This is a genomic window from Candidatus Zixiibacteriota bacterium (assembly GCA_035574315.1).
Taxonomy (GTDB): Bacteria; Desulfobacterota; Binatia; order UBA9968; family UBA9968; genus DATLYW01.
On the sequence record DATLYW010000053.1, the window covers coordinates 1 to 55,046 of the forward strand.

Here is a 55,046-nt window from a genome sequence, read left to right on the forward strand (position 1 = left end):
AGATCGGTCTCGGCTGGACGGTGGACCTGAAAAAGGGCTGGTTCGTCGGGCGCGACGCCCTGCGGGCGGAAAACGAGCGCGGTCCGTGGCGGCAAATCGTCGGACTGGAAATCGACTGGCATCATTACGAGCACCTTTACCGCCAGGCCGGGTTGCCTCCGCACACACCGTCAGCGGCGTGGCGCGGCAGCGTTCCCGTTTATTCCGAAGGAATTCAGGTGGGATACGCCACGACCGGCGCGTGGTCGCCGGCGCTCAAGAAATACATCGCGCTGGCAACGGTAAAGCGTGAATACGCCGGGCCGGGCACACCGCTGGAGATCGAGACCACGGTCGACCACAGCCCCAAGCGGGCCCGGGCCCTCGTCGTGAAAACCCCGTTTTTCGACCCTCCCCGAAAGCGTGCCTCGTTCGGCTGAAGCCTCCGCCAGGGGTCGCCCGCCCGTCCGGATCGCATCGTCAGCTCGGCGGCCGCACGGGAACACCCCTGGCCTGCAGGTAGCGCTTGCACTCGCGGATCGAATATTCGCGGTAATGAAAGATCGAGGCCGCCAGGGCTGCGCTCGCTTTGCCGTAGGTGAGCCCCTGGTAAATGTGCTCCAGGTTGCCGGCGCCTCCAGACGCGATCACCGGGATGCCGACCCGCTCGGAGACGGCCCTCGTCAGCTCGAGATCATAACCTTCTCTGGTTCCGTCCCGGTCCATGCTCGTCAGCAGGATTTCGCCGGCGCCGCACTCCTCCATGCGCTTTGCCCATTCGCAGGCATCGATTCCCGTGGGTCTGCGCCCGCCGTGCGTGAAAACCTCCCAGTGATCGCCCGCGAGCTTGGCATCGATGGCGACGACGATGCACTGGCTGCCGAATCGCATCGCAGCCTCGCGCACGAACTCCGGGCGAGCCACCGCCGCCGTATTGATCGAGACTTTATCGGCCCCGGCGCGGAGGAGATCGCCGATATCGGCAAGCTGCGTGATGCCCCCGCCTACGGTCAAGGGCATGAAGACCTGCTCTGCGGTCCTTGCGACGACCTCGAGAAGGATCCCACGGTTCTCGTGAGAGGCGGTGATGTCGAGAAAGCAAAGCTCGTCAGCTCCTTCGCGATCATAGAAACGGGCCGCCTCGACCGGGTCCCCGGCGTCCCGCAGACCCACGAACCTCACTCCCTTGACGACCCTCCCGGCCTTGACGTCCAGGCAGGGGATGACCCTCTTCGCCAGCATTTTTATTACGTTACCGAAGGCCGGGAAAGATCTCAACGAGCGCCCCTTTTATTACGCCGGCCTTACTTTAGGCTTGACATGCCGGAACCAATAGGGCTAATAGGAAAGGTCTTCTCTACGACTTTCGATGTAAATGGCTGCGGACCCCTTCCCCACGACCCCAACTGCGTCAACCGGAACCCGGCCGACGTCGATATCGAGGCGTTGCGGGCTCCCCAGATCGGAGTCGCCCGGCGTAAGAGGCTCTGCGGGCAGCTATGCGTCACGCCTCGTACCGCTTCTCGGAAGCACCCTGGCCTTGTTCGCCGGCTGTACGTCTGTGGGGACGGCTCGGCATGAGTTCGTCGGCCGAATCGGCTATTTCGAATACCGCGCGCCGCGCGCCGACCAGCGTGGAATCGTTATCGGTGCGCCGCGCGGGAACGCGGAACCGCATTCCGCTGAATATGCCCGGTGGATCAGCGACCAGACAGGAGCCGGGTTCGTTGTCGCGCACGGGTTTCGTTCCAAGCGGCTCACTGTTTCTCAACCTCTCATCCGTTCCGTGGCGCTTCCTGCAGAAGTCACCGACCCCCTCAAGCGGGGAAGCGTTTACCGGGAGTTCAAGGAGCTACTGCGACGCACCGCCGGGGGGCCGATCCGGTTCTACGTCGGTATCCGGTTCGCTCCGTCGTCGTTCGACACCAATCGCGTCGAAGTCGCAACGGGTGGCCTCGGCTTCGAGGAGATCAGGCTGCTGAAAGCGATGTACGTGGAAATTCGTGACGAGTTTCTGCGGCAGAACGCAGCGCCCAGGATTGAAATGGCCATAGAGCCCCTGGATCAGGTCTCCTGGCAGGTTTCGGGGATCAAGCACCACGGCGTCCTCATGATCGCGGAAAAGGGCGTGAGCCTCCGGCTGCCTTCGCTGCTCTCGGGAGGAGAGATCAAGGCGGTCTACCAAAGCATTCTGGCTTCGTGGACGCAGCAAGCGGTTCGTCTGATTGCGGATGGAGGCGGAGCCATCGATCGGACGGAAGTCCGGCTCGAGAAACTCGGCAGGATCGAAATCACTCGGTCGCTCGAGGAGCAACGCGGGGTGGTCATCGGAGCGCCTCACGGAACCTACGACGAGTTTACCGCGGAAACGGTCAGGCGGATCGGCCACCGGACCGGTCTCGCCACGGTGATTGCCCAGGGGTTTACCCCGACAGAGGCTGGAGGATGGCGAATCAACGTGAATCGACCGACCGAGAAAACTTTCTTCACGAGCGAGTTCGAGCTGCACTCGGAACGCGCTCGGCGGGTCTATGAAGCTTACAAGGCCGCCGTCTTCGAAGCAGCCAGAGGTCCGCTGGCGCTCTACATCGACGTGCACCAGTACGGGCGGGACAAAAAGGTCCAGGTGGCCACTGTGGGGATCAGCAGGGAAGAAGCGCGGTTCGTCAAGCAGGCCTACCGGGCGGTGCGCGACGCCGCTTTGGTCCTCGACCCGGCGGTGGAGAGGATCCCGCTGGTGATTGAGCCGATCGATCCCGTCGAGATCGGGGCCTGGCCGGCGAAAGCCGAGGGCATCCTCGGCCTGGCGGAGAAAAGTCTGCATTTCGAGGTCCCGGGTTACGGCATCCTGTTCGAGCCGAAGTCCAGAGAGCTCTACACCCGGATCTTCAGTGACTTGTTCGCGCTTCTCGCCCGACGGTTTCGAAGCGGAGATGGACCCGGCGGCTGACGGCCGCCGTTCGACCGGGAATTTTCGTATCGCCGAAAGGAGGAACCATGATGAACCCGTGGAGTGCGCTGTTCGTGGCAATGGGACTCCTGACGCCCATGGCTCTCGGCGGTTGCTCGTCGACCACCGCTGCTCGATCCGACACGCAAGCTCCGGCTTCGCGATCCGCTGCGGGCAAGATGCCCGGCGCCAAACCGAGCCAGCAAGCGAGCCGGGCGACCTCCTCGAGCCTGGAGGCTCACCGGGAAGGGAAAACTCCGGCCTCCGGTCCGTTGAAAGAGATTTATTTCGATTTCGACAAGTACGAGCTCCGGGACGACGCGCGCACAACGCTCAAGGCCAACGCCGCCTGGCTGAAGGCCAACCCTTCCGCGCGCGTCGAAATCGAGGGTCATTGCGACGAGCGCGGGACGAGCGAATACAATCTCGCGCTCGGAGCCAAACGCGCCCAGGCCGCCAAGGAGTATCTGCAGTCTCTCGGCATCGAGGCGAAACGTATCTCGACGATCAGCTACGGCGAAGAGCTTCCCGTGTGCAGACAGCAGACCGAGGAGTGTTACCGGCAAAACCGTCGGGACCGTTTCGTCGTGCGCACCGTGCGCCCGGCCTCGTGAGGGCACGGCGAACGCGGCTGACGGCTGCCGCTGAATTCGTCCGCCGCAAGACCGGCGGGTGGGCAAGGGGCGGAGCTTTCGGCCCTTGACAATCTGCTACACCCTAAAGTATACGACTCTAGACCTAGTCAAGGCACCCACAAGGGGAGGATGAGATGAAGAAACTGTTGACCGCGACCGCAATTGTGTATGCGTCGTTTGCCCTGACGTCTTGCAGCGTGCAAGACGATACGGCAAAGGCGCCAGCCGCCCCGGCAGCTCCGGCTCCGGCGGTCAAGGCCGAGGCGAAGCCGCCGGCGAAAGCTAAAGTGGAAAAGGCGAGCGGGGACGTCGGCTTGCTCGATACCGAGAAGAACTACCTCATCCTGGTCACCAAGCAAGGGAAGCTGATCACTTTGGATTTCGATCAGAAGACCAAGGTGACCAAGCTGACTCCGACTCCGGCTAAGATCAGCGACATCGGCCTCGGCTCCGCGGCAACCGTGACTTACACGAAAAACGGGGGCAAGAACATCGCCAGCTCCGTCGAGTACAAGGCCAAGAAGGGCGGGGATTGATCGGGCGGCTTGCCGCGGGATCTTGATTCAGGAAGGAGAGCAACGATGAAAGCACGTTCAATGATCGGCGGGATGGCGATTCTGGCGGCCGTGGCCGTGGCCGCGCCGTTGGCGGCACAGGAAAAAAAGGCCAAGGCCGAGAAGGTCTCCGGGGATATCGGGCTGCTGGACACGGAAAAGAATTACATGATCGTGGTCACCAAGGAAGGAAAGCTCGTCACGATCGACTTCAACCAGAAGACCAAGGTCACGGCTCTCAAGCCGAGCCCGGCGAAGATCAGCGACATCGGCCTCGGCTCCGCCGCCTCCGTGCAGTACACCAAGAAGGGCGACAAGAACTACTTGACCAGTATCGAATACCGCGTCAAGAAAGGCGGGGAATGAGCGAGCTTCTTTGTGCGTCTGGGGACCCGAGATCCCGACACACGGAGAACGTACCGTCCGATTCGCAATCCCTAGGCTGCCTCAACTTTAGCCCTAAGCGGCAGCACAAACGAGATCCTCGTTCCCTTCCCGGGGGAAGACTCGACCAGGAGTTTTCCCCCGTTTTTCTCCATTCTCTCCTTCATCGTAATGAGACCTAGCCCCGGGCCGGCCGGAGGCGTCCCGCCGTTGCTCACAAAGCCCACCCCGTCGTCGCTCAAGCTTCCTTCCAGCGCCTCGCCGCCCTGTTTCAGGATGATCTCCGTCCGGGAAGCCTGGGAGTGGCGAGTGACGTTCATGAGCGCCTCGCGCAGCACGAAGTAGAGGTCCTGCTCGACGGCTTCCGGGACGCTCAGGTTCTCGGGCTCGGTCTCCAGGAGGACGCGCAGGCCGAGCGCGCTGTTCATGAACTTGAGGTCCTCGCGCAATTTTTCCAGCATCATACCGGGAGGAAAAGCCCGGATTTCCTTTCCAGCGAGGAACTCACGGATTTCCTTCATCGCGTTTCTGGTATCGTCCTCGAGAGCGCGAAGCTCCTGGTCCAGCTCCCCGGGGGCGGTCAGATACTGCCGACGGCATCCCTCCAGCCGAAGAATCTGGGTGGCGAGCGTCTGAAGCAGGCCGTCGTGGAGCTCCCGCATGATCCGGCGGCGCTCCTCCAGGGTTGCGACCTCGGCGGCGGTCTTCGAAAGGGCGAGGAGACGCTGGTTTTGTTTGTTCTCGAACTCGCTGATGAATCCGAACATGTAGGCCAGCACTACGAGGTAGGTGGTCCGAACGATGTAGATGTCGACCTCCAGGGGGCTTTCCCAGGCGAACCCGAAGCGCACGTAGCCGTAGAGGATGATGCCGGCGAATGCGGCGCTCAGCCCGCCTTTGATGCCGTAACGCGAGCTCGCCGTGATGACCGGGAACTGATAGTAGACGAAAAACGGCGTGCGCGCGGCGCCCGTCGAGAAAACAATCAGAGAAACCCAGACCAGGTCGAGGCAGGTGGTCACGAACCCGATCTTCCGCGAATCCGGGTTCTCGCGTCGCACCAGATAGAGGATGGCGACGCTGTAGAGGAGAAACCCGCTCAGGGACAGGTAGGAGAGTAACGGAAAGCGCGCGATCCTCAGCGGGTTGATCTGCACGACCGCCATCGCCACGACGGCAAAGGCGACCCTCAACCACGCCAGCCCTTTTTCCTTCTGCAGCAGCCAGTGGTCCTGGGGAGTCATGAGTTCCCTCGCCGAAGCGTTGCGCCGAGACGGCCCTAGCCCCGCGTGCGCCCGATCGCGGGCTCCTGATGCGCTCCGTGTCCCATGATCATGAGAGCGGCCTTGAAGCGGTTGTTGACCTTGAGCTTGTCGAAGATGTTGGTGAGGTGAGTCTTGACCGTTTTTTCGCTGATGAAGATTCTCTTCCCGATTTCCTCGTTCGTCAGCCCTTCGGCGACCAGCTTGAGGATCTCCAGCTCGCGGCGCGTCAGGCTCTGAATGACGGGGCTTTCGCCGGCGGCCTGGACGCTGTGGAGCTGCCCCTGCGCGATCTCCTCGAAGGCGTCCGCCGCGGGCATTTCCTTGTCGACCCAGAGGCCGCCGCCGTGCACGGTTTTGATCGCCTGGAGCAGCGTGGTGAAGTCGATTCCCTTGAGAACGTACCCGCGCGCGCCCCCTTTCGCAGCGTTGAGGATGTTTTCATCCTCCGAAAAAGCTGTCAGGATCAAGACCTTGGTCGCGGGGTGCTTGTCCTTCACCTCCAGCAACGTTTGCACCACGTCGCCCTTGGGCATCTTGAGATCCAGCAGCAAGACGTCCGGCTTGGTGCGTTCCACCACCTTCGCCACCTCGTCTCCCCGCGAAGCTTCCCCGACCACGAGGATATCCTTCTCGAGGGCGAGCAGACGGCGGATTCCTTCCCTGAAGAGCGTGTGGTCGTCGGCGAGTACGACTTTGATCGGTACCATCTTCATCCCCCCTTATGAGCAAGGGCAAAATACCTCAAATCGCCCGCGGATCAAACCGCCGAATTCATACCGCGAATTGCTCTAAGACTCCAGTCCCATGGATCGGGAAGATCGCGCCGATTTCCCGGCTAAAAATACTACGTAAAGCGTATTGAGATGAAGAGGTCGCCGGGATAATTATCACATCTATTTCATAACAGCATTGGCAGGAGGAAAGATGAAGAAGGTGTTGCTCTCGACGGCTCCGATCGCAAGCTGTCTGCTGCTCGCGCTGTCGTCTTGCGCGGTCCAGGACGATACGGCAAAGCCGGCCGCGCCGGCGGCGCCCGCGCCCGCCGCGAAAGCGGAAGCGAAGGCGGAAAAAGCGCCGGCCAAGGCAAAGGTCGAGAAGGCACGCGGTGACGTGGGACTGCTCGACCTGGAAAAAAACTACATGATCCTGGTGACCAAGGAGGGCAAGCTCATCACGTTGGATTTCGATCAGAAGACCAAGGTGACGCGGATCACTCCCACGCCGGCGAAGATCACGGACATCGGGCTCGGCTCCTCGGCGACCGTGATGTATACCAAGGAGAACGACAAGAACGTCGCTACCAGCCTGGAGTACGTGCCGGCGAAAGGCGGGGATTGATCCGCTGGCGCACAATTCGGACTGACCTTAACGACGCATTGACACAAGGAGAGGGATCATGAGACTGCATCGGAAAGGCTTGGGCGCGCTGGCGGTATCGCTGGCCGTTCTGGCGGCGGCGCCGCTCGCGGCGCAGGAGAAAAAGGCGGAAAAGGGCAAGGCGAAGGCCGAAAAGGTCGTCGGGGACATCGGCCTGCTCGATACCGAGAAGAACTACATGATCGTGGTCACCAAGGAGGGCAAGCTGGTGACCATCGACTTCAACCAGAAGACCAAGGTGACCGAGCTCAAGCCGAGCGCGGCGAAAATGTCGGACATCGGGCTCGGGTCCTCGGCGACGGTCCAATACACGAAAAAAGGCGAGAAGAACCTGCTGACGAGCATCGAGTTCATACCGGCCAAAGGCGGCGATTGACCCCCGTCGGCGCACGGAAGAAAAGAAAAAGGGCTTGGAGATTCCAAGCCCTTTTTTCTTTCCGCGACGGCAGAAAGCCTGCTCAGGAACCTTCCTCTTCGAAGTCCGTGATGATCAGCCGGCGGTAGCCCCGCTCGTCTTCGAGCGTCTTCTGCCGCTTGGTCTCCTTTTCGTTCTCCTCCTGACACTTCACGCAGAGGCGGGTGAACGGCAGGACCTTCAGGCGTCCGAGCTGGATCTCGCCCTCGCAGCTCTCGCAGATGCCGTAGGTCTTGTCCTTGATCCGCTCGAGGGCCTCGTCGATGGCACGCAACTTTTCCCGTTCCCGGTCGTTGAGGATAAAGTTGATTTCCCGGTCCCGCTCGTCGCTGGCCAGGTCATAGGTATCACGCCCCTCGTCCTTGACGCCTTCGCTCTCACCCCGGACGCGGCTCTGGATTTCCTTGAGGAGCTGTTTTTTGGTCTCCAGGAGCGTTTCCTCCGCCTCCTTCAGGAAATCCCGGCGCATTTTCTTTTCTTTTTCCGGATCGGTCTTAGGCATGGATTGTTTCACCCATCAAATCGTACTCGGAGGCGCCCGTTATTCTGACGTCCGCGATTTCCCCGGGCCTGGGCGGCTTGCTTGCCTCGAAGGCTCGTAAGAGGACTACGCCGTCCACTTCCGGAGCATGGGCTTGCGTGCGTCCGGTAATCTCGCCGGACTCGGAATCAATGCCGTCAATCATAACCCGCTGGATAGTGCCAATCAAGGCCTCGTTCTTCTTTCTCGAGATGGCGGCTTGAAGCTCCATCACCTCCTGCCAGCGCCGCTCGATTTCCTGCTCATCGATCTTGTCGGGCAGGAGGGCTGCCGCCGTGCCCTCCTCGTCGGAGTACCTGAAGACGCCCAGGCGCTCGAACTCCGTTTCCTCGACGAACGCCAGCAGCTCCTCGAAGTCCTCCTCGGTCTCCCCGGGAAACCCCACGATGACGGAGGTCCGCAGGGTGAGCCCCGGCACGGCGTTTCTCAGCCGGGCCACCGTTTCCCGTACGGCGCTGCCGCTCTTTCCGCGGCGCATCGCCCGGAGAATCCGGGCGCTCGCGTGTTGCAGCGGGATGTCGAGGTACCTGCAGATCTTTTCTTCGCTCCGCATGAGCGCGAGGAGGCGATCGTCGAGGAAATTGGGATAAGCGTAGAGAAGGCGGATCCAGAACTCGCCTGGAATCCTTACGAGCGCCTCCAGGAGGCCGGCAAGGGTCGTTCCGTCCCGGCGGTCCCGCCCGTACGCGGTCAGATCCTGGGCGATCAGGTTGATTTCCCGGACCCCGCCCTCCACCAGCCGGGCCGTCTCCCTCACCACCGAGTCGATGCTCCGGCTGCGATGCGGGCCGCGGAGTTGCGGTATGATGCAAAAAGCGCACTTGTGATCGCATCCCTCGGAGACCTTGACGAAAGCAGTGTGGCTCGGAGAGCTGCGCAGGCGGGGGGTCGCGTCGTCGTAGAGGTAACTGGGGACGCCTATCCACTGGCGGCGGGCGCGGCCCGATTCGTGCGCCCGCAGGATTTCGCCGATGCGCGGAACCTCTCCGGTTCCGATGAAAAGATCGACCTCGGGGAGCTCGCGCGCGAGCTCTTCCGGATAGCGCTGCGAGAGGCACCCCGCGACGATCAGTTTCCGGAGCCTTCCCGTTTTCTTGAGCCGGCCGAGCTCTATGATCGTGTCGATCGATTCGACCTTGGCCTCACCGATGAACCCGCAGGTGTTGACCAGGACGATGTCGGCCTCCGCGGGGTCGTCGACCACGGCGTAGCCGTCCCGCTGGAGCAAACCCGCCATTACCTCGGAATCAACGAGGTTGCGGGCGCAGCCCAGGCTTACGATGTTGATCGATCTCCTACTGGGACCCATGGCCAAGCTCGACGAGGTCGGCGCCGGCCGGGATCTGGAAGCGGAAAAGCGAGTCCTTCACCCCGACCCCCTTTCGTATATCCGAGAACCGGACGGTCGTTAAGTTACCGGCTGCATCACGGATGCTGGCCCAGAGAATCTCGGTTGCGGCGCGGTTGACCCCGAGGAGGATCTCGCTGAATCCCCGAGCTTCCCCCTTGGGTTGCAGACGCAGCACGTGCTGGGACTCTTCGGTTGCCTTGAGCGTTACGGTGAAGTCTCTTTTCAGGTTCCCGATCCCCAGCAGGAAGGAAAGGGGGATGTCGGATCGAAAGGCGCTTTTCAAGGGGGTTTTGATCACCTGGTTCTGCTCAGGCTGATAGAAATAGAGATGGTCCCCGTCGGCGAGGACGAACTGACCCTGCGGCTCCTGGTAGAGCCAGAGCATCTTTCCGGGTCGTTTGAAGGACACCCGCCCTCGGGCCTTGAGGCTGCGGTTGAGCGTCTTGACCTCGGTTTCCTGGAGAAAGCCCGCCACGAAATCGGGGGTCGCTTCATAGCTTTTCTGCAGCGTATCGGCGATCGCTGCCGCCGCCCCCGACTCGGCGCCGCCCGCAAGCGCGGCTCTGGCGACGAGAAGGAGCGCCGCCGGCCAGACCGCAAGACGGCTTCGAGCCTCATCCTTCGATTTTCCTGGCATAGACCTCCCGCGGCTTGGCGCCGTCCGCCGGTCCGACCACGCCGTCCCGCTCCATTTGTTCTATCATGCGGGCCGCTCGGTTGTAACCGACCCTGAGCCGACGCTGCAACATCGAGATGGAGGCCTGCTGCGTCTCCGTGACGATCGCCACAGCCTGGTCGTACATCTCGTCGTACTCGTCCGCACCGGCCGCGACTTCCGCTTCTTTCTTCATCTCGAGCACCTCGGGGCGGTACCGCGGTCGGCCCTGTTCCCGGATGAACTTCATGACCTTGCGCACCTCCTGATCGGAGACAAAGGCTCCATGGACCCGGATCAGCCGTGCGGTTCCCGGCGGCAAGAAGAGCAGGTCCCCGTTCCCCAACAGCTTTTCCGCCCCCATCGAATCCAGAATCGTGCGCGAATCGACCCGGGAAGTCACCTGAAACGAGATGCGAGCGGGGAAATTGGCCTTGATCAGCCCCGTGATCACGTCGACCGAGGGGCGCTGCGTTGCGAGGATGAGATGGATGCCGGCGGCGCGCGCCTTCTGCGCCAGGCGGGTAATGTATTCCTCGATGTCGCGCCCCACGGTCATCATCAGGTCCGCCAGCTCGTCGATGACGATCACGATCCGCGGCAGCCGTTCGTGGACGAGAGGCGCCTCGCCCTCGGGCTTGGCGGCAGCCTCGTTTGAGCCCTCGGCCGCCTGCGCATCGGTCAGCTCGACGACAGGCTTTTTCGCGGCGCCTTCCTTTTCGAGCGTTCTGTTGTAATTGTCGATGTTGCGCGCGCCCTTTTCCCGCATCAGCCGGTAGCGCCGGTCCATCTCGTCCATTGCCCAGAAGAGCGCCGCCGCGGCCTTTTTGGGATCGGTGACGACGGGAACCAGGAGGTGCGGGATTCCCTCGTAGACCGTGAGCTCGAGCATTTTCGGGTCGATCATGATGAACTGGACGTCCTGGGGAGTGCAGCGAAAGAGAATGCTCAGCACCATTGCATTGATGGAAACGGACTTCCCCGTACCCGTGGCACCCGCGACCAGCAGGTGAGGCATCCTGGCGAGGTCGGTCACGAAGGCGGCGCCGCCGATATCCTTGCCGAGGGCGAGGGTGAGCCCGGAGTCGGCCGTCCGGTAGGCGGCGCTTTCGATGATTTCCCGCAGGAACACCGTCTCGCGCCTCGGATTCGGGATCTCGATGCCAACCACGGATTCTCCCGGGATCGGAGCAAGAATGCGTACGCTCACCGCCCGGAGCGCCATCGCCAGGTCATCCGCGAGCGTCACGATGCGCCTGACCTTGACGCCCGGCGCGGGCTTGAATTCGTACATCGTGATCACCGGGCCAGGCCGCACCGCGACGACTTCGCCGTCGACGCCGAAATCGGCGAGCTTCCTCTGCAGGATAATGGAGTTGGCCTGCAGCGTCTCGGTGTCGATCTTGAGCTGCTCTCCTCCGGGAGGATCGAGAAGGTCCGGCGGGGGGAGCTTGTAGCCTTCACCGACCGCGGGGAGCTGGAACTGCTCCGGGGGGGGCGCCGGCTTTTTGCCCGGTTTCTTGGCCGGCTCCTCTTCGACCTCCTGCCTGAGAAGAATCGGAGGAGGCGTATAGTCGCGCCTTTGGCGGCGCGCGTTCCCGCCCCGGCGGCTTTCCCGCCGCTCGCGAAGTTCACGGATCCGCCGGCCGACGACGGAAACCACCGCCTTGCGGAGGATGACCGCTCTTTTGGCCGTGCTCGAAGCGATCTCCAGGATGGAGCTTTGCGTGAAAAGCATCAGCGAGAGCACCAGGGCGGTGAGACTGATCAGGGTCGCGCTCGTCCGGCCGAAGAGGGGCACAAGGACGCTCTGGTCGAGAAATCCGCCGACGATTCCGCCGGCCTCGCGGGCGATTTCGGATTCGCGGAAGATATCGAGCAGGACCGCGACGCTCAGCAGAAACATGCCGAGCCCCGCCGCTTTGACCGGGGGAATTCCCCGGACTCCGGAGCGAAAGACCTCGACGGCGAGAACGCACAGGAAGACGGGCAGAAGATAGGAGGCGAAACCGAAGCCCTGCAGCAGCAGGTCGGCCAGGTAAGCGCCGATAAAGCCGACACGGTTGCGCGTTTCGAAGGCGCTCGCCGAGGTATTGAGGGACGGATCCCCGGGATGGTAGGTGACCAGGCTGATCGTGATCAGGAGCGCGCCCGCGCCGATCATGACCGCCCAGATCTCGCGATTGAGCCGATCTTTCCCCATGGACGCTACCGCGGGCTACATTTCCAGAATGTAGGGCAGAACAACCGGCCGGCGCTCCAGCTTTTTTCGGAAATAACGGCGCAGCGTCTTTCGAACCTCCTCCTGGAGCTCGGAGGGATCCTGCCGCGTCTCGCGATTCATCTCGTTGATCGCTTCCAGGACCGCTTTTCTCGCCTGGTCAAGGATTTCGGCGCTCTCTTCCTCGCGGACGAAGCCGCGCGAGATCAGGTCGGGTCCGGCGACGATCTCGCCGGACTGCTGGTGGACGGCCATGATCGCGATCACGACCCCGTCCTCGGAGAGGTGGCGCCGGTCGCGAATGACCACGTCACCGACGTCGCCCACGCCTCGGCCGTCGACGAAAACCCGGCCGACGGGGACGGGCTCGACTCTGCGCGCCTCCTCGGGCGTAATTTCCAGCACGTCGCCGTTTTCGAGAATGAAGCAGTTCTGCTCGGGCACGCCCGCTTCCTGTGCCAGACGACGGTGGCGCACCAGATGGCGGTACTCTCCGTGAACCGGCACGAAGTAGCGCGGCCGGGTGAGCTGGAGCATCGTTTTCAGCTCCTCCTGGCTCGCGTGGCCCGAGACGTGGACCGCGGAGACCTTCTCGTAGTAGACCTCGGCCCCGCGCCGGTAAAGATGGTTGATGACGTTTGCGATCGTCTTCTCGTTTCCGGGGATGAATTTCGAGGACAGGATGACCGTGTCCCCGCGCTCGATCTTGATCGATTTGTGGTCGTCCAGGGCGATGCGATGGAGCGCGGAAAGCGGCTCACCCTGGCTGCCGGTGGTGAGCAGCGTAACCCGATCGGCCGGCAGGTCCTGCCAGCGCTCGTGTTCCACGAGAAATTCGCGGGGCGGGCGCAGATAGCCCAGATCACAGGCGATCTGGCTGTTGCGGATCATGCTCCGGCCGCTGACGACCACGCGCCGGCCGTAGCGCTCGGAGAGGTCGGCGACCTGCTGGATTCGCGGAATGCTCGAGGCGAAAGTCGACACGAGAATCTTGCCGCGGCTCTGGGCAAAGATCGTCTCCAGCGTTCCGCCGACTTCTCGCTCCGACGGGGTATGGCCCGGACGCTCGACGTTGGTGGAGTCCGAAAGGAGCAGGAGCACCCCCTGTTGGCCCCGGGCGGCCAGGCTTTGAAAGTCGAAGGCCTCCCCCTCCATCGGCGTGTTGTCGATCTTGAAGTCGCCCGTGTGGATGACCGTTCCGACCGGGGTTTCGACGGCGAGCGCCAGGCAGTCCATCAGGCTGTGGGTGACGCGAATCCCCTCGATCCGAAACGGCCCCACCTCCCAGGGCTCGCCGGCGCGGATCTCCCTGAGGTCGGCGTCCTCGAGGTCGTGTTCTTTGAGCCTGTTGCCGAGCAGGCCCAGGGTGAGCCGGGTGGCGAAAACCGGCACGGAAAGCTGGCGCAGGACATAGGGCACGGCGCCGATGTGATCTTCGTGGCCGTGGGTCAGCACCATGGCTTTGAGGGCGCCTTTTCTCTCGAGGAGGTACGAGAGATCCGGAATCACCAGATCGATGCCGAGATGATCCGCGCCCGGGAACATGACGCCGCAGTCGATCGCGATGGCTGCGCCGCCGTACTCGAGCACCATCATGTTGAGGCCGAACTCGCCGAGGCCGCCGATGGGGACGATGCGCAGGGGGTCTTTCATCGAGCTTTTCGAACGCTGCTTCCCGCCAGCGGCTCCATCGGGTGGCGCCGCGGCACCGCCGACACCTCCTTGTCGGGAGGCGGGCGGAGGTTTTTTTCGATTTCGGCCCGGACTTCGGCCATCAGGCTCCGGATGGCTCCGACGCGCCGCTTCGCCGACACCGGCTCGCCGATCACCACCTCCACCGGGCCCGGCCGCACGCGCCACGCGCCTGCGGGCAGAAGGGCGCCGGTGCCGTTGATCGTCACGGGCACGATCGGGGTGCCGGTCTGAACCGCGAGCACGAATCCTCCGCGCTTGAACGGCAGCAACGCTCCGGTGCGGCTACGGGTTCCCTCGGGAAAAACCACGATCGAAATGCCGGCACGCAATTTCTCTTCGGCTTCAGCCAGGCTTCTCGCGGCCTCGGTCCGGTTCGCGCGATCGATCGTGATGTGTTTCGACGCCCGCAGGGCCCAGCCGAAGAACGGCACCCGGAGCAACTCTTTTTTGGCGATCCAGCGAAGCTGGAACCCCGGCAGGCTCTGGACCAGCACCGGAATGTCGATATTGCTCTGGTGGTTGGCGATGAAGATGTAGCCTCGCGCCGGATCAATACGGTCCAGGCCGCGCACCTGAACCGAGACTCCTGTAACCTTGAGGATGAACCACGTCCAGAACCGTCCGATGCGGTACGCTCGCTTTCCGTGAGGATCCAGCATGCCGATGGCCATCGTCAGCAGCGCGGCCAGAACGGTCACGGCCGCGATCAGGGCGAGCTTGAGGACGTAAATCATCAAGTAGCGTTAAGATTGCCGACGAAAAGCCGCCGAGAACAGGCGAGCTGATTCTAATTCACGGACGGTGAAAAAGCAACGAAAGGACCCGGGCCGGGCGAAAACGGCCGCGCAAGGAAGCGGCCCTTCCAGGCGAGGATTTCGGTTGACTAACGGGTGAGGGGGCGGTAATTTGACTTCACCTTCCTGCGCCCGATTCGGTCGCCACTCGGAGGTCCAGATGTCGGTGAACAAGGTCATTCTGATCGGCAACCTCGGCAAGGATCCGGAGGTGCGTTTTACCAACAACGGCCGGGCGGTGGCGCGATTTCCAATCGCCACCTCCGAAGTATGGATGGATGCCGACGGGACCCGGCAGGAACGGACCGAGTGGCACAACATCGTCGTATGGGGAAAACAGGGCGAGACCTGTGGCCAGTACCTCGCCAAGGGGCGGCAGGTGTTCGTCGAAGGCAGCATTCGGACGCGGAGCTACGACGACAAGAACGGCAACAAACGATACATCACGGAAATCGTCGCGCAGCGCATCCGCTTCCTCGGAGGCGGCGGCGGGACGCGCGTCGCGCCGGAAGCGGAGTCTGCAGGCGACGACATGGCCGGAGCCGCGCAGCCGCCCATCGACGACGACATTCCTTTCTGAGGCAGGTTCTTTTTCCCGGCAGGTTTTTTGGGTGCCCGCGCTCTGAAGGCCGGCTTTCGTCGGTCGCTTCGCCGGTGGCGCGAGGCGGTCGCTCAGACGAGATTTCTCGGCCGTCCGGCAAGGAAAGCCTCGATATTTTCCCGAACCTCGTCCAGCAATCTCTGCCGCGCCTCGCGCGCGCTCCAGGCCGTATGCGGGGTGACGATCAGGTTCGGCAGCTCCTTCGCCGCTTCGGTCATCGGATGTCCGGGCGGCGGGGGCTCGACGGAAATGACGTCGACCGCAGCGCCGGCCAGGCGTCCGTTGCGGAGCGCCTCGATCAGCGCCGGCTCGTCGATCAGCCCGCCGCGCGCGGTGTTGATCAGGAAGGCGGTCGGCTTCATGAGGTCGAGGGTCGCGCGGTTGATCAGATGTCGCGTTTGCGGGGTGAGCGGACAATGCAGGCTCACGAAGTCGGATTCCTGGAGCAGACGGGCGAGGGGGAGGCGGTCGCTTGCGACCGGCGAATCGGGACGGCCGGCGACGACCACGCGCAGGCCCAGCGCCCGGGCGATCCCGGCGACCTCTTTGCCGATGTTTCCGTAGCCGACGATCCCGAGGGTCCTTCCGTGAAGCTCGCTCGACGGATAGTCGAGCAGCGTGAAGACGGGGCTTCGCTGCCAGCTGCCAGCGCGAACCGCGGCGGCGTAGCGGCTGACCGAGGTCGCCAACTCGAGCAAGAGGGCGATCGTGAACTGAGCGACCGAACGGGTCGCGTAGCCAGGGACGTTGCAGACGCCGATTCCCCTGGCGCGAGCCGCATCGCGGTCGATGATGTCCGTTCCGGTGGCAGCCACCGCAATCAGCCGGAGATCCAGGGCTTCGGGAGCCTGGAGAATCTGGCGGTCGAGCGGCACCTTGTTCGTTACGGCGACCGATCGTCCCGAGAGCCGGCTCGGGAGCTCCGCCGGAGACGTGGTCATGTAAACCGCGCAGTCCCATCGCCGGAACGGCTCCAGGGAAATGTCGCCGTAGGTCGCGGCGTCGAGAAAAACCAGGCGCGGCACGAGAGCCGTCATGCGGAGTTTTTCGCGGACCGTTCCGAGCTTTTCGCCTCTTCCCAGAGACGATCCAGCTCTTCCGGCGAAGCGCAGGCCGGTGAGCTTCCGGCTTCGCGCAGCCTGGCTTCGATGTAACGGAACCGGCGGATGAAACGCTCGGTGGCGTCGGTAAGGACGTCCTCGGCCTGCAGGCCGAGGAAGCGCGAAAGATTGACGAGCGCGAAGAAGAGATCGCCCAGCTCCTCGGCGATGCGCGTCTTGTCTCCCGACGCCCGGGCGTCGCGCAGCTCCCGGAACTCTTCTTCGAGCTTGTCCCAGACCGGATCGATGGCCGGCCAGTCGAAGCCGACACGCGACGCCCGTTCGGTCACCGCCTGGGCGCGCGCGAGCGCCGGAAGCGACCGCGGCAGGTTTCCCAGGATCGAGGCGGAAGCCGTCTCCTTTTCATCGGCTTTGAGGTCTGCCCAGCGTTTGATGACCTCCGCCGAGTCCCGAAGCGGCTCTCCGCTGAAAACGTGGGGATGGCGGCGAACCATTTTCTCCCGGAGCTGGCGGATGACGTCCGCGGCGGTGAATTCGCCCTTCTCCGCCGCGAGCTGGCAGTGAAAGACGATCTGGTGTAGGACATCGCCCAGCTCCTCGCGGATACGGGCCGGATCGCCGTCGCGCAAGGCCTCCAGGGCTTCGTGGGTTTCCTCGAGGAGGAAAGGTCGCAGCGTCTCGTGCGTTTGCTCCTTGTCCCAGGGGCAGCCCTGTTCGCCGCGCAGCCGGGCCATCGCCGCAAGCAGCTCGACGAACTCCTCTGCCGCTTCCCTGTGATTCACCGGACCCTCCCGCCGGGTCAAGAAACTTTTTTCTGCCGCCGGCGCGTGGTAGATCTTACGTGCCCGATGCGACGATGTCCAGCCGAAACCACGTGCGAAAGGAGCAAAGGAGGTTATGCCGAAGGCGACGTTGGACGGACTCGAGGTTTATTACGAGATCTACGGCTCCGGGCCGCCGCTCTTGATGCTCGCTCCGGGTGGCTTCGACGCGACCATAGAGAAGTGGCGCACGGCGAGCGCCTGGACGGGCCTCGACGCGCTGCAAACGCTATCGGCCGGGCACCGGCTCATCGTGTACGATCGGCGCGAGTCGGGGAGATCCGGGGGGCGGGTGGAAAGGATCGGCTGGTCGAGTTACAGCCGGCAGGCGAAGGCTCTGCTCGACCACCTGGGGATCGACGCCGCCCACGTCATGGGGGGATGCATGGGCTGTTCGGTCGCGCTGTCGTTCGCGGTCGACTATCCGTCGGCGACGCGATCGCTGGTGCTCCACTGGCCGGTCGGCGGATACCGCTGGAAGGCGGCCGGGCTGGAACGTTTCGCCCGACACTATCGGTTCACCGCGGAGCGCGGGCTTGCCGCCGTAGTCGAGCGGGCGCGCACCGGAAAGAGTTTCTGGGCCGATCCAGAGGCCGGACCGTGGGCGTCGGTGATCGATCAGGATGAGGAATTCGCCCGCGGCTTCTCCGCGCTCGACCCGGAACGCTATCTGGGGATCGTCACGACCAGCGGCCGGGCCCTTTTCGACCGGGACACGGCGACCGGCGCCGAGCCCGAGCAGCTCCTCGGGGTCAAGGCACCGGCCCTGATCGTGCCTGGCGATGACGCGTCGCACGCCACTTCGGCCGCCCATTACCTGCGAGAATGTCTGCCGAACGCGACCTTCTGGAACATCGCCCTGCAGGAGCAGACGACGCGCAAGATCTGCGATCGGGTGCTCGAGTTCTGCCGCACGCACTAGCCCCGCGCCGTGTCGTCTTGAGCTCCCGGCGTTCGCCGGGGTGGACCCTCTGGAGGAAATCTGGTAGACAGAGGCGGATTTTTCCGAACCATCTCATCAGGAGGCTGTTTTTATGGACGTGACGACCCGCACGATCCAGCTCGACACTACGGACGGAAAGATGGACCTGTTCGAGGCGCGTCCGAAAGACGGTGGATCCTATCCCGGAGTGGTGGTGTTGATGGAAGCTTTCGGGCTGAACGACCACATCAGGAACGTCACCGAGCGGATCGCGCGCGAAGGCTATCTCGCCGTCGCTCCGGATCTTTACCACCGCGAAGTCGAGCGAGTGGTGCCGTACAGCGAGCTGCAGAAGGCGATCGCCATGATGAACCGGCTGCAGGACCCGAAAGTGATGGACGACGTCGGAGCGGCCATTCGCCACCTCAAGTCGCAGAGCGATCTCAAAGGGGGTGCGGTGGGCGTCGTCGGGTTCTGCATGGGCGGGCGCTTCACCTACCTCGCGGCCGCGCACCACTCCAGAGACGTCAAAGCTGCGGTCTGCTTCTACGGCGGGGGCATCCCGATGGGCAATCCGAGCCCCCTGTCGCGGACCGGCGAGATCGCCTGTCCGATCTGTCTGTTCTTCGGCGAAAAGGATCCGCTCATCCCGAAGGAGCACGTGGACCGGATCAAGGCCGAGCTGATGGCGAAGGGCAGGAACTTCGAGATGGTCGTCTATCCCGACGCCACCCACGGCTTCTTCTGCGACGAGCGGCCGAGCTATCACGAGGCTTCAGCCCGCGACGCCTGGGAGAAAACCAAGGCCTTTTTCGCTCGGCACTTGAGATAGTCCGCCACCGCGCTCCGCGGGGCGAGATCCCCGCGAGGACTCCCCGGCGGCGCCCGAGGGCTCGAAGGTGAAGGCGGGCAAGCATCGCGACGAGGTTACGGTCGGGCTGATTCAAATGGCCTGCGGGCGCGATCCTGCGGCCAATTTCGCGAAGGCGCTGCAGCGAATATCGACGGCGGCCGGACGCGGCGCGCAGATCGTCTGCCTTCAGGAGCTGTTTCGTTCGCGGTACTTCTGCCAGAGCGAGGATATCCGCAACTTCAAGCTCGCTGAGCCCGTTCCCGGCCCGAGCACCGAGGCGCTCGGCCGGCTGGCGCGTCAGCTGAGCGTGGTGATCATCGCCTCGCTCTTCGAGAAGAGGTCGGCCGGTGTCTATCACAACACCGCGGTCGTGATCGATGCGGACGGCTCGCTGGTCGGGAAGTACCGCAAGATGCACATCCCCGACGATCCGTTGTATTACGAAAAATTCTACTTCACGCCAGGAGATCTCGGCTTTCCGGCATTCGAGACCCGTTACGCGAAGGTGGGAGTGCTCGTCTGCTGGGACCAGTGGTTTCCGGAAGGCGCCCGGCTCGCCTCGCTGGCGGGGGCGCAAATTCTCTTCTACCCGACCGCGATCGGCTGGTTGCCCGGCGAGCGGCGCGAAACCGCCCGCGACCAGCGGGCGGCCTGGGAGCTGATCCAACGCTCTCACGCGATCGCCAACGGCGTTTACGTCGCGTCGGCCAACCGGGTCGGCCCGGAGGGGAAGCTGAGATTCTGGGGCAACTCCTTCGTCGCCGGCCCGTTCGGGGAATTGCTGGGCCGGGCCGGCACCGTGCGGGAGGAGATCCTGATCGCGCGGTGCGACCTGCGCCGGATCGACATCACGCGGCAAAGCTGGCCGTTTCTCCGGGACCGTCGCGTCGACGCTTACGGCCCGCTGCAGTCGCGAGTCATCGAGGAATCGAGTCGCCACTGACGGCGAGGCAATGGCGGGAGCGTCCCTGAAATCCGATACCCCGCGGTCCCTGGGCTACGCGATGCCGGCCGAGTGGGCTCCGCACGAGGCCACCTGGCTTTCCTGGCCGCACAACTCCCAGACCTGGCCGACCCAGATCGAGCGCGTGCGGGCGGCGTGGGCAACGATGGCCGCCGCGCTCACCCCGCACGAGCGGGTCTGTCTTCTGGTCAACGACGCCGCGGAGGAGGCGGATGCGGCCGCGCGTCTGAGGGCGGCGGGAGCCGACGGGCGCAACCTTCGCTTCTTCAGGATCCCGACGGTGGACGTCTGGATTCGCGATTACGGGCCGACCTTCGTCCTGGGCTCCGGCGCTGCCCCGCTCGCCTGCAACGACTGGATCTTCAACGGATGGGGAGGGAAGTATCCTGGATACGAGAGGGATGACTCGGTGGCGGAAGCGATCGCTTCCGCTCTCGGGGTGCCGGTGTTCAGGCATCCGGTCGTGCTCGAGGGCGGATCGTTCGACGTCAACGGAGCCGGGAGCTGCCTTACGACCGAACAGTGCCTTCTGCACCCCAACCGCAATCCCTCCATGGACCGGCGCGAGATCGAGGAATTCCTCAGGGCCGCGCTCGGCTTGAGCCACGTCATCTGGCTCGGCGAGGGCGTCTGCGGCGACGACACCGACGGCCACGTCGACGACATCGCGCGGTTCGTGAACGAGCGGACTGTGGTCTGCGCCCTCGAGGAAAATCCGCGCGATGAGAACTACCGTGCGCTCATGGACAACTACGAACGGCTCAAGGCGGCTGCGGATCAAGACGGCCACAGGCTGGAAGTGATTCCGCTGCCGTGTCCCCGGCCGATTTTTTTCGAAGACGCGCGGCTGCCCGCGAGCTACGCGAACTTCTACATCGCCAACGGGGTCGTCCTCGTTCCGACGTTCGACGATCCGGCGGACGCTCGGGCGCTCGGCGTCCTGCGGGAGCTTTTTCCCGACCGCGACGTCGTTGCCGTTCCATGCACGGACGTGGTGGCCGGCCTCGGCGCGGTTCATTGCGTAACCCAGCAGCAGCCCCGGGTTTTTCGCCGCGGCCCTTGACATCGCGGCGGCATCGTTCCTATTCTACGCGTTGTATGGGCCAGCTGATCCAGCTCGAGGCGCTGCACCAGGCGCGCCGACGCCGTTCGGAAAAAATCAGCATGGAGCAATGCGTGCAGCTGCTCGAGTGGAACTTGAAGAAGAGCCTCGACGACTATTTTTCTTCGCCGCGCGAGGAGCGATCCATACGCGCCACACAGATCCGCAAGCTCAGCGAAATCCTGGAATACGCGCTGAGACTGCTCTAGTCCTGCCACGATCCGACGTGGAGCCTTTCGGTTCATTTATGGTCCCCGGTTTGTCCCGCCTTGGAAAACGCCTCTCCCGCGCTCATGCGAGCTTTGGGGCCGTGGAACGGCGGCTCGGGCAGCGCGGCGGGAGGCCGCTCCCCACGGCCGGACCGGATCCGAAGGTTTCCGCACCGAACCCGCCGGACGGCGGTGCCGGATAGCGAGGACGGCTGAGGGGGCGGCGAAATGCGCTTGAGCCTGTTCACTCGGCTGTTCATCGGGTACGTCGCGGTTTTCGCTCTGGCGGGCGCCGTCGGTCTTTACGCGATCGAAGAGCTCCGGGGACTCGACCGCATCACCCGCTCCATCCTCGAGAAGGACAACCGCATCGTCGAATTCGAGAAGCGACTCGCAGACAGCCACCTCTCGATGGTGCGCTACGAGCGCAAGTTCGTGATCACCAGGGATCCCGTTCTGTTTCGGGAGTTCGAGCGCTTTCGTGGAGACTTCGAGCGCGCCCTCGACCAGGCGTCGGCGGTGGCCGAGACGACGGTAAGGCCATTGCTCGACGCGGTGCGGGCCGTGCATCAACGGTATCTGGAGGTCCTCGGCGAGGAGCTGGAAAGCGTCAGGGCGGACCGGCCGTATCCCGCCGCCCGGATCAAGAGCGAGAAGGACAGGCTCTCCGATCAGATCCTCGCCGGGCTGGAGAAACTGAAATCCGAGCGCCACCGCGAGATGCTGGAAAAGGTCGGAGAGCTGGCGGAAGCCGGGGCGCGGGCGCGGCGGGTCGCCGGCGGCGTCACGATCGCCGGGCTCTTTTTCATTCTCCTCGTCTCGCTCGCCATCACGCGCAGCGTGACGCGGCCGGTTTCGCTCCTCAAGAACAAGACCGGCGAGATCGCCAAGGGACGATTCGACGGAGATTTGCGCATCGTTTCTCCGCCGGAGATCTCCGAACTCGCCGCGTCATTCAACCTGATGTGCCGGAAGCTCAACGAGATCGACAGGATGAAGGCGGATTTCTACGCGTCGATGTCGCACGAGCTGCGCACGCCGCTTACTTCGATCAAAGAGGGAACGGGGCTTCTCCTGGATGGAATCGGGGGGGAGACGACGGAGCGCCAGAAAAAACTCCTGAGGATTATCGCGGAGGAAAGCAACCGGCTGATCGGCCTGGTGAACTCGCTCCTGGACCTTTCCAAGATGGAAGCGGGGATGATGAGCTACAGTTTCCGCAGAAGCAGCCTGGCCCCGCTCATCCATCAGGCCGTCGGCGAGATCGTACCGTTGGTGGAAGCGAAGCAGATCAAGCTCGAAACGGAGATTGCCGGAACGCTTCCCGACCTCAACCTCGATCCGGAGCGGATTTTGCAGGCGCTCCGCAATCTCATCGGCAACGCGGTGAAGTTCACGCCGAAAAACGGCCTGGTTCGCATTGCCGCGGAGGCGGTGGACGGGAAGGTTCGCGTCTCGGTGAAGGATACCGGACCGGGAATTCCTCCGGAAAACCTCGGCACGATCTTCGAGAAATTCCAGCAGGCCAGACCCCAGGGCCCGTATTCCGCCAACGGAACCGGCCTCGGGCTCGCCATCGCCAAGCACATCATAACCTCTCATTCCGGGGAGATATGGGCCGAAAACGATCCAGAGCAGGGCAGCAGGTTTACCTTTGCCTTGCCCTTTTGACCGTGCTCTCGGGCTGCGCGCTCTTCCGGCCGCCTCTCGAGCCCAAGCCGGTCGAACCGCCCGAGCCGATCGTCCTGCCGCCGGAGCCCCCTCGTCCGCCGGGCATAATTTCTCGGGAAACCGCCGAGGAGCGGGAGCGGCGGGAAGCCCGGGAGCGCCTCGCGCTGGCCCAAAATTTGCTGTCGAGCGGTGATTACGAGGCTGCGCTCCGCGAAAGCCAGCGGGTAGTGGAACTGATGAGGGACAAGGCACCGGCCGACGCGGCGGTTTTCAACATGGGACTGATCTTTGCCCATCCCAAAAACCCCAAGCGGGACAACCGGCGCGCCATTGCCTACTTCAACCGGGTCATCAAGAACTATCCTGAAAGCGGCCTCGCCGAGCAGGCGCGGATCTGGGTGGGCGTTCTGGACGGCGTGGAGAAGTTGAAGCAGGTGGATCTGGAAATCGAAGAGCGAAAAAGGGACCGTTCGCGGTAGGAAGGGCCATGGCAGGCGGACGTATACTGGTCGTGGATGACGACGCCAACCTGGTCGAGCTGGTGAAGATGAGGCTCGAAGCCTCGGGTTTCGACGTCACCACGGCGATGACCTCGCAGGAGGCGCTGGACGCGGTTCGAGCCAAGCCGCTCGATCTCTGCCTCTTCGATCTCATGCTCGCGAACGGCAACGGCATCTCGCTGATGGAAGAGGTTCACTCGGTCATACCCGACATGCCCACGATCATCCTGACGGCGCACGGGTCGATCGAGAGCGCGGTCGAGGCGATGCGTCGGGGCGCCTACAGCTATGTCACCAAGCCCTTCGATCCGCGTGACCTTCTCCTGCAGATCGACCGGGCGCTCGAGCACCGCCGGCTCAATACCGAGATCCGGCGGCTCAAGGAGCTGCTCGAAGAGAAATACAACTTCGACAACATCATCGCCCGAAGCTCGAAAATGCGCGCGGTGCTGGATGTCGTGACGCGCATCGCCAAGCTCGATTCGACCGTCCACATTCACGGGGAAAGCGGCACGGGCAAGGAACTGATTGCGAAAGCCATTCATCTGGCGAGCGGAAGGAAAGACAAGCCCTTCGTGGCGCTGAACTGCGCCGCGCTGCCGGAGACGCTTCTCGAAAGCGAGCTCTTCGGTCACGAGAAAGGGGCCTTCACCGGCGCGCTCAAGAGCACCAAGGGGCTTTTCACGCAGGCCGACGGCGGGACGTTGTTCCTCGACGAGATCGGCGACATGCCGTTGTCGACGCAGTCCAAGCTGCTGCGCGTCCTGCAGGAACGACAGTTCTATCCGGTCGGCAGCGAGGTCGCGGTCGAGGTCGACGTCCGAGTGATCGTCGCCACCAACAAGGACCTCGAAGAACAAGTTCGCAAGGGCCTGTTCCGCGACGATCTCTTCTACCGAATCCACGTCATTCCGATCCATCTGCCGCCGCTGCGGGAAAGAAAAGAAGACATCGTGCCGCTCGTGGAAAGCTTCCTCAAGAAGTTCAGCCAGCAGATGAAAAAGGACGTGAAAGGAATCGCTCCGGAAGCGCTGCGAAAATTGATGCTCCACGACTGGCCGGGAAATGTCCGGGAGCTGGAGAATACCATCGAGTACGCCGTGGCCATGACCCAGAAGGACCTGATCACCGAGGATTACGTCCTGCAGGCCAGGAACGCCCCGGTGGAAGCTGCGGAAAAACCGGATCGGGAGGCGGCCCGCGGGGGAGCCGACGGGTTGCGTCCGCTGAAGGACGCCCGCGACGCCTTCGAGCGGGACTACCTGGTGCAGGTGCTGTCAATGACCGAGGGAAATGTGAGCCAGGCCGCCAGGCTCGCCGGCAAGTACCGAGCGGATTTCTACGACCTGCTGAAGAAACACGACCTCAAAGTGGAAGCCTTCAAGCGCGGAAAATCGACTCTCGCAAACTGAGCGCATCCCCCGCCTTTGCACGGAAAATACCCCTACAGCGGTGTAGGGAAAATCATACGATTCTTGCGGCTGCACATCTGAGCTGTTCGATTCTATTTTGCTTTTTAATCCAAAATTCCCGTGGCACACGTTTTGGTATTAGCGCGCCTGTTTTACTTCATGGTGTAAACAGTGGGCGCATGGGGCGCATATAAAGTTCAAGGAGGACAGAACATGACGATCAAGAGTTTGATCGCGGCGGGTGCATTTGGGTCCCTGCTCATGGCTCAGGGATGCATCGCCACGCGCGATTGGGTAAGGGAGCAGATGGATCCGGTGAACGCCCGGGTAACTCAGAGCGAAGGGCGGCTGACCCAGGCCGAGGGTCAGATCAGCAGCCTCGGCACGCGAATGAGCGGGGTCGAGGGCAAGCTCGGGCAGTTCGAAGGCAGGCTGGGGCAGGTCGATGAGAAGGCCGAAAGAGCGCTCAAAGCGATCGGGAACCTCAGGCTCGAGCGCAAGATCGTGATCGACATGAAAGAAGGCGCCAACTTCGCGTTCAATTCGGCCAGTCTTCCCGCGGAGGCCCGCCGGGAGATCGACGGTTTTCTGAGTGATCTCAAAGGCGAGGCAGGGGGCGAGGGGACTTTCTTCGTCGTTGCGGGTCATACCGACAACGTCGGTCCCGAAGACTACAACTACGAGCTGGGAAAACGCCGGGCGGATGCCGTGAGCCGATACCTGATCACGCAAAAGAAGCTCGATCCCATGCGCGTCGTCTCGGTTTCGTACGGAGAGAGCTCGCCGTTGATGGACAACAAGACGCCGCAGGGGCGGGCCAAGAATCGCAGGGTCGAAATCCTGGTGTACCGCGAAGGGATCACGACGGGGGCCACCGCGGGTCAACCCGGCCCGCAGGCGTCCCAGCCCGCGGAGCAACAGGTCAGCCAGAGATAGACCGCGTGGCGACCTCCCTAAACAAAAGAGAAAGGGCGGGGGGTCCCGCCCTTTCTCTTTTCTAGAACCTGTCTCGGAATGCGCTTTTAGCGATTTTCGGGTACCTGGTTCAGCTACCCCCAGGCCAGGAAGGACGACATCCGGGGGAATTCTCCTCCGAAAACCTTCACTTCATGGTGTTACACCGGCGCGTGGCCGAGATCGGCGGCGGCGCCGCGGTTCAGTATTCGCAGGTTCACGGTTCCTCGTAAAGAACCAGGAACCGAAAACTCTTCCTGTCCCGACCCCCCGCCCATTTCTCAACGATGAAGTCTTCCGTGACCCGCGCCGGGGCCTGGAAGCATCAGGACTGAAGTCGCAATCCGAGCCAGAAGCCGATCAGTGCCAGAGAGAGAATGCACCAGTTCGCGGCCTTGAGACGGCGCGTAACGCGATCGAGCTCCTCCGGGGGCACGATGCCTTCGTTTTCCTGGCGCTTCACAAACCGGTGGCCGATCCCCATGGCCTGGTAAACGCTGCACATGACCAGCAAAAACACGAACAGCAGCTTGACGGCGAGATTGTAGCCGATCTCGCTCATGAACGCTTCGCGATAGACGGCCTTGAGGGCGGTCAGCTCGAAGGCGCCCGTAAGCAGAGCCACCCCCAACGCGCCGATGTGGAGCGGGTTGTAAAACCTGAGCGCGGTCGCGAGCGCCAGGGCCCGTTCGTTCCTATCTTCGAGAGCGCCAAGCGCGGGCAGCAAGAGAGCCGACAGGCTGACCGCGGAGCCGAAATAGATCGTCAGCGCGAGAACGTGCAGCCACGAGCTGAGCACGGCGGCCCTGCTCAGCCCCAGGCGAACCGGGACCCTTTCTTGAGCGGTTTGCCGGGCGCGTCGTACGATTCGCCGATGGCTTCGAGCTGTCGGCGAAGCTTTTCCAGCTCATCGCGCTGATGGGCTTCGAACGCCCGCGCTTCCCTGGCCCGGCGCTCGAGGAACTCCTTCCATTCCTTTTCGCGGCGCGCCTGGAATTCCCGCTGCTCCCGCTCCCACCGTTCGTAGGATTCCTCGAGGAGCGTCCGGATGTGATAGTTCAGGTTCTCGCCCACGACCATCGACTTGTTGCAGTGCGGGCAGAAGATCACGTTGCCGATCACGAAGCTGCCGACAGGCTCGACATGGACCTGCCCGCATTTGAAGCAGCGGATCGGAATCGTCCAGGAGTCAACGGGCGGCAGCGGAACGAACTCGACCTCGGGCTCCGGGGGGGCGGAGGGGGAAGGACTCGCCGAGGGCGGCGAGCTGGCCGCGCTGCCGTCACCGGCTGCCGGCGCCGCGGCGGCCGCCTTCGCCGGGGGTTTCGCCGGGGAACCGCCCTGGCCCTTGCGAAAGCGCGACGGGAAATTGTCGCCGAACGTGACGTCAGGATGCAGCGCGCGCGCCCGCGCAATCAGCGTCTCCTCGGTTTCGACGTTGTTCGGATCGGTGACGCAGCAATCGACCGGACAAACCGCGGCACAGGCCTCGTAGTCGTGAAAGCCCACGCATTCGGTACAGAGCTTCGGATCGATCACGTAGATCGTCTCGCCTTGCGAAATCGCGTTGTTCGGACATTCGGGCTCGCAAGCGCCGCAGCTGATGCATTCGTTCGTGATCATCGTCGCCATGAACGGGATCTCCTCCTCAAGGCCGGTGGATTCAGCGTAGATGAAATGCGCGGGGCTTGCAACGGACCCGCGGCTCAGGGTCGGGCAGCCCGACGGCCGAGATCGATGAGCTCGATGCGGTATCCGTTGGGATCTTCGATGAACGCGATTTCCGTTCCGCCGTGCTTCATCGGGCCGGGTTCGCGCACGATTTTCGCTCCCTTCGCGCGCAGCTCGTCGCACGTGCGGTAGATGTCCTCGACGCCGATGGCGACGTGGCCGAAACCGTTGCCGAGATCGTACCTGTGGGTGTCCCAGTTGTAGGTCAACTCGAGCACCGCGTTCTCGGATTCCTCGCCGTAGCCCACGAAGGCCAGGGTAAAGCGCCCGGAGGGATAGTCCTTCTTCCGCAGCAGCCGCATGCCGAGGACGTCGCAGTAGAACTTGAGCGATTCCTCGAGGTCGTTCACCCGAATCATGGTATGGAGCAGGCGCATCGCGATACCTCCGTGGCCGGCGTGGGCAAAATAGCAGCAACCCGGCGCCGCATCAACCCGGGCGAAGCGCCCCTCACGTGGCGTCGCGAGAAAACGGGTGGAGCGATGCGCCGGCCGGCGCGGGCGATTTGTAGTTGGAAGGGACCGGAAACTGAGCTATAGTGCCAACGTGAGAGCTGTTTGTCTCCGGTCGCTCTTGGCCGGTCTTGCGGCCGCCGCGGTGGTCTTGGCAGGGGCAAGCGAAACGCGTTCCGCGACCGCCGCCCCCAAGAAGCTCCGCCTGGCTTACGCCGGCTGGGACATCGGAACCGCCGTAGCGTACGTGGGGGTCGACTCCGGGCTGTTCAAGAAACACGCGATCGAGGTCGAAGAGCTTCCCATCAGGGACACCCTCTCCGCCGGCGTGCACGCGCTGCTCGGGATCGACATGCTGATCGGCTCGGGCAATCCCGTCCCGATGCTGCAGCCGGTGCTGAGCGGCGCTGATCTGGTCTTTTTCGGCTCGCACATCAGCATGCAGCAGTTCGGCATGGGGGTCGTCCCCTCCATTTCCGAGCTGAAGGATCTCAAGGGCAAGAAAGTCGGCGTCGGCGCGCTCGGCGCGCGCTCGGACCTCGCCGCCCGGGTGATGCTCCGCCGCGCGGGTCTCGATCCCGTCCAGGACGTGGAGATCGTTGCTGCAGGGCTCTCGCCGGCGCGGGCGATCGCGATCTCGAAGAACCTCGTCCAGGCGGCGCCGCTCAGCCCGGAAGTGGCGGCGGAGGCCCGAAAACTGGGGATTCGCATCCTGGAGACCAAGTCCGTGCCAGTGGTGACGGACCTGCTCCTGACCACGCGCTCCTTTATCAGGCGGGAAGAAGAAACCATGCGCCGCTTCCTGAAAGGCTACGCGGCCGCCATCCATCATTTCGTCACCCGGCGCGAAGAGAGCCTGGCGATCATCAAGAAGTATTTCCCCGCCAGCCAGAGCGGCACGGTGGAGACGATGTACGACAGCTTCGCCGCGCAGCTTCGGCCGCTTCCGGAGCTCAACACCGAGGCGATCCAGGCGCTCGTGGACGTCACCAGCGTTGTCGACCGGCGCGCGCAGCGGCTCAAACCCGCCGATATCATCGAGCCCCGGTTTCTCGAAGAGCTCAAGGGCAGCAGGTTCCTCAAGGACCTGTACACCGAAAAAGTCAGCCTCTAGGGCGACGCTCCTTCCGGACAGACCAATCCCGGTGGGCGAAATCGTGGAAGGACCGCGCGGCTGGACCCGGCGCGGCACTTTTGCTATGGAGGAGAGACCGAAAATCTACAGGAGGCGGACGTGAGACTGAAGGAGCAGGTGGCCATCGTAACCGGCGCGGGGCGCAACATCGGGGAGGAGATCGCGAAGCTGTTCGCGCAAGAAGGGGCCAAGGTCGCCGTCGTCGATCTCGATCCGGTACGGGGTACCAGGGTGGCGTCCGAGATCAACGCGGGCAAGCCCGGCAGCGCGATCGCGATCGTCTGCGACGTCTCGTCGGCGGATTCGGTGCGCGAAATGACGGACAGCGTGGTGCGTCAGTTCGGCCGCATCGACGTGCTGGTGAACAATGCGGCCTGGACCGATCACAAGACCGTGTTCGACATCAGCGAAGAGGAGTGGGACCGGGTCATGAACGTCTGCCTGCGCAGCGTGTGGTACTGCACTCGCGAGGCGGCGAAAGTCATGATCGACAAGAAGACAAAGGGGAGGATCATCAACATCGCTTCCACCTCGGGCCACTGGGGCCGAAAGGAAGCGACGGCATACACCACGGCCAAGGCCGGTGTTCTCAACCTGACCCGCTCTCTAGCCGTTCAGCTCGCGCCTCACGGCATCCGCGTCAATTCGATTTCGCCGAACCGGATCGGCTCTCCGGTCGGTCAGGACGAGGTGCCCGAGAATCGCTTCGTGCGCAATCTGGCGGGGCGCCGCGGGGTCCCTCTGGACGTCGCCCGGGCGGCGGTTTTCCTGGCCTCGGAGGAATCGGATTTCATCTACGCCGTCGACCTGCCCGTCGACGGGGGCGCGCTGGCGATTCGGGACTGACAGGCTTTCGCCGGGACTCGAATCTCTCGACCCGCGTTCGATCCGGGACGTCGTTCTCTATTCCTGCATTCTCGCGTAGCGGGTTTCGCGACTCGTCACGAACTCGAGCAGCGCAGGCCGGCCTTCGTCCGTGACCCGGCGCCCCAGCCGCAGGGCCTCCGCGATTTCCCCGGGATCTTCGACGCGCCTCGCCCAGGCGCCGAGCGATTGGGCGAGATCCGCGTAGTTGCCGCCGAGGTTCATGGTGCCGAACCGCTCGTGTGAGTCCCGCATGTGAACCGTCTCCGCGGCCATGAAGTTGTTGTTGAGCACGATGGTCAGGACGGGGATGCCGCAGCGCACGGCGGTTTCGAAGTCCAGCCCCGTCATGCCGAAGGCCGCGTCGCCCATGAAGTTCACGCAGAACTTGTCAGGAGCGGCGAGCTTCGCTCCCATGATCAGGCCGAGACCGGTTCCGAGCGCGTGCGATTTCCCCCAGCCGATGTAGCTCCGGGGCGCCGGCGCGCGGTAAAAGGGGACCAGCTGGTTGCGCGGGCTGCCGGCGTCGTGGGACACGATCGCGCCGTTCGGGTCGAACAGCTTCATGAACTCCCAGATGACCCGGTAAGGATTGATCGGTCGCTCGGCGGAGGTGAGCTTCGGCATCCATTCCGCCATCCACGCTTCCCTGATCTGATGAATCTCTGCCGCAACCGCCGAGCCGTCGCGACGCTCCTTTCCCAGCCGATCGGCGACCGCCTGGGCGAGCTGGCGCAACACGGGTTTGGCATCGCCGAGAACGGGGTAGTCGGCGGCGTAGTGCTTGTTGATGTCGCGTTCATCGTTGGTTGCATGGATGATGATTTTCCCCGGGGGGATGGGAGCCGCAACGATGCTATGACGCGTCAAGCTTGCGCCGACGGCAAAGATCACATCGGCCTTCTGCAGGAAAACCTGCACCGGCCTGGGCATCACGCCGGCTCCGGTTCCGAGGGATAGCGGGTGGTGCTCGGGAAACGCGCTCTTGCCTTCGAGAGGCGTCGTTACCGGCGCCTGGAGCAGCTCCGCCAGCGTCCGGAGCTCCTCGCAAGCCTCCGCATAGAGCACTCCCTGGCCGGCGATGATCACCGGGCGTTTCGCCTCGACCAGCACCCTGGCGGCCAAGTCCACGTCCGCGGGGTCGGGTCCGCTCACGGCCCTCCTGACCGGGCGATAGGCGTCGGTATCGGCAGGAACATCTTCAACCGCGACGTCTCCGGGAATCTCGACCAGCACCGGGCCGGGACGGCCGGTTTTGAGATAGCTGAAGGCCCGGCGCATGATTTCGGGGACCTGGCGTGCCAGCGTGATCTCCTCGACCCATTTGGTCACCGGAGCGTAGGCCTGAACGGATCTGAAAAAGTGAAAAACCTGCGCGGTCGACCGCGCGTAGCCCACCGGGAGCAACAGTATGGGGACCGAGTCCGAATAGGCGGTGGCGATCCCGGAGAAGGCGTTTTCCGCCCCAGGGCCGGCCTGCATCGTGAAAACTCCGATCCGCCGGCCATTGGTCACCCGGGTGAAGCCGTCGGCGATCCCGACGCCGACGCGCTCCTGGCGACAGACGATGGGCCGGATACCGGCGCGGGCGGAGGCCTCGATCAGAGGGTTGGTGGGATAGCAGGAGAGAAACTCCACGCCCTCGTGCTTGAGGATCTCGCAGATTGCATCGACGACACGCATTTTTCTTGCCTCCCGAACGCCCGGCGCTCTGCAGGGCGTTCCCGGTTCGAGGATCGAACCTTTGCGGCCAGGAGCAGGGGGCTACGAGCCTTCCCCGTATTGTACGCGCCAGTAATAGTTGACCAGACCGACGTATTCGTGCAGAGAAGCGGCGATGTTTCGCGCCGCTCCTTCGGTCGGGAAAAAATCGAGCGGCGTGAGCGGTTGCTTGCCGAGGGAAAAATCTCCCGGCGCCGGAACGGGCTCGGGTGCCTTCGCCCTGAAAACCAGCATGCTCCGAGGCATGTGGACCGCGGACGTCACCAGCAAATAACGCTTCCAGCCGCGCTCGCGGAGCAGCTTTCCCACCGCGACGGCGCTTTCGAAAGTGTCGCGCGACTGGCCTTCCCCGATCACGTGATCTGGGGTCACGCCCCAGCGAATGAGATAATCGCGCGCGATTTGGTTTTCGTTTTTTGGCGCCGTGAAGGGATTGACATGCCCGCCGGAAACAATCACCGGCTTGGGACTGATGCGGTACAGGCGCCACGCCTCATCGAGGCGGCGGAACATCGATTCCTCCAGCGTGGGAAAAGGGATCAGCCCCTCGGCCGGGAGGATCCCGCCGGTCAGCACGACGATGGCCTGATAGGGCTCGGCGCGGCGCGGATCGAGGAGAGGGCGGTAGCGGCTTTCGAGCGGGTGACGGAGCAGGTAGCCGAAAGGGGCACTGTGCAGGAGAACAATCAAACAGAGGACCAGCCCCAGAAGCGTTCGCGCCCACCGACGCCGCCAGAGGATCAGCACCGCCAGCAGCAGCAGCAGCCAGGGGACCGGCGGCATGATCAGGCTTTTCAGAAACTGCTTGGCGACGAACATCAAAAGAGACGCCGTCGAGACGGGTTCAGGGGCCTACTCCGCATCCGGTTGCTTCTCCGGGGCCGCGGCGGCGAAGGCAGGCAGAGCCATGCAGGCCCGCTCGATTTCGAGCAGGTTCGGGTACCGCGACAGATCGCAGCCGAACCGTCGGGCGTTGCCGAGTTGCGGGATCAGGCAGATATCCGCCATCGTCGGAGCGCCGCCGAAGCAAAAGCTCCCCCGGGAAGGGACGGAAACGACCATCGTCTCGAGAGTCGACAAGCCGAGATCGATCCAATGGCGCGCCCAGGCGTTCACTTCCTCGTCGGAGTGATGGAAGCGGTCTCTGAGAAAGTTCAGGACCCGGAGATTCTGAATGGGGTGGACCTCACAGGCGATCACCAGGGCCATCGCTCGCACCAGAGCCCGATCGGCGGGATCGCGCGGCAAGAGTGGAGGCCGGGGATACCGCTCTTCCAGGTATTCGATGATCGCGAGCGACTGGATGAGAACGCGACCGCCGTCTTCCAGGGCGGGGACGAGGCCCTGAGGGTTGACGGCCCGGTACGACGGGCCCAGCTGTTCTCCGCCTCCGCGTCGAAGGTGGATCGGAATCTGATCGTATGCCAGGCCCTTGATGTTGAGCGCTATCCGAACCCGGTAGGAGGCTGAGCTTCGAAAGAACGTGTAGAGCTTCATGCGCTCTTTTCCCTCTCAACGACCCCCGCGGACGTGTCGTGAAACGATGTCCGACGCATCGCGCGTGTCATTTCCATTAGTACAGTTGAGATCACGGGGTCAAGAGCGGCAAGGCGGCACAGGTCCCGTCCCGTTTCACGCGGAGCGGTTCCATGGTAGGAGAGACGGAACAAAACCTGCAGGCGAGGTCGGGCATGGCATTGGGCAGAGTGCTGGTCGAGGAGTTCCAGACCGACGTTCTCAAGTGGCTCGCGGAGCGCGTCGAGCTGGTGATAGTGAACCCCTGGATGGAGCCGGAACGCTGGGAGCTGGAAGTCGGCCGGGTGGACGCCGTGATCAGTCGCAAAGGAAAGATCACGCGAGATCTCATGCTCGCGAGCCGGGGTCGGCTGAAGATCATCGCCCGGACGGGCGTCGGCGTCGATCCTTCCAGGGTCGACCTCGATGCCGCAAAGGAGCTGAAAATCTGGGTCACGAACATGCCGGGGAGCAACGCCGTATCCGTGGCGGAACTGGTCTTCGGCCAGATGATCGCCCTGGCGCGGCACACCGTGGAAGCGGACCGGGCGGTGCGGCAGGGCAAATGGGGGGACTACGCAAAGTTCACCGGAGTCGAGCTCGCCGGAAAAACCCTGGGGATCGTCGGCATGGGGAATATTGGCACGAGGGTCGCCCTCCGTGCCCGTGCCTTCGAGATGGGATTGCTGGTTTTCGATCCGTACATTCCGGAGTCGCATGTCACCGCTCTGGGCGGCCGGTTCGTCGGGTTGGAGGAGCTGCTCGCGGCCTCGGATTTCGTGACGTTTCATTGCCCGCTGACCGAAGAGACCAGGGGCATGGTCGGGGCCGACAGGCTGCGATTGATGAAGCCCACCGCCTATCTCCTCAACGCGGCGCGCGGCGGAATCGTCGACGAGGGGGCGCTGTGCGCCGTTCTCGCCGAGCGGGCCATCGCCGGCGCCGCGCTCGACGTGGTCGAGCACGAGCCGCTCGCACCGGACCATCCGTTCCTTCGGCTGAGCAACGTGATCCTGACGCCTCACATCGGGGCCATGACCCACGAGGCGGCGGCGCGCGGGGAGCGGGGCGCCGCGGAGGAGGTAATTCGCGTATTGCGTGGAGAGCGGCCGAAAAACCCCGTTTTCGACCTATCGGACCGGTAGGCGGCCCACTTCGACGCCGCGGTCGGGACAAAGCCGTACGACGTTGACCGTGCCCTCGTATTCAGGCGACCCCGAGTAGTGGGCGACGACCTCGCCGTTTCCGACCCGAGCCGCGCGGTTCCAGTGGCCCAAAGCCACGTAGTCGGCGCCGGTGGCGACGAGATCTTCGTGACGAATCAACCAGGAGCCGAGCAGCCGTCCCGGCTCCTCGGGTTCGTCCACGTAGTGGCCGTGAGCCGTGGCGAGGTGCCAGCGCGCGCGCCTCGGGCGGGGATCGGCCAACGGTGACATGTCCAGATAATCCATGTGCGGGCGCCCCCAGATCTCGAGATCGAGCGCTTCGAAAGTCACCGTGTTGTCCACGTTCAGCCCGAGAATCATGACGTTCGGAATCGTGGCGAGACCGGCGCGCCTGTAAACCGAGTCCGGAGTCAGCGGGTCGTGGTTGCCGGGGAGCACAATGATCGGGCGCCCATAGTCCCGCATGATATCCGCGGCCCGGTGAAGAAGGTCCGCGGGTTGGCGGTGATTGTCGAACGTGTCTCCCGCAAGCACGACGATGTCCGCGCTGACGGCTTCCCCTGCCGCGAGCACTCCTTTGAGCAATTTGAGGCTTCGCAGTCCCCGCCCCGGGTCAAAGCTGTCGTCGACCCCGAGATGGATGTCGGAGCTGTGGAGGATAACCGTGTTGGGTTCCGGCGGGGTCATCGAACGGTACGAATGAACGGGCGCGTGATACGCCGACGGTAGCAGGAAAGGCCGACGGTTTGCAAACGTCCGCCCGGCAGGCTGCTTGCAAACGGCCGTCTCGACAATTCCGGAACGGCCGCGGCACGGTCAGGAAAGAGAAAAAAAGGAAGGCGGGGAGGGCCACCTTCCTCTGAAGAGAATGGAAAGCAGGTTACTTGGTCTTGCCTTCTTCTTTCTTGGCTTCTTCTTTCTTGGCCTCGCCCTTGGCTTTGCCTTTGGCCTTGGCTTTGGCGGCTTCTTTTTTCGTTTCGCCCTTGCCTTTCTCTTCGCCTTTGGCCTCGGCCTTCTCCTTCGCCTTCTCCGCTTTCACTTCGCTGCTGGCGGCAAAAGCTCCCGAGGCGAGGAATAAAGAAGCGATCAACGCACCCAGAAAACGTTTCATCGAGAAGTCCTCCTTAGTTTGAAAATTCCTGTTCGATTCCGAAAACAACCCCGGCCAGCGTCCCGCCCTCCACTCGAAACGGCCTCCGGAAGTGATGTTTTCGAAATCTTAGACGTGCGTTCCTTCTTTTTAATTCACGTCGACGCCGCTTTATATAACAGACCACGGATATCCTCAAGGGTATTCGTGGCCCTGAAAAGGCGTGCAATCGGGTAATCTCGCCCCGACCAGACCCGTACGAGGATGCTCCGGTTCGATCGCTCCTTGAGGACCTATGGTTTACGGGCCAGATACAGTTCTTGACATTTCCGCTTCTATCACTTAAGATCGTGGCATTTCGTAAAATGAAGATCGGTTCGAAAGGATACTACGGATTGCTGGCGCTTGCAGAGCTGGCCGCGAGCTACTCGTCGCGCAGGGCCTTGCAGGTGAAAGAAATCGCAAAAAACCAAAACATTCCAACAGAATACCTGGGGCAGATCATGGTCCTTCTCAAACGGGCGGGGCTGGTGCACGGCTCCCGCGGTCCGGCCGGAGGCTATACGCTGGCGCGGCCGCCCGAGCTGATTACGATACGGGACGCGCTACGCGCGCTCGAGGGGCCTTCGCTGACGATTGATATCAGCGGCCAGAAATCCGGGCTGTCTCCAGCGTGTCAAAAAGTGGTCGAGATCTGGGCGAGAGGGCTCAGGGCTATGGAACAGGTTCTCGAGGAGTCGACCATAGCGGACCTTTGTCGGGCAAAGCCCGACGCCTACATGTTCTACATCTGATCAATGGCTGCAGAAAATTTTTTTTCTCCTTTTCCGACTAAACCAATCGGTAAAGTTTCATCACTGCGTGGAGCCATGGAGGTGAACCGTGAAGGCGACTCCAAGCTGGAAAGAAAAGCTCGCAGACCGCATTGCTCCCGAGCTCGGCCGCGAGATCGACATTTTCGAGCAGCAGATGGAGCTCCGCAGGCAGGGAAAGATCGACGAGAAGGTATTCGCCGAAACCCGCCTGCGCCGGGGCATCTACGGGCAGCGTTATGACAACGGGCAGCGTCACGACGGAATAAAGGTCCGGAAGCTCAATCTTTCGCCCGGGACGTTGAAAGGTCCCGATACCCTCTGGGACGCTCCGGGAATGATGCGCATCAAGATCCCCTTCGGGGGGCTCAACCCAGCGCAGCTCGAGACGCTGGCGGAGCTTTCAGAAGAGTACTCCGACGGGGTTGCGCACGTGACCACGCGCCAGGACTTTCAATTTCACTTCGTTCACATCGAGGACACCCCGGCCCTCATGCGCCGGCTCGCCGCGGTGGGAATAACGACACGCGAAGCCTGCGGAAACGTCGTCCGCAACGTGACCGCTTGCCCTCTGGCAGGGGTCTGCCGCGACGAGGCGTTCGACGTTACGCCTCACGCCCAGGCTTGCTCGAAGTTCCTGCTCGGTCATCCCGACACGCAGGATTTCGGCCGCAAGTTCAAGATCGCTTTCTCGGGGTGCCGGGAGCATCCATGCGGGCTCGTGACCATGCACGATGTGGGCGCCATCGCGCGTACCCGGGTGATCGACGGCACGGAAAAGCGGGGTTTCGAGCTCTATGTGGGAGGCGGATTGGGAGCGGTGCCCTACAAGGCGAAACTGTTCGACGAGTTCCTGCCGGAGGAAGAGCTGTTGCCCACCGCGCAGGCGATCTCGCGTGTCTTCGCGCGCCTCGGCGAAAAGCGCAACCGGCAGCGGGCACGGCTCAAGTTCCTGGTTGCCGGCCTCGGCATCGAAAGGTTCCGCGACCTCGTCCTCGACGAGCGCCGCAAGCTCGCGTTCGACCCGCGCTGGACGGCGCACCTCGCCCGCGAAGAGCCGGGGGAATGCCCGCTCAGGCCCGGAGCCGCCCTCGACGGAGGCGACCGGCCGCCCGGTTTCGAGGCCTGGTATGCGACCAACGTCTACCAGCAGCGACAGCCGGGATACGCCGCCGCGACGGTGACGCTCCCGCTCGGGGATATCAGCGCGGACCAGCTTCGAGGTCTCGCCGATATCGCGCGGCGTTTCGTGAAGGATACGCTGCGCACCACCGTCGAGCAGAACATCTTGTTCCGGTGGGTGAGCGAGAAAGATCTCCCGGAATTCTACCGCGCGATCCGCGCCATCGGTCTGGGGATGCCGGATGCGGGAACGATCGTGGACGTGACGGCGTGTCCCGGCACCGATACCTGCAAGCTCGGCATCGCTTCCTCCCGCGGGCTCGCCCGCGAGCTTCGCCGCCGGCTCGGCGAGAAGAGCCTGGAGCTCGACGAGGCGGTGAAGAGCCTCAGGGTCAAGGTGAGCGGCTGTTTCAACTCGTGCGGCCAGCATCACGTCGCCGACATCGGCTTTTATGGCGTCAACCGCAACGTCAACGGCTTCCAGGTGCCGCACTTCCAGGTCGTCCTGGGCGGTGTCTTCAGCGACAACGCCCGAGAGTACGGAGTCCCGATCGGCGCCGTCCCGTCGAAGCGGATACCGGAGGCGGTGGTCGCGATCGCCGATCACTACGTGCGGCGGCGTTCGAAGGGCGAGAGCTTTCAGGCGTTCGTTCGCCGGGTGGGAAAGCAGGAGATCAAGGGGCTGTTGCAGGAGCTCAGCGCGATCCCCGCCCACGACGCGGACGCTTCGTATTACACGGACTGGGGAGATCCGCGCGTGTTCACGCTCACCGACCTGGGGACCGGCGAATGCGCCGGCGAGGTGGTAAGCCAGGCGGAATTCGCACTCGCCGCCAGTGAGCGCGAGCTGTTCGAGGCGCAGTTGCTCATCGACACCGGGCGCATCGAGGAGGCCGTTAAAACCGCCTACGGCGCAATGCTCCGCGCCGCGCAGGGTCTGGTTCAGGCTCAGGGAACGGCGGCCGCGACAGAGGAGCGGGAAATCCTGGCCGAGTTCAGGCGGCGCTTTTGCGACACGCAGCTCTTTTGGGACAAATACGCGGGCGGGAAGTTCGCGGACTACCTTTTCAAGGCGAAGGAGCTCCTCGACAGCGGACGGATCGACGACGCCGATCGCGCCGTCCGGCTGTTGCAGGAGGCGCAGCTGTTCATCGACGCGGCCCGTAGCTGCCACGACCGGCTGCGAAGCGGCGGCGGATCCGCAGTATTCCCGGCGGCGCCGGCTCAGCCGGGCGCTTGACGAGCGGGGCATCGATGGAACTGCAGAAGCTCGCGGTGAAGCTGTTCACGACCGATCCCGGCCGTCCGCCGCTCGCGGATTTCATCGAGGTCTTTCATCGATGGATCCAGCAGGGCGAGGGAAACTACCACGACGTGGCTGACTACAGCCATATGCAGGGGGGGCCGGGAATCGTACTGGTGGCGTACGATGCCAATGTGAGCATCGACGAAACCGACAACCGGCGCGGGCTGCTCTACAGCCGCAAGGCTCGACTCGACGGCTCGAACCAGGAAATCCTTCGCGCGGTGCTGACGGCCGCGCTGGAGAATTGCCGGCGGCTGGAGGAAGAGCCGTTGTTCGGCGGAGTCGTCAGATTCTCGGGCAACGAGCTGCTCTTCTCGGTCAACGACCGCCTCGGCGCGCCCAACAACGACGAATGCTACGAGGCGCTGAAATCAGAGGTTGCGATTCTGGCCGGGCTGCTCTACCCGTGCGCGTCTCTCGGCTTCGATCGCGACCCGGACCCGCGCAAGCGGCTGAACCTCCGCCTCACGGCGCCGACGTCGCGGAGCGCCGTGGAGTTGCTGCAGGTACTCCGGCCCGCAAGCGAGAAAGACATTTTCCGAGGAATCTAGGATGGCCGACACCGATTTTGCCTGGGAGAACCTTGCCGCGGAGGAAGTCGTCGAGCAGGCGCTCCACCGCTTTTCTCCGGACATCGCGCTGGCGTGCTCGTTTCAGGCCGAGGAATCGATCCTGATCGACATGATGCACCGCTCGAGGGGGCCGGCGTTCCGCGTGTTCACGCTGGACACCGGGCGGCTCGATCAGGAGACCTACGACTGCATGGAGGCGATGCGCGCCCGGTACGGGATCGAGATCGAGGTTTTCTTTCCCGACTTCGCCGGTATCGAGGCCATGGTGCGGCAGCACGGCGTCAATCTGTTCTTCCGGTCCGTCGCGCACCGAAGGCTCTGCTGCTCGGTCCGCAAGGTCGAGCCGCTCAAACGCGCGCTGAAGGGTCTGCGCGCGTGGATGACCGGGTTGCGCCGTGAGCAGGCACCGGCGCGCTCGGCTCTCCGGAAGCTGGAGATCGATCGTGATCACGGCGGCATCCTGAAGATCAATCCGCTGGTCGACTGGACCACCGAGCGGGTGTGGCGCTACATCCGGGAAAACGGCGTGCCTTACAATCGGCTCTACGATCGCGGCTATGCCAGCATCGGCTGCGCCCCCTGCACGCGCGCGGTGGGCTTTGGCGAGGAGCTGCGCGCCGGGCGGTGGTGGTGGGAGCCGCCGGAGGGGAAGGAATGCGGACTGCACGCGGGCAGCGAACAGGCAACGTAACCGGCGACGTGTACGCGCTGGCGCCGTCGGCTCGCCTTCCCGTCACGGACTCCGAAGAGTTTCTCGCGGCGCTGCTCGCGAAGGAAAAACGGCTGCCGTACGAGAAAGTGCTCCTGAGCCTCGCCGATTCGCTCTACCGGCGGGAGCTCCGCGCCGGGGGCTGGGCCGCGGACGTCGGGGTTTTCGGCCGGCGGTTGTTCCTGGCGGAAGCGCGCCGCGTCGTGGAAAGGGCAAAGGGCGAGCTGTGGGAGGTCGGCTGAGCGGGGGACGGAAGATGGGTTTTTATCCGATCGTTCTCCAACTCTCAGGGCGCCGTTGCCTCGTGATCGGCGGGGGCGCCGTTGCGGAGCGAAAGATCGCGGGGCTGCTCGAGGCAGGGGCTGTTGTTGCCGTCGTGAGCCCCGAGGTTACTCCCCGCATCGCCCGATGGGCCGAAGCGGGCACGGTCGGGCTCAGGGCGAGAGCCTATCGCCGAGGAGACCTCTCCGGATACGAGATCGCTTTTGCGACGACGGGCGACCGAGAGGTGAACGCGCAGATCCGAGAGGAAGCCGTTGAACGCGGTGTCTGGCTCAACGCCGCCGACGATCCGGAAAGCTGCGACTTTGTCCTGCCGTCGGTGCTGCGGCGCGGCGATCTCGTGGTGGCGGTATCGACCGGCGGCGGAAGTCCTGCGTTCGCGCGGGCGATTCGCGAGGAGCTGGAACGCCATTTCACCTCCGAGCACGAGATCCTCGCCCGGGTCGCGGCAGAGGTCCGGCGGGAGCTGCGCCGGCGGGCCATCGCTCCCGACTATGAAACGTGGCGCAGGGCGCTCGGCGGCGAGGCAAAGCGGCTCGTTGCGAGAGGGGATATTGCCGGGGCGAGGAGCCTTCTGCTGAAGGAATTGGGAGCGGCCGGATGCGATTAGGGAAAGTCTATCTCGTCGGCGCGGGCCCGGGTGATCCCGGCCTGTTGACCGTGCGCGGCCTTCAGCGGCTGCAACTCGCGCAAGTGGTCGTGTACGATCACCTCGTCAACCCCCTCCTTCTGGAGGAAGCGCCTCCGGTTGCGATCCGCGTCTTTGCCGGGAAAAGGGCCGGCCATCGGGGCCTCACGCAGAGCGAGATTCATCGAATTCTCATCGGCTACGCACGGCTCGGCTACGAGGTCGTGCGGCTCAAGGGCGGCGATCCGTTCGTTTTCGGAAGGGGAGGGGAAGAAGCCGCGGCGCTGGCCGAGGCGGGAATACCGTTCGAGATCGTTCCCGGGGTGAGCTCGGCGGTCGCGGTGCCGGCTTACGCCGGAATTCCGCTCACGCACAGGGACTTCGCATCGTCCTTCGCGGTGGTGACCGGCCACGACGCCTGCAAGCCGCGGCCACCCGTGGACTGGGGCCGGATCGCGACGGCGGTGGATACGCTCGTGGTGCTCATGGGGCTTAAAAACCTGCCGGCGATCGCTGCCGATCTCATCCGCCACGGGCTGCCCCCGGAGACTCCGGCCGCGGTGATTCGATGGGGGACCACTCCGGCGCAGGAAACCGTGAGCGGAACGCTCGGCGATATCGCCGGGAAGGCGGCCCATCTCGAGCCGCCGGCGGTCATCGTCGTGGGTAAGGTCGTGGAGCTGAAGGACCGATTGGATTGGTTCGGCACGCTGCGCGAGGCGCTCGGCACAGACCAGGCGGGCACAAGCCCTTAGAAAGGCAACGGGAAAGACCCGATGAAGGCGAGCCAGGAACTCGAATGGACGGGAAGGGAATCGACCGCGTCCGGCTTTGCAGGGCCGGCGCGGTCCACGGACGCCAACAGCGAACCGACGCTCTCTCACATCGATCTCCTGGAGAGCGAAGCGATCCACATTCTGAGAGAGGTCGCGGCGGAGTGCCGCAATCCCGTCCTGCTCTTTTCCGGCGGCAAAGACTCCGCGGTTCTGCTGCGGCTCGCGGAAAAGGCCTTTCGGCCCGCGCGCTTTCCGTTCCCGCTGATGCACATCGATACGGGTCACAATTTTCCCGAGGTGATCGATTTCCGGGACCGCAGGGTCGCGGAGCTGGGCGAGCGGCTCATCGTGCGTTCGGTGCAAGATTCGATCGCGCGCGGACGGGTGATCCTGAGGTCGCCTGACGAAAGCCGCAACGCCCACCAGTCGGTGACGTTGCTCGACGCGATCGAGGAATTCGGCTTCGACGCCTGCATCGGGGGGGCGCGCAGGGACGAAGAAAAAGCCAGAGCGAAGGAAAGGATTTTTTCCTTTCGCGACGAGTTCGGTCAGTGGGACCCCAAGAGCCAGCGCCCCGAGCTGTGGAGCCTTTACAACGCCCGCGTTCACCCGGGGGAGCACATGCGGGTTTTTCCAATCAGCAACTGGACGGAGCTGGACGTCTGGCGCTACATCGCTCGGGAACGGCTCGAGGTGCCGCGGCTCTACTATGCTCATCTCCGGCCGGTGATCCGTCGCGGTCGAAGCTTGCTTCCCGTCTCCGGCCCGGTCCGTCCGCGACCCGGAGAGGCCGTGGAGATCGTTTCGGTGCGCTTCAGGACCGTGGGGGACGCGACCTGCACGTGCCCCGTCGAATCGACCGCGGCGACGGCGGAGGAGATCATCGCTGAAACCGCCCGGGCGAGGCTCAGCGAGCGCGGGGCGACGCGCATGGACGATCAAACCTCCGAAGCTTCGATGGAGCTGCGCAAGCGGGACGGCTACTTCTGACGCACGACGGTCGGGGTTTTCGATGAAAGTCGGGCGGTTCGAGTTCGATCGCGTCGATCTCCTGCGTTTTGTCGCGGCGGGCAGCGTCGACGACGGCAAGAGCACGTTGATCGGGCGGCTGCTGCACGATTCACAGGCGCTGCTGGAGGACCAGCTGCGCGCGGTCGAGCAAGCCAGCCGCAAGCGGGGCGCGGCCGCTCCGGACCTTTCGCTGCTCACCGACGGACTGCTGGCCGAGCGCGAGCAGGGAATCACGATCGACGTGGCTTACCGCCATTTTGCGACCGCCAGGCGCCGGTTCATCATCGCGGATGCCCCCGGGCACGAGCAGTACACCCGCAACATGGCGACGGCCGCCTCGACGGCGAGCCTCGCCGTGATCCTGATCGACGCGCGCAAGGGCCCGACCGGGCAGACGCGCCGCCACGCCTGCATCGCAAGCCTGCTGGGGATCCCGCGGGTGATTGCGGCGGTGAACAAGATGGACCTCGTGGGGTACGCGCGGGACGCCTTCGAGACGGTCCGGGACTCGTTCACGCAGGGAGCGGCCGCCCTGGCGTTTCGCGAGATCGCCTGCGTGCCGCTGTCCGCGCTCGAGGGCGACATGGTGGTCAAGCGGGGCGACCGCATGCCGTGGTACGAAGGACCGACGCTGCTCGAGCTCCTCGAGAATGTTGCGGTCGACGACGTTTATCGTCGCGCCGACTTCCGTTTTCCCGTGCAATGGGTGTGTCGGCCGGGCATTCCCGATCATCACGATTTTCGCGCTTACGCGGGGCGGATCGAATCGGGCGCCGTCGGCGTGGGGGAGCGCATCGCGGTCCTGCCTTCGGGACGAACGTCGACGATCAGGCGGATTCTCACCTTCGACGGCGAATTGTCGAGAGCCGCGGCGCCGCAGTCGGTGATGCTGTTGCTCGAAGACGAACTCGACGTCTCCCGCGGCGACATGATCGTCAAAGCAGGGGCCGATGTCCGGGTGGCCAGCGTGTGCGAAGCGGACCTCTGCTGGCTCGCCGAGCGGCCGCTCGACTTGCGGCGCCAGTACCTCGTGAAGCACACCACTCAGACGGTCAAGATCGCGGTCACCGGCGTCCGTTATCGCATCGACCTCGGCTCGCTGCGGCCGACCGACGCCGCCGCGCAGCTCCGCATGAACGACATCGGCCGGGTGGCGATCCGGGCGCAGCGGCCGCTGGTCCTCGACCGCTACGCGCGTAATCGCTCGACCGGAAGCTTCATCGTGATCGACCCGATCAGCAACGAGACCGTTGGCGCGGGAATGGTGGCGTGAGCGGCGGGGGGATGTCTCCTGAAAGGGGCGGTTCGATGGGCGAAAGGCGGCAGGACGATTTCGGCGGGCTCCGGGTGGTGAGCTTCGAAAGCCGGAGGGCGCACGAGACCGCGGAGCTCATCCGCCGCTACCGGGGACAGCCGGTCATGGCGCCCTCGTTGCGCGAGGTGCCGATCGCGGAAGACGACGCGGCGTTCGACTTTTTGTCGCGCCTGGAATCCGGCTCTCTCGAGCTGGTGATCTTCACGACCGGGGTCGGGACGCGCGCGCTCATCCGGCTGCTGGAAAGCCGCCACCCGCGGGCGAGAATCGTCGCCGCGCTCGGCGGAGCCACGCTGGTCGCCCGAGGCCCGAAGCCGGTGGCCGCCCTCCGGGAGCTGGGGCTGAGTCCCACCGTCACGGCGGCGCAGCCGTACACGTGGCGGGAGCTTGTGGCTGCGCTGGACGGCCGCCTGGATCTGCACGGCAAGGAGGTCGCGGTCCAGGAGTACGGGGCCCCGAACGCCGAACTCCTCGCCGAGCTGCGCCGCCGCGGCGCGGCGGTTTTCACGGTCGCGGTCTATCGCTGGGCGCTTCCCGAAGATCTCGCGCCGTTGCGCCGGGCGATCGAGGAGATCACGCGCGGGGAGGTCCAGGTCGCGCTCTTTACCAACGGCGCCCAGGTCGGGCACCTGTTCCGGACGGCGGAGTTGCAGGGAGAGACGGACTCCCTGCGCGCAGGACTCGAGAGGGTGGTGATCGGCTCAATCGGCCCCGTCTGCACCGAAGTCCTGGAGCAGTTCGACTTGCGGCCCGACATCGAGCCCGCTCACCCGAAGCTGGGATCGTTGATGGCGGAAGCAGCGGCTTCGGCAAAGCGGTTGCTTGCAGCAAAGAGGCAGCAAAGTGATTGCCTCAACTCTCGAGAGAACGAAGGCTAAAGGCCTCGCGTCAGCGCTTGCAGGGCGCTTCGCAAATGATCCGCCCAGCGGCTGAGCGTTCTCACGCGGCTTCGCGCGTCGACCGGGTTGAAGCTGAACCCGTCACTGCTGATTTCGAAGAGCACCGATCCGATGTCGTAGCTTGCCCGGCGCAACCTGAACTCAGGCACCGCCTTCCCGGCCCTGCGGTACCGACTTGTACCGCTACAGCGTCCACTCTTTGGTCTCGAGAGCGACCCCCGGACCTGGGTGCAGGTCGATCACCGACTTCGTGAACGGCGGCTCTTCGAATGCCGCGCGTTCTCCCACAGGTTCGGCCCTGGCGTCGAAGCGACAGGATCGCTTGAGCGCGAGCGCAAGCGCCGCCGCGACCGCAAACGTCAGCAAACCCAGCCAGACCAGCATAGCTTGATTTGGGCATCGAGCAACCGCTATGCCACTGCTTCCTGCCGTCGTAAGCACCTGAAAAGAAAACGCTCGCCGCGATTGCCGCCGATCGGCTTTGCAGATCCTCCGGTTCAACTACTGGCAATTTTTGTCCACTATCGACTATTTTCGGCGACCGCCTTTCCCGACGCGCTTGCGTGTTCCCGGCGCTGTACGTTACTCCCGTTCGGTTTTTTCGCCGGTGACGGCCGGGGTCGGGTGAGGAATCAGCCGGGCAGGAAACTGCGAGTGCCGGTTAGCACGAGGACAGCGCTCAGCCGAGAAATTCCGCAATCAGCCTTGCAACCGCCTCCGGCTCCTCGACCGGGACCGCATGGCCGGCGTTCGCTACCCACTCGAGACGGGCGCAGGGAAGGGCGTGGACGTAGGTCTCGGCGTGCACCGGGGCGACGAGCCGGTCCTGTCGGCCCCAGATCACGAGCGCCGGCGTGGCAACACGATGCAGCCTCCCGGCGAGCGGGCGGCTGTAGAAATACGGCGGCCGAAAGCCGATGCGGGAAGCGAAGCGGAGCATCTGGTATCGCCTGAGCTCTTCTTCCAGATCCCCTTTGCCGTCGGGGAAAAGCTCCAGCGCCGAAGGGTGGTCGGGGTCGGCGAACAGCAGACGTCGCAGCCCCGCATAGCTCGATCCGCGCTCGGGCTGCGCCATCATGAAAAGATCGCCGATCGGGGAGCCTTTCACGAATAAACCCATGGCGCCGATCAAGACCAGCCGGCGGACTTTTTCGGGATGGCGTGCCGCGAGCTCCGCGGCGATCCAGCCGCCGAGACAGCTCCCCACGAGATCGAAACTCGATAGCTCCAGCGAGTCGAGCATCTCGAGGTAATGAAACACGACATCGTCGATGGATTCGACGTCGGGGTTTTCGTCCGTCGACGAGCAACCGGGATGAGCCGGAGCGATCACCCGGGCCCGCTCGAGCAGCCGCGTGTGGAACGGCAGCCAGCCGTCCTTGACGGCGTGAACATCGGCGAAGCCGTGGAGATACAAAAGCGGGGCTCCGCAGCCGCCTTCCAGAAGCCAGATCCGGCGTCCGCGCACGTGCACGACGCGGCCGCTCAAGGGTGCGCCTCCGCTCGACCGGATGCGTGGCCGTACTTCGCGTCAAAGAGCTTTTTCGACGATTCCCGGAGGACCGGCGCGACCTCCTCTGCGAACCGCCTCATGCTGGAGCGGGTCAGCTCGGAGGGCAAGTTGCCGATGTGGAACTGGATGAGAAGGTTGCCAGCTTCGGCGCGCTCGACGATCTTCCAGATTCGCCGACAGACGGTCTCGGCGCCGCCCACAATGATCGACTGCGAGGCGTCCAGCTCGTCCCAGTTCTCCACATCGCCGAGCAGCTTGCGCCCGGGCCTGTAGGTCTTCAGATATTCCTTCCATGCCGGAGCCGGAAGATAAGGGACGCCCGGACCGAAGGTAAGCTGCCGGCCTTCGCGCCGAAGATGCCCCTTGAGGCAGTTCCTCAGAAAATACCACACTCCCTCTTCGCATTCGTTGCGCGCCTGCCGGTCGCTCGCCGAGACATAGGCGGACATCAGGATACCGAAGCGATGCGGCGTGTAGCGGTCTCCGTGCCGCTCCAGAATCGCGGCAAACTCGCGGGCGGCCCTGTCGGTTTCGCCACCGTGGCTGCGGGACGACAGAAAATAGGAAAAGCCGCGTTTGGCCACCTCTATCAGGGTGGAAGGGCTGCGAGAACCCGGGATCCAGACTGGCGGGAAGGGCTTCTGCCGCGGACGAGGCCAGAGGTTCACGTAGCGAAGCGGATAGTAGCGTCCCTCGTGGGTGAAGGGGCCGTCCTCGGTCCACGCGCGCACGATCAGATCGACCGCTTCCCAGAACTTCTCGCGCGTATCGGCGGAAGGGACGTTGTAATTGAAGGTTTCCGGTCCGCTTCCGGGAGCGAAGCCGGCGATCAGCCGTCCATGGGTCATCTGGTCGAGCATCGCGTATTCCTCGGCGACTCGCATCGGGTTGAGATGGAGCGGCAGGAGGTTGCCCAGAATGACGATTTTCCCGCGCGAAGTCCGCTGCGAGAGCGCGGCGGCGACGAGGTTCGGCGAAGGCATGAGGCCGTAAATGTTCTGATGATGCTCGTTCAGCACCACACCGTCGAATCCCAGTTCGTCGGCGTAGGCGAGCTGGTCGATGTATTCCTGGTACAGCCCCCGGGTTTTTTCGTTGTCCCAGAGGCTGTTGGGGACGGTGACCCAACCCGATTCGTGCCTGGCGTCGAAATCGGCCGCGAGATAAGGGTAGGCCATGAAGTGCCAGCAAAAGAGTCGAACCGGTTCCATTTTCACTCCGGGTGCGGGGCCTGTTCGGCTGCGGGCCGGCATCCCTCGTACTACGAAGCGAAGCGGGCGATCAAGCTTGCGCCAGAGCGTGGATCTTTCTCAGCAGAGCCGACGCCAAAAAAAGAGGGCCGGACTGTGAGACCCGGCCCTCTTACCACTGAACGGGGTGGAGTTCAGTGGCGCCGTCTTCCCGTGGGAGTATTGAAGGAGGCAGCGGGAAGCGGCGATCAGTTCAGCTCCGCCCTCTCTGCGCTCTGGTAGCACTTGTTGATTTCACGCAGGCGGCGTTGCAGAAAGGTATCGGTCGGCCAGTTCCAGTTTCTCCCAGGAAGCTGCTCTCCGTAGTACGGCGCTCCGTTAACCTTGCTCTGAGAGAACACGAGCTGCCAAAAGCTCGGTTTTTCCAAATCTGTCTCGATGGTCGTCTTCATGAATCGCTCCCCCCTTTCTCTGTTCCGTCACGCGGGCGCCACCTCGATTGACAACCGGATCGGTCGCTACCGCTCCCGGACTCCCATAGCCAAACCGGTTCGGTTCTCAGTTCGCCCCGTTCGAGATGCCTTCCGTAAGAGCAGGAGGCGTGCCGAAGATAGAAAAGCCATGGAGGTCAGCCGTGTCTAACGTTTTCACAGGGATTCGCCCAAACGGTTAGGGCAGACTTGACCTATTGGTTCCGTGATCTAAATGAATCGGGCGATTTTGCCATTTTCGGGTTAGAATCACAGTAACTATTTAATTTTTCGTTGGTAATCACTTTCCTGGAAGCTGTGGGAGAAAGCCCTAGCGACCGGCTTCAGAGCCCGTGTAAACGGTCTCGACAATGAGCCGGCGGCGAAGCCGCGGAAACTCGCGCCGCACGGTTGCCAGAGTAGGGGCCACTCCTCTGCCTACTCTGACTTTGTTTCGAGCGGAAGATCAAGCCCGTAGGTTTTTCCTCAAAAATTCGAGGGTTCTTTCCCAGGCCTCCTTGGCAGCCTGGGGATGGTAGCGGGCGCCGCCGGTATCGTTGTTGAAAGCGTGCTGAGCGCCCGGGTAGATCTTGTAGGTATACGACTTGTTGTACTTTTTCATCGCCGCTTCAGTGTCGGGTATGCCTTTGTTCACACCGGGATCCTTTTCTCCGTAGTGGGCCAGCACGGGCGCCTGGATGTTCTTGACGAGGTCGAGCGGGTTGGGGCTGCGCCCGTAATAAACCACCACCGCGTCCAGCGTCTTGATCTGCGTCGCCGAGGCAAAAGCCATCTCTCCGCCCCAGCAAAAGCCCACCACGGCCTGCTTGTCGCCGCGGACATCGGGAAGCACCTTGAGATACTCAAAGCCCGAAGCGGTATCCTCCGCCACGTTCTGCCAGGGTGCCAGCTCGCGGATATTGCTCAGCCCCTCTCCCTTCGGATTGACTTTCGGCGTTCCTCCCGCCCGCGACAGATAATCGGGGGCCAGCGCGACGTAACCTTCCTTGGCGAACCGCCGGGCCATGTCGCGGATGTGATCGTTGAGACCCCGGTTCTCGTGGATGACGATGACAGCGGGATACCTTCCGGCCTTGACAGGGCGAGCGAGGTATCCAAAGATCGGCCCGGCCTTGCCCTTGTACTCGACATTGTGGGTGAGGATGGCGGGATCGGTTTCGGGTACCTGGGCCGCGTGCGCGCCCGAAGGGATCAAGCTCCTGATCAGGCTGTCGGCCCCGGCCAACGTTCCGGTCGCCAGAACCGCCTGACGCATGAACTCCCGGCGTGAGAGTCTTCCTTCCCGGTACTCGCGAATCAGGGCTTTGATCTTCTCGGCCATCGAACGCGTCTCCTTTCTAGCTGGGTTCTGGATCGGTTTCGCTGCGACCGGCTTGTTGAGCGAACCTTAAATAAACGACCTGGCGAAGAACGTCAAGGGTGCACGAGGCCGTAAGGGGGTGGCTTTTTCAGATTTGCCAATGGGAGAGACCGTAATTCTCAGGACCGGGAAACGTAACGCCGAATCTCGCGGTCAACGTTGAGTCGAGCGCGGTACGCAAGTTGCACCCCCGGGGCCAAGGCCGCACCGGCGAGCGAAGTGGAATCGGCCGGCAAAATAGGGCAAGACGCCGGACTCGAGCGGCCGGGCAGTCGGATTCCATTCGGTCGACAGATTATGGAGGTAGCGACAATGGCAAGCAAGGTTCTCGGTTTCTTCCCCGCGTTGCTGCTCACGGCGTCCTTCGCTTGGGCCCAGGCCTATCCGACGAAAGTCATCACCATGGTCGTCCCGTTTTCCGCCGGCGGGCCGACGGATGCCGTGGCCCGATTGATCGCTGCGCCGATGAGCAAGACGCTCAAGCAACAGGTGATCGTGGAGAACGTCGCAGGCGCCGGGGGGACGATCGCGGCGAACCGGGTGGCCAAAGCGGCGCCCGACGGCTACACGATTCTCATCCACCACATCGGCATGTCGACGGCGCCGGCTCTCTACCGCAAGCTTCCCTACGATCCGATCAAGGATTTCGAGCCGATCGGGCTGATCAACGAAGTGCCGATGACGCTCGTCGCCCGCAGCAATTTCCCTCCCAAGGACCTCAAAGAGCTGATCGATTACGTGAAGAAGAACAAAGACAAGGTGACCTACGCCAACGCCGGTCTGGGCGCAGCGTCCCACCTTTGCGGCATGCTTTTCATGACGGCGATCGAAACCGACTTGACGACCGTGCCCTACAAGGGCACCGGCCCGGCGATGAACGACCTCCTGGGCGGTCAGGTGGATTTCATGTGCGACCAGACGACGAACACCACAAGCCAGATCAAGGCCGGCAAGATCAAGGTCTATGCGGTGACCACCCGCACCCGGGTCAAATCGCTTCCCAACGTGCCGACCATGCACGAGGCAGGGTTGCCGAATTTCGAGGTTTCGGTCTGGCACGGGCTGTACGCGCCCAAAGGCACGCCCAAGCCGGTGGTCCAGACGCTCACGAAGGCGCTCCAGTTCGCTCTGAAGGATCCCAACGTCAAGCAACGCTTTGCCGACCTCGGGACCGAGCCCGTGGCCGAAAAACGGGCGACCCCGGAAGCGTTGGCGAGTCTTCTCAAGAGCGAAATCGAAAAGTGGGGGCCAATCATCAAGAAAGCCGGAGTTTACGCCGATTGACGCCCGGCGTGAAAGGAAAGGCCAAACGAAGGCCGGACTTTCGTTCCGGCCTTCGTTTTTCGGCCGGCCCGAAACGGGGATGATCGGCGATGATTCGTAGCAAGCGAGACTTCTGGGCCGGCTTGATCTACATCTTTTTCGGCGCGGCCGCCCTGGTGGTCGCCCGCGATTACGATATGGGAACCGCTCTCAAAATGGGGCCGGCCTACTTCCCGACGATTCTCGGAGCCCTTCTGCTTCTTGTCGGAGCGATCGCAGTGGTTCGCAGCTTCATCGTTTCCGGCCTGCCGGTAGGCGCGTTCGCCGTCCGGCACCTGGCGCTGATCGTCGCCTCGGTGCTGCTTTTCGGCTATATTCTGCGCGGCGCGGGGGTTGCCGTCGCCGTTCCCGTGCTGGTGATCTCCAGCGGCTTTGCGAGCCGCCGGTTTCGCTGGGTTCCCACGATCTTTCTCGCCGCCGGGCTGGCCCTGTTCTGCGTTCTGATCTTTTTGAAAGGGCTCGGGGTGCCGCTGCCGGTCGTTGGTCCCTGGTTCGGGGACTGAGCGACGGACGAAGCCCGAGGCAGGTCGCCGTGGAGCTGCTCGACAATCTCTCGCTGGGCCTTCAAACCGCGCTCACGTGGAGCAATCTCCTCTACTGCCTGGTGGGCGTTTTTCTCGGAACGCTGATCGGAGTTCTCCCGGGCCTCGGTCCCACCGCGACGATCGCGATGCTGCTCCCGGTCACGTTCGTTCTGCCACCGGTCTCAGCGCTGATCATGCTCGCGGGCATCTACTACGGCTCGCAGTACGGCGGGTCCACGACCTCGATTCTGGTCAACCTGCCGGGCGAGGCGGCGTCGGTGGTGACCACGCTGGACGGTTATCAAATGGCGAAACAGGGGAGGGCGGGCGTCGCGCTGGCGACCTCGGCTCTGGGCTCGTTTTTCGCCGGGACGGTCGCGACGTTCATCATCGCCGCTTTCGGTCCACCTTTGGCCGCGGTGGCGCTGGAGTTCGGCCCGGCGGATTATTTCTCCCTCATGGTGCTGGGGCTGGTCGCTTCCGTGGTGCTAGCGCAGGGCTCGCTGTTGCACGCAATCGGCATGGTGCTGCTCGGGCTGCTGCTCGGGCTGATCGGAACGGACGTCACCTCGGGCGTGCAACGCTTCACGTTCGACGTGCCCGAGCTCGCGGACGGGATCGGCTTCGTCACGGTCGCGATGGGCATGTTCGGCCTCGGAGAGATCATTCGCAATCTCGAAACCGAGACCGAACGCTCCGTGGCGGTCGCGCAGGTCACCAGTCTGATGCCGACCCGAGAGGATTTCAAACGCATGATCGCTCCGATTCTCCGCGGCACGCTCATCGGCTCGGCACTCGGCATCCTGCCCGGCAGCGGCTCGATCCTCGGATCGTTTGCGGCCTATTCGATCGAGAAGAAGGTTTCCAAAAACGGACCGCGGTTCGGCACCGGGATGATCGAAGGCGTGGCGGCGCCGGAGTCGGCCAACAACGCCGGGGCGCAGACGTCGTTCATCCCCATGCTGACCCTGGGAATCCCCTCGAATCCGGTCATGGCCCTGATGGTGGGCGCCATGATCATCCAGGGGATTCAGCCCGGGCCGTCCGTCATCACCGAGCAACCGGCGCTCTTCTGGGGCATCATCGTCTCGATGTGGATCGGCAACCTTTTTCTCGTGATTCTGAACCTGCCCATGATCGGCCTGTGGGTGCGGATGATCATGGTGCCATACCATTTCCTCTACCCCGCAATCCTGGTCTTCTGCGGGATCGGCGTTTTCAGCCTCAACAACAGCCAGTTCGATATCTACATTATGGCGCTGTTCGGCCTGGCCGGATATGTGTTCTCGAAGCTCGGTTGCGAATCCGCACCGATGCTGCTGGCCTTCATTCTCGGCCCGCTGATGGAAGAATATTTGCGCCGCGCAATGCTGCTGTCGCGGGGCAATCCGCTGGTGTTCGTGCAGCGCCCTATCAGCGTGACCCTGCTTGCGATAGCGGTCCTGGCGATGCTCGCCGTCCTGCTGCCGTCGTTCAAGAGGACCCGTGAAGAAGCGTTCGGAGAGTAACGCTGATTGATTTCCTCGAAAGCTGCCTCCCTGTTCCTCGACAGCCCGACGAACGGGCTCCCTTGGGCTTACCCTTGACACGGCGGCTTCCTTTCACCTAAAAGCAGAGATCGATTTTGGCGCGACAAGGAGGTTGGCATGGGTTTCAAAGGCCGATGGCTCTCCGTTATCGCGCTGATCGCTTCTTCGGGATCGGCGCCCTCGCCGTTGCTGGCGCAGGCTGATTTCTATAAAGGCAAGACGATTACCGTTTACATCGGGACGACGCCGGGAGCGCTCTACGACCAGTGGTCGCGGATTCTGGCGGCTCATATCGGGAAGCACATTCCCGGAAAGCCCGCGATCGTCGTCCAGAACATGCCCGGAGCGGGCCACAAGATCGCCGCGAACTACGTTTACAACAAGACCAAGCCGGACGGCCTGAGCCTGATCGGCTCGATCGTCCCTTCGCTCTACTTCGACCAGCTCATCGGGCGCAAAGAGGTCCAGTACGATTGGGGGAAGTTCGCGTGGATCGGCTCGCCGGTCGAGGGCGAATCCCAGATGTACATGCGCGCCGACAGCCCTTACAAGACGATCGACGACGTTCGCAAGGCGGCCGAGCCGCCGCGCTGCGGCGGCCAGGGAACCTCGGATCAGGCCTATTACCTTCCCAAGCTCTTCGAGGAGACCCTGGGGGCTCGCTTCAACGTCGTCACCGGCTATCCGGGAGGCCCGGAGATCGATCTCGCGGTGGAACGAGGCGAGATTCTGTGCCGCGCTTTCACGATCGAGGCTTTCTTTTCCCGGGAGCCCTATCATACGTGGCGCAAGAAGGGGTTCGTGCGCAACATCATCCAGACGGGGCGGGCGAGAGACGTCAAGCTGCCGCAGACGCCGACCATCTGGGAGCTGATGGACCAGTACAAGACGCCCGAGTCCAGCCGCCGGCTGGCAAACGTGGTGCTGGCCGCCGGGGCTCTGGGCCGGCCGATGCTCGGCAGTCCCGGAATTCCCCCGGAGCGGGTGAAAATCCTCCGCGAAGCGTTCAATCGGACGATGAAGGATCCGGAGTTCCTGGCGGAGATCGAGAAACGCAAATTCGAGCTCAGTCCCAAATCGGGAGAGGAGCTCGAAGCGATCGTCAAGGACGCGTTGAGTCAGCCGCCCGAGATCGTCGCGAGGCTGAAAAAGCTGCTCGGCGGCTGACGCCGTCGCCAAGCCGGAGATCGGCTCACTCGCGGGGCAGCAGCAGTTGCAGACGGTGGCCGTCCGGGTCGCGAAAGTAAATGCAATCGGGGTCGCCGCTGCGGCCGGAAAACTCGATGCCGGCGTCGCGCAGGGCGGCCGCTACCTCGGCGCGCTTTCCTGCCCGGAGGCGCAGGGCCAGGTGGTTGACCTCCCGTCCCGCGCGAACGGGAGCGTCGATCTCGAAAAGCGCGAGCCCCTGACGGCCGCACTTGAGAAAGCACTGGCGGCGCCGCTCGTGGTCGACTTCCATGCCGAGGAAGTCGACGTAGAATCTCTTCGAGCGCGCGAGATTCTTGACGTGAAAGACGATGTGATCGATGCCGCGGACCTTGAGGGTTGAAGCCATCGACCTGCCTCCTCGCTCTCCGGCAATCGACGCGAGCGGAAGATGCCGCCGCTGCGGCGGGCCGGGCGCCGCAAGCCAGGCTAGTACGGAGGTTCCGCCCGGTCAAGCGCGAGCGGGCGGGAAGGGAACGGCATGAGCTATCGAATCGGGACCGCGGAGACGGGCGGCACGTTCTACACCCAGGCTGAGGCGCTCGCGGAGCTGTTCAACCGGAACCGGGCGCCGACGGAGCGGTGCGTTGTCTGCGAAAGCGAGGCGAGCATCGATAACGCCAACCGCCTGGGCCGCGGGGACCTCGAATTCGGCTTCATGGCCTCGAACTGGATCGGGCGCGCGCTTGAAGGAACGGCGCCGTTCGAGAACAGGATCGCCCTGCGCATGGTGGCGCCGGCGAACGTCGGGCCGATTTTTTTCGTGTCCCTCGCCGGATCGGGCATCCGCGCCGTCGGCGATCTTCGCGGCCGGCGAATCGTTCCGGGAGCGGCCGGCAGCGGGATGGCCGAACACGTGCGCACGATCTTCAGCGTGCTCGGAATCGCGTTCGAGCCGGTGTACCTGGGGTACGCCG

At 63.6% G+C, this 55,046-nt stretch carries 60 protein-coding genes (1 of these 60 running past the window's edge); 35 read left to right on the plus strand and 25 right to left on the minus strand.

Annotated features, from left to right (window positions below; all coding sequences use genetic code 11):
* A partial coding sequence (locus VNN77_19410; GenBank protein HXG53574.1) for a glycine cleavage T C-terminal barrel domain-containing protein occupies window positions 1–419 on the plus strand: 419 nt, incomplete at its 5' end.
* 40 nt (window positions 420–459) lie between these two features.
* Here VNN77_19410 and hisF read toward each other — a convergent pair.
* Window positions 460–1,221 carry an imidazole glycerol phosphate synthase subunit HisF gene (gene hisF, locus VNN77_19415; GenBank protein HXG53575.1) on the minus strand — a complete coding sequence of 254 codons (762 nt, stop codon included), beginning with the start codon at window positions 1,219–1,221 and terminating at the stop codon, window positions 460–462.
* A gap of 544 nt (window positions 1,222–1,765) precedes the next feature.
* On the opposite strand from hisF, the gene VNN77_19420 reads away from it, so the two are divergent.
* From VNN77_19420 to VNN77_19435, 4 genes are all read left to right on the plus strand, one after another.
* Window positions 1,766–2,929, plus strand: coding sequence for a hypothetical protein (locus tag VNN77_19420; protein HXG53576.1), 1,164 nt, complete (start codon window positions 1,766–1,768; stop codon window positions 2,927–2,929).
* A 50-nt stretch (window positions 2,930–2,979) separates the two neighbouring features.
* Window positions 2,980–3,543: a peptidoglycan-associated lipoprotein Pal gene (pal, locus tag VNN77_19425; GenBank protein ID HXG53577.1), complete on the plus strand. Its 564-nt coding sequence runs from the start codon at window positions 2,980–2,982 to the stop codon at window positions 3,541–3,543.
* Between the two features lie 155 nt (window positions 3,544–3,698).
* On the plus strand, window positions 3,699–4,100 hold the full coding sequence (locus VNN77_19430) for a hypothetical protein (GenBank protein ID HXG53578.1): 402 nt from the start codon (window positions 3,699–3,701) through the stop codon (window positions 4,098–4,100).
* Window positions 4,101–4,145: 45 nt separating this feature from the next.
* The gene (locus VNN77_19435; GenBank protein HXG53579.1) at window positions 4,146–4,484 is read left to right on the plus strand and encodes a hypothetical protein; all 339 of its coding nucleotides are present in this window, start codon (window positions 4,146–4,148) and stop codon (window positions 4,482–4,484) included.
* 71 nt (window positions 4,485–4,555) lie between these two features.
* On the opposite strand, the gene VNN77_19440 is transcribed toward VNN77_19435, so the two are convergent.
* Together VNN77_19440 and VNN77_19445 are read right to left on the minus strand one after the other, a co-directional pair.
* Window positions 4,556–5,746, minus strand: a complete 1,191-nt coding sequence (locus VNN77_19440; GenBank protein HXG53580.1) for a sensor histidine kinase — start codon at window positions 5,744–5,746, stop codon at window positions 4,556–4,558.
* Between the two features lie 35 nt (window positions 5,747–5,781).
* Window positions 5,782–6,474, minus strand: a complete 693-nt coding sequence (locus VNN77_19445; GenBank protein HXG53581.1) for a response regulator transcription factor — start codon at window positions 6,472–6,474, stop codon at window positions 5,782–5,784.
* A 217-nt stretch (window positions 6,475–6,691) separates the two neighbouring features.
* On the opposite strand from VNN77_19445, the gene VNN77_19450 reads away from it, so the two are divergent.
* Together VNN77_19450 and VNN77_19455 are read left to right on the plus strand one after the other, a co-directional pair.
* Window positions 6,692–7,105, plus strand: a complete 414-nt coding sequence (locus VNN77_19450) for a hypothetical protein (protein HXG53582.1) — start codon at window positions 6,692–6,694, stop codon at window positions 7,103–7,105.
* Window positions 7,106–7,163: 58 nt separating this feature from the next.
* Window positions 7,164–7,520, plus strand: coding sequence for a hypothetical protein (locus VNN77_19455; protein HXG53583.1), 357 nt, complete (start codon window positions 7,164–7,166; stop codon window positions 7,518–7,520).
* Between the two features lie 82 nt (window positions 7,521–7,602).
* Here the strand turns inward: VNN77_19455 and VNN77_19460 are convergent, their stop codons facing one another.
* Genes VNN77_19460 through VNN77_19485 form a run of 6 tightly spaced genes read right to left on the minus strand, consistent with a single transcriptional unit; the run spans window position 7,603 to window position 14,756 of the window.
* Window positions 7,603–8,061: a TraR/DksA C4-type zinc finger protein gene (locus tag VNN77_19460; GenBank protein ID HXG53584.1), complete on the minus strand. Its 459-nt coding sequence runs from the start codon at window positions 8,059–8,061 to the stop codon at window positions 7,603–7,605.
* The gene (gene rimO, locus VNN77_19465) at window positions 8,054–9,409 is read right to left on the minus strand and encodes a 30S ribosomal protein S12 methylthiotransferase RimO (protein HXG53585.1); all 1,356 of its coding nucleotides are present in this window, start codon (window positions 9,407–9,409) and stop codon (window positions 8,054–8,056) included. The genes VNN77_19460 and rimO overlap by 8 nt, the downstream gene beginning before the upstream one ends.
* Window positions 9,396–10,088 carry an outer membrane lipoprotein carrier protein LolA gene (locus tag VNN77_19470; protein HXG53586.1) on the minus strand — a complete coding sequence of 231 codons (693 nt, stop codon included), beginning with the start codon at window positions 10,086–10,088 and terminating at the stop codon, window positions 9,396–9,398. The genes rimO and VNN77_19470 overlap by 14 nt, the downstream gene beginning before the upstream one ends.
* Window positions 10,066–12,309 carry a DNA translocase FtsK 4TM domain-containing protein gene (locus VNN77_19475; GenBank protein ID HXG53587.1) on the minus strand — a complete coding sequence of 748 codons (2,244 nt, stop codon included), beginning with the start codon at window positions 12,307–12,309 and terminating at the stop codon, window positions 10,066–10,068. The genes VNN77_19470 and VNN77_19475 overlap by 23 nt, the downstream gene beginning before the upstream one ends.
* Window positions 12,310–12,324: 15 nt before the next feature.
* Entirely contained in the window at window positions 12,325–13,980 is a 1,656-nt protein-coding gene (locus tag VNN77_19480; GenBank protein ID HXG53588.1) for a ribonuclease J, read from the minus strand.
* A complete protein-coding gene (locus VNN77_19485; GenBank protein ID HXG53589.1) occupies window positions 13,977–14,756 on the minus strand; it encodes a lysophospholipid acyltransferase family protein in 780 nt (259 codons plus the stop codon). Before VNN77_19485 ends, VNN77_19480 begins: the two co-directional genes overlap by 4 nt.
* A gap of 220 nt (window positions 14,757–14,976) precedes the next feature.
* Here VNN77_19485 and VNN77_19490 point away from each other — a divergent pair, with 220 nt between their 5' ends.
* The gene (locus tag VNN77_19490) at window positions 14,977–15,396 is read left to right on the plus strand and encodes a single-stranded DNA-binding protein (GenBank protein ID HXG53590.1); all 420 of its coding nucleotides are present in this window, start codon (window positions 14,977–14,979) and stop codon (window positions 15,394–15,396) included.
* Between the two features lie 92 nt (window positions 15,397–15,488).
* On the opposite strand, the gene VNN77_19495 is transcribed toward VNN77_19490, so the two are convergent.
* Window positions 15,489–16,454, minus strand: coding sequence for a D-2-hydroxyacid dehydrogenase (locus VNN77_19495; protein ID HXG53591.1), 966 nt, complete (start codon window positions 16,452–16,454; stop codon window positions 15,489–15,491).
* Window positions 16,451–17,260, minus strand: a complete 810-nt coding sequence (mazG, locus tag VNN77_19500) for a nucleoside triphosphate pyrophosphohydrolase (protein ID HXG53592.1) — start codon at window positions 17,258–17,260, stop codon at window positions 16,451–16,453. Before mazG ends, VNN77_19495 begins: the two co-directional genes overlap by 4 nt.
* 115 nt (window positions 17,261–17,375) lie before the next feature.
* Here mazG and VNN77_19505 point away from each other — a divergent pair, with 115 nt between their 5' ends.
* The 9 genes from VNN77_19505 (at window position 17,376) to VNN77_19545 (ending at window position 25,868) form a co-directional block, all read left to right on the plus strand.
* Window positions 17,376–18,221, plus strand: a complete 846-nt coding sequence (locus tag VNN77_19505) for an alpha/beta hydrolase (GenBank protein HXG53593.1) — start codon at window positions 17,376–17,378, stop codon at window positions 18,219–18,221.
* Between the two features lie 112 nt (window positions 18,222–18,333).
* Window positions 18,334–19,053: a dienelactone hydrolase family protein gene (locus tag VNN77_19510; protein HXG53594.1), complete on the plus strand. Its 720-nt coding sequence runs from the start codon at window positions 18,334–18,336 to the stop codon at window positions 19,051–19,053.
* 115 nt (window positions 19,054–19,168) lie between these two features.
* Entirely contained in the window at window positions 19,169–20,017 is an 849-nt protein-coding gene (locus VNN77_19515) for a carbon-nitrogen hydrolase (protein ID HXG53595.1), read from the plus strand.
* Between the two features lie 10 nt (window positions 20,018–20,027).
* Window positions 20,028–21,101: an agmatine deiminase family protein gene (locus tag VNN77_19520; GenBank protein HXG53596.1), complete on the plus strand. Its 1,074-nt coding sequence runs from the start codon at window positions 20,028–20,030 to the stop codon at window positions 21,099–21,101.
* A 35-nt stretch (window positions 21,102–21,136) separates the two neighbouring features.
* Window positions 21,137–21,349 carry a hypothetical protein gene (locus VNN77_19525; protein HXG53597.1) on the plus strand — a complete coding sequence of 71 codons (213 nt, stop codon included), beginning with the start codon at window positions 21,137–21,139 and terminating at the stop codon, window positions 21,347–21,349.
* A gap of 228 nt (window positions 21,350–21,577) precedes the next feature.
* On the plus strand, window positions 21,578–23,020 hold the full coding sequence (locus tag VNN77_19530; protein ID HXG53598.1) for an ATP-binding protein: 1,443 nt from the start codon (window positions 21,578–21,580) through the stop codon (window positions 23,018–23,020).
* The gene (locus VNN77_19535) at window positions 22,963–23,499 is read left to right on the plus strand and encodes a tetratricopeptide repeat protein (protein HXG53599.1); all 537 of its coding nucleotides are present in this window, start codon (window positions 22,963–22,965) and stop codon (window positions 23,497–23,499) included. The genes VNN77_19530 and VNN77_19535 overlap by 58 nt, the downstream gene beginning before the upstream one ends.
* Window positions 23,500–23,507: 8 nt before the next feature.
* Window positions 23,508–24,932, plus strand: coding sequence for a sigma-54 dependent transcriptional regulator (locus VNN77_19540; GenBank protein HXG53600.1), 1,425 nt, complete (start codon window positions 23,508–23,510; stop codon window positions 24,930–24,932).
* Window positions 24,933–25,145: 213 nt separating this feature from the next.
* Complete coding sequence (locus tag VNN77_19545; GenBank protein HXG53601.1) at window positions 25,146–25,868, plus strand: OmpA family protein; 723 nt, start codon at window positions 25,146–25,148, stop codon at window positions 25,866–25,868.
* A 343-nt stretch (window positions 25,869–26,211) separates the two neighbouring features.
* Here VNN77_19545 and VNN77_19550 read toward each other — a convergent pair whose 3' ends face one another.
* The 3 genes from VNN77_19550 to gloA form a co-directional block, all read right to left on the minus strand.
* Window positions 26,212–26,685: a hypothetical protein gene (locus tag VNN77_19550; protein HXG53602.1), complete on the minus strand. Its 474-nt coding sequence runs from the start codon at window positions 26,683–26,685 to the stop codon at window positions 26,212–26,214.
* 11 nt (window positions 26,686–26,696) lie between these two features.
* A complete protein-coding gene (locus VNN77_19555; GenBank protein ID HXG53603.1) occupies window positions 26,697–27,518 on the minus strand; it encodes a YfhL family 4Fe-4S dicluster ferredoxin in 822 nt (273 codons plus the stop codon).
* A gap of 74 nt (window positions 27,519–27,592) precedes the next feature.
* Window positions 27,593–27,994 carry a lactoylglutathione lyase gene (gene gloA / locus VNN77_19560; protein HXG53604.1) on the minus strand — a complete coding sequence of 134 codons (402 nt, stop codon included), beginning with the start codon at window positions 27,992–27,994 and terminating at the stop codon, window positions 27,593–27,595.
* A 226-nt stretch (window positions 27,995–28,220) separates the two neighbouring features.
* Between gloA and VNN77_19565 the strand changes: the two genes are divergently transcribed.
* Together VNN77_19565 and VNN77_19570 are read left to right on the plus strand one after the other, a co-directional pair.
* A complete protein-coding gene (locus tag VNN77_19565; GenBank protein HXG53605.1) occupies window positions 28,221–29,183 on the plus strand; it encodes an ABC transporter substrate-binding protein in 963 nt (320 codons plus the stop codon).
* 120 nt (window positions 29,184–29,303) lie between these two features.
* Window positions 29,304–30,050 (plus strand): SDR family oxidoreductase, encoded by a 747-nt coding sequence (locus tag VNN77_19570; protein ID HXG53606.1) that lies wholly within the window; start codon window positions 29,304–29,306, stop codon window positions 30,048–30,050.
* A gap of 57 nt (window positions 30,051–30,107) precedes the next feature.
* Here VNN77_19570 and VNN77_19575 read toward each other — a convergent pair whose 3' ends face one another.
* The 3 genes from VNN77_19575 to maiA form a co-directional block, all read right to left on the minus strand.
* Window positions 30,108–31,751: a thiamine pyrophosphate-requiring protein gene (locus VNN77_19575; GenBank protein HXG53607.1), complete on the minus strand. Its 1,644-nt coding sequence runs from the start codon at window positions 31,749–31,751 to the stop codon at window positions 30,108–30,110.
* An 81-nt stretch (window positions 31,752–31,832) separates the two neighbouring features.
* Window positions 31,833–32,609 carry a YdcF family protein gene (locus VNN77_19580; GenBank protein HXG53608.1) on the minus strand — a complete coding sequence of 259 codons (777 nt, stop codon included), beginning with the start codon at window positions 32,607–32,609 and terminating at the stop codon, window positions 31,833–31,835.
* A 33-nt stretch (window positions 32,610–32,642) separates the two neighbouring features.
* Window positions 32,643–33,287: a maleylacetoacetate isomerase gene (gene maiA, locus VNN77_19585; protein ID HXG53609.1), complete on the minus strand. Its 645-nt coding sequence runs from the start codon at window positions 33,285–33,287 to the stop codon at window positions 32,643–32,645.
* A gap of 194 nt (window positions 33,288–33,481) precedes the next feature.
* On the opposite strand from maiA, the gene VNN77_19590 reads away from it, so the two are divergent.
* Entirely contained in the window at window positions 33,482–34,450 is a 969-nt protein-coding gene (locus tag VNN77_19590; protein ID HXG53610.1) for a hydroxyacid dehydrogenase, read from the plus strand.
* Here the strand turns inward: VNN77_19590 and VNN77_19595 are convergent.
* Together VNN77_19595 and VNN77_19600 are read right to left on the minus strand one after the other, a co-directional pair.
* Window positions 34,436–35,158 carry a metallophosphoesterase gene (locus tag VNN77_19595; protein ID HXG53611.1) on the minus strand — a complete coding sequence of 241 codons (723 nt, stop codon included), beginning with the start codon at window positions 35,156–35,158 and terminating at the stop codon, window positions 34,436–34,438. The genes VNN77_19590 and VNN77_19595 overlap by 15 nt on opposite strands.
* A gap of 193 nt (window positions 35,159–35,351) precedes the next feature.
* Entirely contained in the window at window positions 35,352–35,582 is a 231-nt protein-coding gene (locus VNN77_19600) for a hypothetical protein (GenBank protein HXG53612.1), read from the minus strand.
* 344 nt (window positions 35,583–35,926) lie between these two features.
* On the opposite strand from VNN77_19600, the gene VNN77_19605 reads away from it, so the two are divergent.
* The 10 genes from VNN77_19605 to VNN77_19650 all read left to right on the plus strand — a co-directional run bounded on the left by VNN77_19605 (window position 35,927) and on the right by VNN77_19650 (window position 44,972).
* Window positions 35,927–36,355, plus strand: a complete 429-nt coding sequence (locus tag VNN77_19605; GenBank protein HXG53613.1) for an Rrf2 family transcriptional regulator — start codon at window positions 35,927–35,929, stop codon at window positions 36,353–36,355.
* An 88-nt stretch (window positions 36,356–36,443) separates the two neighbouring features.
* Window positions 36,444–38,735 carry a nitrite/sulfite reductase gene (locus tag VNN77_19610; GenBank protein HXG53614.1) on the plus strand — a complete coding sequence of 764 codons (2,292 nt, stop codon included), beginning with the start codon at window positions 36,444–36,446 and terminating at the stop codon, window positions 38,733–38,735.
* 14 nt (window positions 38,736–38,749) lie between these two features.
* Window positions 38,750–39,352: a hypothetical protein gene (locus VNN77_19615; protein HXG53615.1), complete on the plus strand. Its 603-nt coding sequence runs from the start codon at window positions 38,750–38,752 to the stop codon at window positions 39,350–39,352.
* Between the two features lies 1 nt (window position 39,353).
* Window positions 39,354–40,064 (plus strand): phosphoadenylyl-sulfate reductase, encoded by a 711-nt coding sequence (locus tag VNN77_19620; GenBank protein ID HXG53616.1) that lies wholly within the window; start codon window positions 39,354–39,356, stop codon window positions 40,062–40,064.
* Window positions 40,028–40,324: a hypothetical protein gene (locus VNN77_19625; protein HXG53617.1), complete on the plus strand. Its 297-nt coding sequence runs from the start codon at window positions 40,028–40,030 to the stop codon at window positions 40,322–40,324. The genes VNN77_19620 and VNN77_19625 overlap by 37 nt, the downstream gene beginning before the upstream one ends.
* A gap of 14 nt (window positions 40,325–40,338) precedes the next feature.
* Window positions 40,339–40,974 (plus strand): bifunctional precorrin-2 dehydrogenase/sirohydrochlorin ferrochelatase, encoded by a 636-nt coding sequence (locus VNN77_19630; protein ID HXG53618.1) that lies wholly within the window; start codon window positions 40,339–40,341, stop codon window positions 40,972–40,974.
* Window positions 40,965–41,747 carry a uroporphyrinogen-III C-methyltransferase gene (gene cobA, locus VNN77_19635; protein HXG53619.1) on the plus strand — a complete coding sequence of 261 codons (783 nt, stop codon included), beginning with the start codon at window positions 40,965–40,967 and terminating at the stop codon, window positions 41,745–41,747. The genes VNN77_19630 and cobA overlap by 10 nt, the downstream gene beginning before the upstream one ends.
* Window positions 41,748–41,768: 21 nt before the next feature.
* On the plus strand, window positions 41,769–42,758 hold the full coding sequence (gene cysD, locus VNN77_19640) for a sulfate adenylyltransferase subunit CysD (protein ID HXG53620.1): 990 nt from the start codon (window positions 41,769–41,771) through the stop codon (window positions 42,756–42,758).
* 22 nt (window positions 42,759–42,780) lie between these two features.
* Complete coding sequence (locus tag VNN77_19645; protein HXG53621.1) at window positions 42,781–44,052, plus strand: GTP-binding protein; 1,272 nt, start codon at window positions 42,781–42,783, stop codon at window positions 44,050–44,052.
* A gap of 35 nt (window positions 44,053–44,087) precedes the next feature.
* The gene (locus VNN77_19650; protein ID HXG53622.1) at window positions 44,088–44,972 is read left to right on the plus strand and encodes a uroporphyrinogen-III synthase; all 885 of its coding nucleotides are present in this window, start codon (window positions 44,088–44,090) and stop codon (window positions 44,970–44,972) included.
* 204 nt (window positions 44,973–45,176) lie between these two features.
* Here VNN77_19650 and VNN77_19655 read toward each other — a convergent pair whose 3' ends face one another.
* The 5 genes from VNN77_19655 to VNN77_19675 all read right to left on the minus strand — a co-directional run bounded on the left by VNN77_19655 (window position 45,177) and on the right by VNN77_19675 (window position 49,508).
* Window positions 45,177–45,377, minus strand: coding sequence for a hypothetical protein (locus VNN77_19655; protein HXG53623.1), 201 nt, complete (start codon window positions 45,375–45,377; stop codon window positions 45,177–45,179).
* A 295-nt stretch (window positions 45,378–45,672) separates the two neighbouring features.
* Window positions 45,673–46,482, minus strand: coding sequence for an alpha/beta fold hydrolase (locus VNN77_19660; GenBank protein HXG53624.1), 810 nt, complete (start codon window positions 46,480–46,482; stop codon window positions 45,673–45,675).
* Window positions 46,479–47,717 carry an LLM class flavin-dependent oxidoreductase gene (locus VNN77_19665; GenBank protein ID HXG53625.1) on the minus strand — a complete coding sequence of 413 codons (1,239 nt, stop codon included), beginning with the start codon at window positions 47,715–47,717 and terminating at the stop codon, window positions 46,479–46,481. Before VNN77_19665 ends, VNN77_19660 begins: the two co-directional genes overlap by 4 nt.
* Window positions 47,718–47,944: 227 nt before the next feature.
* Window positions 47,945–48,148, minus strand: coding sequence for a hypothetical protein (locus VNN77_19670; protein HXG53626.1), 204 nt, complete (start codon window positions 48,146–48,148; stop codon window positions 47,945–47,947).
* Window positions 48,149–48,632: 484 nt separating this feature from the next.
* Window positions 48,633–49,508, minus strand: a complete 876-nt coding sequence (locus VNN77_19675) for a dienelactone hydrolase family protein (GenBank protein ID HXG53627.1) — start codon at window positions 49,506–49,508, stop codon at window positions 48,633–48,635.
* Window positions 49,509–49,859: 351 nt separating this feature from the next.
* Here VNN77_19675 and VNN77_19680 point away from each other — a divergent pair, with 351 nt between their 5' ends.
* The 4 genes from VNN77_19680 (at window position 49,860) to VNN77_19695 (ending at window position 54,090) form a co-directional block, all read left to right on the plus strand.
* A complete protein-coding gene (locus tag VNN77_19680; GenBank protein HXG53628.1) occupies window positions 49,860–50,831 on the plus strand; it encodes a tripartite tricarboxylate transporter substrate binding protein BugD in 972 nt (323 codons plus the stop codon).
* Between the two features lie 89 nt (window positions 50,832–50,920).
* Window positions 50,921–51,373 (plus strand): tripartite tricarboxylate transporter TctB family protein, encoded by a 453-nt coding sequence (locus tag VNN77_19685; protein HXG53629.1) that lies wholly within the window; start codon window positions 50,921–50,923, stop codon window positions 51,371–51,373.
* A 29-nt stretch (window positions 51,374–51,402) separates the two neighbouring features.
* Window positions 51,403–52,902, plus strand: coding sequence for a tripartite tricarboxylate transporter permease (locus VNN77_19690; protein ID HXG53630.1), 1,500 nt, complete (start codon window positions 51,403–51,405; stop codon window positions 52,900–52,902).
* Window positions 52,903–53,040: 138 nt separating this feature from the next.
* On the plus strand, window positions 53,041–54,090 hold the full coding sequence (locus VNN77_19695; protein HXG53631.1) for a tripartite tricarboxylate transporter substrate-binding protein: 1,050 nt from the start codon (window positions 53,041–53,043) through the stop codon (window positions 54,088–54,090).
* A 25-nt stretch (window positions 54,091–54,115) separates the two neighbouring features.
* Here the strand turns inward: VNN77_19695 and VNN77_19700 are convergent, their stop codons facing one another.
* Window positions 54,116–54,478: a VOC family protein gene (locus tag VNN77_19700; protein ID HXG53632.1), complete on the minus strand. Its 363-nt coding sequence runs from the start codon at window positions 54,476–54,478 to the stop codon at window positions 54,116–54,118.
* Window positions 54,479–54,610: 132 nt separating this feature from the next.
* Between VNN77_19700 and VNN77_19705 the strand changes: the two genes are divergently transcribed.
* On the plus strand, window positions 54,611–55,046 hold the beginning of the coding sequence (locus VNN77_19705; GenBank protein ID HXG53633.1) for a TAXI family TRAP transporter solute-binding subunit. 455 nt of this gene lie beyond the right edge of the window; 436 of the gene's 891 nt are visible here — the first part of the coding sequence; it begins with the start codon at window positions 54,611–54,613; its stop codon lies beyond the right edge, outside the window.

Coding starts and splice junctions, on each gene's coding strand:
- hisF (HXG53575.1), bottom strand. CDS start 1,221: ATGCTGGCGAAGAGGGTCATCCCCTGCCTGGACGTCAAGGCCGGGAGG.
- pal (HXG53577.1), top strand. CDS start 2,980: ATGAACCCGTGGAGTGCGCTGTTCGTGGCAATGGGACTCCTGACGCCC.
- VNN77_19430 (HXG53578.1), top strand. CDS start 3,699: ATGAAGAAACTGTTGACCGCGACCGCAATTGTGTATGCGTCGTTTGCC.
- VNN77_19435 (HXG53579.1), top strand. CDS start 4,146: ATGAAAGCACGTTCAATGATCGGCGGGATGGCGATTCTGGCGGCCGTG.
- VNN77_19440 (HXG53580.1), bottom strand. CDS start 5,746: ATGACTCCCCAGGACCACTGGCTGCTGCAGAAGGAAAAAGGGCTGGCG.
- VNN77_19445 (HXG53581.1), bottom strand. CDS start 6,474: ATGGTACCGATCAAAGTCGTACTCGCCGACGACCACACGCTCTTCAGG.
- VNN77_19450 (HXG53582.1), top strand. CDS start 6,692: ATGAAGAAGGTGTTGCTCTCGACGGCTCCGATCGCAAGCTGTCTGCTG.
- VNN77_19455 (HXG53583.1), top strand. CDS start 7,164: ATGAGACTGCATCGGAAAGGCTTGGGCGCGCTGGCGGTATCGCTGGCC.
- VNN77_19460 (HXG53584.1), bottom strand. CDS start 8,061: ATGCCTAAGACCGATCCGGAAAAAGAAAAGAAAATGCGCCGGGATTTC.
- rimO (HXG53585.1), bottom strand. CDS start 9,409: ATGGGTCCCAGTAGGAGATCGATCAACATCGTAAGCCTGGGCTGCGCC.
- VNN77_19470 (HXG53586.1), bottom strand. CDS start 10,088: ATGCCAGGAAAATCGAAGGATGAGGCTCGAAGCCGTCTTGCGGTCTGG.
- VNN77_19475 (HXG53587.1), bottom strand. CDS start 12,309: ATGGGGAAAGATCGGCTCAATCGCGAGATCTGGGCGGTCATGATCGGC.
- VNN77_19480 (HXG53588.1), bottom strand. CDS start 13,980: ATGAAAGACCCCCTGCGCATCGTCCCCATCGGCGGCCTCGGCGAGTTC.
- VNN77_19485 (HXG53589.1), bottom strand. CDS start 14,756: ATGATTTACGTCCTCAAGCTCGCCCTGATCGCGGCCGTGACCGTTCTG.
- VNN77_19490 (HXG53590.1), top strand. CDS start 14,977: ATGTCGGTGAACAAGGTCATTCTGATCGGCAACCTCGGCAAGGATCCG.
- VNN77_19495 (HXG53591.1), bottom strand. CDS start 16,454: ATGACGGCTCTCGTGCCGCGCCTGGTTTTTCTCGACGCCGCGACCTAC.
- VNN77_19505 (HXG53593.1), top strand. CDS start 17,376: ATGCCGAAGGCGACGTTGGACGGACTCGAGGTTTATTACGAGATCTAC.
- VNN77_19510 (HXG53594.1), top strand. CDS start 18,334: ATGGACGTGACGACCCGCACGATCCAGCTCGACACTACGGACGGAAAG.
- VNN77_19515 (HXG53595.1), top strand. CDS start 19,169: ATGGCCTGCGGGCGCGATCCTGCGGCCAATTTCGCGAAGGCGCTGCAG.
- VNN77_19520 (HXG53596.1), top strand. CDS start 20,028: ATGGCGGGAGCGTCCCTGAAATCCGATACCCCGCGGTCCCTGGGCTAC.
- VNN77_19525 (HXG53597.1), top strand. CDS start 21,137: ATGGGCCAGCTGATCCAGCTCGAGGCGCTGCACCAGGCGCGCCGACGC.
- VNN77_19530 (HXG53598.1), top strand. CDS start 21,578: ATGCGCTTGAGCCTGTTCACTCGGCTGTTCATCGGGTACGTCGCGGTT.
- VNN77_19535 (HXG53599.1), top strand. CDS start 22,963: ATGGGCCGAAAACGATCCAGAGCAGGGCAGCAGGTTTACCTTTGCCTT.
- VNN77_19540 (HXG53600.1), top strand. CDS start 23,508: ATGGCAGGCGGACGTATACTGGTCGTGGATGACGACGCCAACCTGGTC.
- VNN77_19545 (HXG53601.1), top strand. CDS start 25,146: ATGACGATCAAGAGTTTGATCGCGGCGGGTGCATTTGGGTCCCTGCTC.
- VNN77_19555 (HXG53603.1), bottom strand. CDS start 27,518: ATGGCGACGATGATCACGAACGAATGCATCAGCTGCGGCGCTTGCGAG.
- gloA (HXG53604.1), bottom strand. CDS start 27,994: ATGCGCCTGCTCCATACCATGATTCGGGTGAACGACCTCGAGGAATCG.
- VNN77_19575 (HXG53607.1), bottom strand. CDS start 31,751: ATGCGTGTCGTCGATGCAATCTGCGAGATCCTCAAGCACGAGGGCGTG.
- VNN77_19580 (HXG53608.1), bottom strand. CDS start 32,609: ATGTTCGTCGCCAAGCAGTTTCTGAAAAGCCTGATCATGCCGCCGGTC.
- maiA (HXG53609.1), bottom strand. CDS start 33,287: ATGAAGCTCTACACGTTCTTTCGAAGCTCAGCCTCCTACCGGGTTCGG.
- VNN77_19590 (HXG53610.1), top strand. CDS start 33,482: ATGGCATTGGGCAGAGTGCTGGTCGAGGAGTTCCAGACCGACGTTCTC.
- VNN77_19595 (HXG53611.1), bottom strand. CDS start 35,158: ATGACCCCGCCGGAACCCAACACGGTTATCCTCCACAGCTCCGACATC.
- VNN77_19600 (HXG53612.1), bottom strand. CDS start 35,582: ATGAAACGTTTTCTGGGTGCGTTGATCGCTTCTTTATTCCTCGCCTCG.
- VNN77_19605 (HXG53613.1), top strand. CDS start 35,927: ATGAAGATCGGTTCGAAAGGATACTACGGATTGCTGGCGCTTGCAGAG.
- VNN77_19615 (HXG53615.1), top strand. CDS start 38,750: ATGGAACTGCAGAAGCTCGCGGTGAAGCTGTTCACGACCGATCCCGGC.
- VNN77_19620 (HXG53616.1), top strand. CDS start 39,354: ATGGCCGACACCGATTTTGCCTGGGAGAACCTTGCCGCGGAGGAAGTC.
- VNN77_19625 (HXG53617.1), top strand. CDS start 40,028: ATGCGGACTGCACGCGGGCAGCGAACAGGCAACGTAACCGGCGACGTG.
- VNN77_19630 (HXG53618.1), top strand. CDS start 40,339: ATGGGTTTTTATCCGATCGTTCTCCAACTCTCAGGGCGCCGTTGCCTC.
- cobA (HXG53619.1), top strand. CDS start 40,965: ATGCGATTAGGGAAAGTCTATCTCGTCGGCGCGGGCCCGGGTGATCCC.
- cysD (HXG53620.1), top strand. CDS start 41,769: ATGAAGGCGAGCCAGGAACTCGAATGGACGGGAAGGGAATCGACCGCG.
- VNN77_19645 (HXG53621.1), top strand. CDS start 42,781: ATGAAAGTCGGGCGGTTCGAGTTCGATCGCGTCGATCTCCTGCGTTTT.
- VNN77_19650 (HXG53622.1), top strand. CDS start 44,088: ATGGGCGAAAGGCGGCAGGACGATTTCGGCGGGCTCCGGGTGGTGAGC.
- VNN77_19655 (HXG53623.1), bottom strand. CDS start 45,377: ATGCTGGTCTGGCTGGGTTTGCTGACGTTTGCGGTCGCGGCGGCGCTT.
- VNN77_19665 (HXG53625.1), bottom strand. CDS start 47,717: ATGGAACCGGTTCGACTCTTTTGCTGGCACTTCATGGCCTACCCTTAT.
- VNN77_19670 (HXG53626.1), bottom strand. CDS start 48,148: ATGAAGACGACCATCGAGACAGATTTGGAAAAACCGAGCTTTTGGCAG.
- VNN77_19675 (HXG53627.1), bottom strand. CDS start 49,508: ATGGCCGAGAAGATCAAAGCCCTGATTCGCGAGTACCGGGAAGGAAGA.
- VNN77_19680 (HXG53628.1), top strand. CDS start 49,860: ATGGCAAGCAAGGTTCTCGGTTTCTTCCCCGCGTTGCTGCTCACGGCG.
- VNN77_19685 (HXG53629.1), top strand. CDS start 50,921: ATGATTCGTAGCAAGCGAGACTTCTGGGCCGGCTTGATCTACATCTTT.
- VNN77_19695 (HXG53631.1), top strand. CDS start 53,041: ATGGGTTTCAAAGGCCGATGGCTCTCCGTTATCGCGCTGATCGCTTCT.
- VNN77_19700 (HXG53632.1), bottom strand. CDS start 54,478: ATGGCTTCAACCCTCAAGGTCCGCGGCATCGATCACATCGTCTTTCAC.